Raw genomic sequence first — 55,831 nt, 5'->3', positions numbered from 1 at the left:
GCAGGTGAACGAGCAATTGCGCCTCAAGGGGCACGAAGCCAAGTACTCGCACGGCATGCGCATCACCGACTCGGTGGCGCTGGACTGCGCGCAGGAAGCGGCCGGTCAGTTGCGCTACGAGATCGAAGCCGCCTTCAGCCAGGGCCTGCCCAACACGCCCATGGCCGGCGCGACGGTGCGCGTGATCTCGGGCAATTTCATCACCGCGCGGCCCGTGGGCCTCATCGACGGCGTGGACTTCCAGCACTCGGGCCTGGTGCGCAAGGTCGATACCGAAGGCATTCAGCGCACGCTCGACATGGGCGCAATGGTGCTGCTCTCGCCCTTCGGTTTTTCCCCCACCGGCGAGGCTTTCAATCTGCAGATGGAAGACGTGGCCACCTCGGTCGCAGTGGCACTGCAGGCCGACAAGCTGATGTTCCTGACCGAAGTGCCCGGCATCCGCGTGGACCAGGACGATCCCGAAAGCGACATCGACACCGAGTTGCCGCTGGCCGACGCCAAGAAAATGCTCGCCGCGCTGCCGGCCGCCACCCAACCCACCGACCCCGCGTTTTATCTGCGGCACTGCATCCGCGCCTGCGAAGGTGGCGTGGACCGCAGCCACATCCTGCCGTTTTCGGTGGACGGTGCGCTGCTGCTGGAGATCTACACCCACGACGGCATCGGCACCATGGTGGTGGACGAAAAACTGGAGAGCGTGCGCGAAGCCACCATCGACGACGTGAGCGGCATCGTGGCGCTGATCGAACCGTTCGAGAAGGACGGCACTCTGGTCAAGCGCGACCGCAACGAGATCGAACGCGATGCCGGCAACTACACCATCATCGAGCACGACGGCGTGATGTTCGGCTGCGCCGCCCTCTACCCCTACCCCGAAGCCCGCACCGGCGAGATGGCCGCGCTCACCGTGTCACCCGACACGCAGAGCCAGGGCGATGGCGAGCGGCTGCTCAAGCGCATCGAAGCGCGCGCCAAGGCGCAAGGTCTGCAGAGCATCTTCGTGCTCACCACGCGCACGATGCACTGGTTCATCAAACGCGGCTTTGTTCAGGTCAGCGCCGACTGGCTGCCCGAGGCGCGCAAACGCAAGTACAACTGGGACCGCAAGAGCCAGGTGCTGGTGAAAAAGCTCAACTGAGGGCCAGGGACCCGCGTCGCGTCAGGCGGCGGGGCGCTTCACCCAGAGTGCGATGGCCAACAGGGCGATCGCCGAGAAGCACAGGAAGGACCAGTTCGCGATCGACAGGCCGAGGAAAGTCCAGTCGATCACCGAACAATCGCCGCTGCCGCGGAAGATCATCGGAATGGCGCGGCGCAGCGGGAAGGCTTCGATCATGCCGAAGAAGTCGCGCCCGCAACTCATGATCTCGGGTGGGTTCCATTGCAGCCAGCTCTGGCGCGCCGCGGTGAACGCGCCGAACACCGCCAGCAGCCCCATCAGCGCCACACCGCCATAGCGCGCGGTACGCGGCTTGAACAGCGCCGTGATACCGGCCACCACCGCCACCAATACCAGGGCGTAACGTTGCACGATGCACATCGGGCAAGGCTCCAGGCCCACGACGTGCTGCAAGTACATGCCAAAAGCCAGCATGGTGACACAGGCCAGCGCCACCACACCGAGGATGCGGCGCGGGTGGTTCGTCAAGGGCGAGGGTTGGCCTGGGGAGGGGATGGCGATCAAGGGAAGTCCTGAAGAGAAGAAAAAGCGGCCGCCGGGCGGGACAGAGCAATGAGCCCGCCAGTCTGCCGCAAGTTCCCCGCTTCAGCTCACGAACGCGCGCTCGATGACGAAATCGCCTGGCGTGGTCGTGTTGCCTTCCTTGAAGCCGCGCTTCTCGCACAAGGCCTTGAGGTCGCGCAGCATCTCGGGGCTGCCGCAGATCATCACGCGGTCTTCGGCCGGATTGAGTTGGGGAATGCCCAGGTCCTTGGCGATCACGCCATCGCCCAGCAACTGCGGAATGCGGCCCTGGTGCATGAACGGCTCGCGCGTGACCGTGGGGTAGTACAGCAGCTTCTGTTTCACCGCGTCACCCAGGAATTCGTCGTGCCGGAGCTGCTCGGAGATCAGTTCGCGATAGGCCAGTTCCTTGACGTGGCGCACGCCATGGACCAGCACCACCTGTTCGAAACGCTCGTAGGTTTCCGGGTCGCGAATGACGCTCAGGAACGGCGCGAGACCGGTGCCCGTGCCCAGCAGGTACAGGCGCTTGGCCGGCAAGAGGTAGTCGATCAACAGCGTGCCGGTGGGCTTGCGACCCACGACGAGGGTGTCACCCACCTGGATGTGCTGCAGGCGCGAAGTCAGCGGACCGTCTTGCACCTTGATGCTGAGGAATTCGAGGTGGTCGGCCCAGTTCGGGCTGACGATGCTGTAGGCGCGCAGCAGCGGCTTGTCGTTGACGCGCAGGCCGATCATGGTGAAGTGGCCATTGGAAAACCGCAGCGCGGTGTCGCGCGTGGTCGTGAAGCTGAACAGCCGGTCGGTCCAGTGATGAACGCTGAGCACGCGCTCTTCCAGAAATGCACTCATGAAAGATCCTGATGGGGGCAAACCCCGTATTGTAAAAAATCGGGTTGGCCCGGCGGCTGGCGGGGTGATCGGCAAGCCCCACGGGCGGAGCGGGCACCGAAACCTTGCTACAGTGACGGCCTGCCCGGGCGCCTAGGCCCCGCGCTTGCCACCGGCGAACTGCGCCGACGAACAAAGAGCCCCGATCATGCCCACGATCGACTGGCTCGGGAACGAATAATTTCTTCAGTTCGTTATAACCAAACCATCTAACCCCACCCAAGGAATTCACCATGGCACGCACCGTTCATTGCATCAAGCTCGGCAAGGAAGCCGAAGGCCTGGACTTCCCCCCCTACCCCGGCGAAATGGGCAAGCGCCTGTATGAGAACGTCAGCAAGGAAGCCTGGGCCGGCTGGCTCAAGCACCAGACCATGCTCCTCAACGAAAACCGCCTGAACCTGGCCGATGCCCGCGCCCGCCAGTACCTGGCGCGCCAGATGGAAAAGCATTTCTTTGGCGAAGGCGCGGACGCCGCCGCCGGCTTCGTGCCTCCGCCTGCCGACGGCCAATAAGCGCTTCGTGTCCCAGCCCCCAGCCCGCCAAGCGCTGGTGATCGGCGCCGGCCTGGCGGGCGCCGCCGTATGCGCGGCCCTCGCGCGGCGCCGCTGGCAACTCACGCTGGTGGATGCCGCCAGCGGCCCCGCCCAGGGCGCTTCGGCGATCCCCGTGGGCATGCTGAGCCCGCACGTCACGCGCGCACCCACGCCGATGTCTCGGCTGACCGCGCTCGGTGTGACGACCACGCTGGCCGAACTGCAACGCCTCGTGCCACAAGGGCACGGCTGGCAAGCCTGTGAGGTCGACAACCACGGGCACAACCCTGGTCGCTGGCGGGCCGCGCTGGTGCGCCCCGCTGCCCTGGTGCAAGCCTGGCTGGCGGAAGCGACAGGCCTGGGCGCGCTGGCGTGCCGATGGCATGCGCCCGTGCACCGGCTCGCGCACAACGCCAACACCTGGCAAGCGCTGGACGCGAACGGCGACTGCGTGGCAGAAGCACCGGTGGTGGTGGTGGCGAGTGCTTTCGGCAGCCACGCCCTGCTCACGGACGCTTCGGGGTTGATGGACGCCGACACCCTGCCCTTGCGCCCTGTCAAAGGGCAGATGAGCCTGGGCGAACTCCAGGGCGAGCCCACTGCCGCACGCCCGCAACGCGATGACGGCGTCTTCGTGCCGTGCTACGAAGACGATGGGCTGCCGCCGCAATGGCCGGCGCGCATCTGGGCCATGGGCTCCACCTACGAACGCGGCGAGAACAGCACCCACCTGAGCGAACAGGCGCATGAGCGCAACGCCGCCAGCCTGGAGACCTTCTGCGCGCCCGCCGCATCGGGCCTGCGCGACGCGTGGGCTGAGGGGCACTTGCTGGGCTGGGCCCAGGTGCGCTGCGCCTCGCTGGACCGATTGCCCCTGGTCGGTGCCGTGCCCGATGGCGACGCCTTGCGCATGCTCATGGCGCAAGCCGGACCACGGCGCGGACGCGTGCCCCTCGCGGACACACCGCGCCATACCGGTCTTTTCATGTTGAGCGCTCTGGGATCGCGTGGCATCTCGCTGGCGCCCTGGTGCGCGAGCCGCCTGGCCGCCGCCATGGATGGCGAGGGGGCGTCAGACGACGAGGCCGATCTGCTGCGGGCCATCGATCCCGCACGGTTTGCCTGGAAGCAGGCGCGCCGGCAACAACCCTAGATCAAGTCCATCCACTTCGAGACTTCGCTGGGCTGAAACGGTCGCTCCAGCAACGCGGCAATGCCGAGGCGATGCACATCACGCCGCACGCGCCGGCGGCGCCACCAGCCGGCCAACGGACCGGCCAGTTCGGTCGTGGCCAGGGTCAACGCCTGCGGATAGCGGGCGACGAAATGGCGCATCAACGCCCACACATCGATACGGTGATCGTCCAGGTTGAACACGCCGCACACATAGCGATAGCGCTTCATGAGCTCGAGCGCCAGTGCCGCGTCCGTCACCTCGTCCACATGCGCCACCCCGGCCAGCGCCAGACGCGTGCGCAGGTAAGTGCCTTCGTGCTCGTCGGTGCCGACCACCACCGCCCGGCGAACCGCGTCGTTCGGTTCGCTCACGCTGTCCAATTCGAAATCCAGCGGCGCTGGCGCCGTCACATCCAGATCAAGCAGGCCCGAGTCCACCTGGTGCGCGGCGAACACCGCGTCCAGGTCGTGCAGGACGGCCGCCCAGTCGATGGGCCGGTGCAGCACGCGCCAGGCGTGCTCGGGCGCATCCGTACCCACCCAGATCAGGCGCTGACCGGGCGGCATCTCCTTGGCATGGGACAGCACCGCCTCCAGGCTTTCGCCGTCCACCAGCGCGACTTGCGCAACGTTGGTGGGCAACGACGTCCCGGGCGCCAGCAACGGCACCCACGGCGCATAAGTCAGCTCGCGCTCCTGGGACAGGCGAAAGATGGTGTTGAGCGCATGCCGCTCGACATCGGAAAACCCCACCACGCTGACCAGAATGCGCTGCTTGTGCATGGCGCGGATGTTACGTCCGCCACATCGATGTGCCGAATGGATTGGAGCGACAAAGGTGGATTTCCCGTACGAACAGGCACATGCCGCCTTGCATATTCCAGTTCGGGCATATGTGCATGAGCAAAAAATCGTTTGGGATATATGAATGCGTCTCTACAGTTCCGCCCATGCCTGACATCGCCATCATCCTGGCCGGATTTGCTGTGGGACTCATCGTGGGTCTCACGGGTGTGGGTGGCGGTTCGCTCATGACGCCCATCCTGATCTTCTTTTTCGGCGTCAAACCCTACCTTGCCGTGGGCACCGACCTGCTGTTCGCCGCCTTCACCAAGATGGGCGGCACAGCCAGCCTTGCGCGGCAAAAGCTGGTGCCCTGGCGCGTGGTGGGCCAACTCAGCGCCGGCAGCCTTCCGGCTGCGGTGTTGACGCTGCTCCTGCTGCGCCACCTGGGTCCGGCCAGCCCGGTCGTCCAGTCGCTCATGACCAACACCCTGGGCGTGGCCCTGCTGCTCACCGCAGCTGCCATGCTCTACAAGGCCGTTCACGGCAAACAGGTGCCGCGCCACCTGCCCGAGGGCCAACTGGCCGTTGCCACGCGCGCACGCCACTGGAGCCTGCCGGTGCTGTTCGGCGCGGTCATCGGCACCCTGGTCACGCTCACCTCGGTCGGCGCTGGCGCCATCGGCGTGTCGGTGCTGCTGTTGCTGTTTCCCTTGCTGCCGCTGCCGCGCATCGTGGCCGCCGACATCGCCTACGCCGTGCCGCTCACCCTGGTCGCCGGCCTGGGCCACGCCAGCCTGGGCTCGGTGGACTGGCCGCTGCTGGCCAAGCTGCTGGCCGGCTCGCTGCCCGGCATCTGGCTGGGCACGCGCCTCATGCGCCACACGCCCGAACGCCTGGTGCGTTCCGCGCTCTCCGTCTTGCTGGCCTACGCCGGCACGAAGCTGATTGCCTTTTGATTTCTGACGACCCACGAAGACGATGTACCAATATTCCGACTTTGACCGCCAGTTCGTGCACCTGCGCGCCGCCCAGTACCGCGACCAGCTCACCCGCTGGCAGGCCGGCACCCTGGGCGACGACGAATTCAAGCCGCTGCGCCTGCAGAACGGCTGGTACGTGCAACGTTTCGCGCCCATGCTGCGCGTGGCCGTGCCCTACGGCGAACTCTCCAGCCCGCAGTTGCGCGTGCTGGCCCGACTCGCGCGCGATTTCGATCACAAGGAAGACAACGACGTTTCCAAAGCGAATGCGGGCCTGGCCGAAGTGCCCACCCTGCCCGATCGCTGCGGTCACTTCACCACACGCCACAACGTCCAATACAACTGGATTCCGCTCTCGCGCTCGGCCGACGCCATGGACCTGCTCGCCAGCGTGGGCCTGCACGGCATCCAGACCAGCGGCAACTGCATCCGCAACGTCACCACCGACGCGCTGGCCGGTATCGCGGTCGACGAAGTGGCCGACCCGCGCCCCTTCGCTGAAATCCTGCGCCAGTGGAGCACGCTGCACCCCGAGTTCGCCTTCCTTCCCCGCAAGTTCAAGGTAGCCATCACGGGTGCGCGCGAAGACCGCGCCGCAACCCCCTGGCACGACGTGGGCCTGCGCGTGCTGCGCAACGTCGATGGCGACCTGGGTTTTCAGGTGCGCGTGGGTGGTGGCATGGGCCGCACGCCCATCATCGGCACGGTGATCCGCGAGTTCCTGCCCTGGAACCAGCTCCTCAACTACCTCGAAGCCGTGGTGCGCGCCTACAACCGCTTCGGCCGCCGCGACAACATCTACAAGGCACGCATCAAGATTCTTGTGAAAGCCGAAGGCCAGGCGTTCACCGACCAGGTGGAAGCCGAGTACCGCGACATCATCGAAAAAGACGGCGCGCCCCACACCATCAGCCAGGCCGAACTCGACCGCGTGAGCGCCTTCTTCGTGGCGCCCCAACTCAATTGCGACCGCAAGAGTGCTGACGCCAAGATCGCGCACATCCTCAAGGCCGCGGCCGAAGACGATCTGGAATTCAGCCGCTGGCTGCAGCAGAACGTGAAGCCGCACAAGAACCCCGACCTGCGCGCGGTCACGCTGTCGTTCAAGCGTTTCGGCCAGGCTCCTGGCGACGCTTCGGCCGAGCAGCTCGAGCGCGCGGCCGATCTGGCCGAGCGCTTCTCCGCCGGTGAAGCCCGCGTGACGCACGAGCAGAACCTGCTGCTGCCCTGGGTGCGTTGCGACCAGTTGCCCGAGCTCTGGCGCGAGGCGCGCCGGCTCGGCTTGGCCAAGCCCAACATCGGCCTGCTCACCGACATGATCGTCTGCCCCGGTGGCGACTTCTGCGACCTCGCCAACGCGCGCTCGCTGCCGCTGGCCCAAGCCATCCTGGGTCGCTACAAGGACCTCGACGAGTTGTACGACCTGGGCGAGATCGACCTCCACATGAGCGGTTGCATCAACTCCTGCGGCCACCACCACAGCGGACACATCGGCATCCTGGGCGTCGACAAGGACGGCAAGGAGTGGTACCAGATCACGCTCGGCGGCTCGGACGGCTCGCGCTTGTCTGGCGAAGCCACGCCAGGCAAGGTGATCGGCCCCTCGTTCGCCGCCAGCGAAGTGCCCGACGTCGTCGAAGCCCTGCTGGACACCTACCGCGAGCAGCGCACGGACGGCGAAACCTTCGTCGCCACGTTGCGCCGCACCGGCGCCGACCCCTTCAAAACCGCCGCCAACGCGGTGCGCACGAGCACGGCCCGTGCCACCGCCTGAGGACAGACGCATGAGCCAGAACCTTCAACTCTTCCGCGCCGACACCTTCGTGGCCACCGAGTCCGAGGCGCAACGCCTCTCGATCGCGAACGACGCGGATCCCCGCGAAGCCCAGCTCGACGGCATCACCGCCATCGAGCTGAATTTCCCCAAGTTCAGCGACGGCCGGGCCTTCAGCCAGGCCTTCCTGCTGCGCCGCCGCCTGGGCTTCACCGGCGAGATTCGCGCCACCGGCGACGTGCTGATCGACCAGCTTGTGCAAATGCAGCGCAGCGGCTTCTCCCAGGCCGTGCTGCGCGCCGACCAGGACCTGGCTCACGGCCAGGCGCTGTTGGCCCACTACCCCGCGTTCTACCAAGGCGACGCGGTGCATACCGCACCGCATTTCGCTGAAGCAGCCTGAGCGTCTCAAAGCCACCGCCATGACCGCTATCGCCCTCTACAACCGCCCCTCGGCCGACTTTGCGGCCAAGGTCGAGCGCAGCATCGAACTGCTGCGCGAAACGGCCGCCAGCCACCCGAAGCTCACCCAGGCATCGAGCCTGGGCGCTGAAGACATGGTGGTCACGCACCTGATGCATCTGGCCCGCATCGATGCCAGCGTCTTTGTGCTGGAAACGGGCAAGCTGCACACCGAAACGCTGGCGCTGATCCCGAAGATCGAGCAGCGCTACGGCATCAGCGTGCAGGTGTTCCGCCCCAAGCAGGAATCGGTCATCCAGTTCGTGCGCAAGAACGGCGAAGAGGCGATGTACCAGAGCATCGACCTGCGCAAGGCCTGCTGCGACATCCGCAAGATGGAACCCCTGGCCCGTGCCCTGGCTGGCCAGGACGGCTGGATCACCGGCCTGCGCCGCGAGCAATCCAACGCGCGCGCCGACGTCGGAGAGGTCGTGCAGGAGCCACAACGCATCAAGATCAGCCCCATCGTCGAGTGGACCTGGGGTGATGTCTGGCACTTCATCGCCCAACACCATCTCGACTACAACGCGCTGCACGACCAGTTCTTTCCCAGCATCGGCTGCGCGCCCTGCACCCGCGCCATCAGCGTCGGCGAGGACTTCCGCGCCGGCCGCTGGTGGTGGGAGCAGGAAAGCGCCAAGGAATGCGGACTGCATGTGCAGCCCGCCACCGAACCTCTCGTGTCGTCTCTCGAACGGACCCCCTCATGAACGCCCGCACCGAAACCGCCGTGATCCAGACCGCTCTGCAACACGCCAACGATCACCACCTGAGCAATGCCCACCTGGATGCACTGGAAGAAGAAACCATCTTCATCCTGCGCGAAGTGGCTGCCGCGTTCGAACGCCCCGCGCTGCTGTTCTCCGGCGGCAAGGACTCGCTGGTGATGCTCAAGTGCGCCGAGAAGGCCTTTGGCGCCGGCCGCATCCCCTACCCGTTGCTGATGATCGACACCGGCCACAACTTCCCTGAAGTGACCGAATTCCGCGATCAGCGCGCCAAGGAACTCGGCGCCGAGCTGATCGTGCGCAACGTCGAGGATTCGATGGCCCGCGGTACCGTGCGCCTGGCACACCCCGGTGAGAGCCGCAACGTGCACCAGTCGGTCACGCTGCTCGAAGCCATTGAAGAGTTCCGCTTCGACGCCCTGATTGGCGGCGCGCGGCGCGACGAAGAAAAGGCGCGCGCGAAAGAGCGCATCTTCAGCCACCGCGACAGCTTCGGCCAATGGCAACCCAAGGCCCAGCGTCCCGAACTCTGGACGCTGTTCAACACCCGGCTGCACCAGGGCGAGCACTTCCGTGTGTTCCCCATCAGCAACTGGACCGAGCTCGACGTGTGGCAGTACATCGCGCGCGAAAACATCGCACTGCCCTCGATCTACTACACCCACCAACGCGAAGTGGTGGACCGCCGCGGCCTGCTCGTGCCGGTGACCGAGCTCACCCCGCCGCGCGACGGCGAGACCGTGCAAGTGCGCGACGTGCGCTTCCGCACCGTGGGCGACATCACCTGCACCTGCCCTGTGGAGAGTCTGGCCGCGACGGCCGATGACATCGTCATCGAAACCCTCGCCGCCGAAGTCAGCGAGCGCGGCGCCACGCGCATGGACGACAAGACGTCCGACGCTTCGATGGAGAAGCGCAAGAAAGATGGGTATTTCTAACCCCCTCGCCGCGCCACCTCCTGAAGTCGATATCTCTCACGGATTCCATTGCCATGAACACAGTTGAACTCGCCTCCACCGCCCAGGACACCCGCTCCGCCTTGCGCCTCATCACCTGCGGCAGCGTGGACGATGGCAAAAGCACGTTGATCGGCCGCCTGCTGGTCGACAGCAAGGCCGTGTTGCAAGACCACCTGGCCGGCGTGCAGCGCCACGGCCAGACCGATCTGGCTCTGCTGACCGACGGCCTGTCCGCCGAGCGCGAACAAGGCATCACCATCGATGTGGCCTACCGCTACTTCAGCACCGAAGCGCGCAAGTTCATCATTGGTGACGCCCCTGGCCATGAGCAGTACACGCGCAACATGGTGACGGCCGCGTCCAGCGCCGACGCAGCCGTGGTGCTGGTCGACGCGACCAAGCTGAACTGGGCCGATGCGGCCCTGCAACTGCTGCCCCAGACACGGCGCCACAGCCTCTTGCTCAAGCTGCTGCGCGTGCCCTCGGTGGTGTTTGCGGTCAACAAGCTCGATGCGGTCGACGACAGCGCCACCGCCTTCCGCCACATTGCGGACGCGCTGCGCGCGTTCGCGGCGCAGGCGGGCATTCCCGTCACGGCCGTCGTGCCCGTCTCGGCCCTCAAGGGCTGGAACGTGGTGGACGCCAGCGAGCAAGCCGGCTGGTGCGGCTACACGGGCCCCACGCTGCTGGAAATTCTGGAAGGCCTGCCCGTGACGCCTGCCGACAGCACGCTGCCTTTCGCCTTTGCGGTGCAGTGGGTGGAAAAGTTCAGCAGCTCGTCCGATACCTCGCAAGGTCGCCGCGTCTTCTGGGGTCGCGTGGCCACGGGTGACGTGCAACCCGGGCAGTCGGTGCGCATCATGCCCAACGGGCAGACTGCGGTCGTTGCACAAGTGCTCAACCACGTGCGCCATCCCCAATCCGTCACGGCGGGCCACAGTGCCGGCATCGTGCTCGACCGCGAGGTCGACGTCTCCCGTGGCGACTGGCTGCTAGCCGTCGAGGACGACAACGCCAAAGAGACGCTGGCGGGCAGCCGCGAGATCCGCGCCACGGTGGCCTGGCTCGACGATGAAACCCTGGTGCCCGGCCGCGTGTACTGGGCCCTTCACGGTCACCGCTGGGTCAAGGCCAAGATCAAACGCATCGTGCACCGCCTCGACATCCACACGCTGGCCGAGGAAGACGCCACCCAACTCGGGTCCAACGCCATCGGCCACATCGAGCTGACGCTGCAGGAGCCCTTGGCCACGTTGCCTTTCGAGCGCTCGCGCACCCTCGGTTCGCTCGTCCTGGTCGACACCGCGAGCCATCGCACGTCGGGCGCGCTGCTGGTGCTCTAAAAACCATATCTCCTTAACGCGTACCCCGCCAAGGGACTTGTGCCCTGCGCGGGCTCAGGGAAACCCTAAAATCCGGGGTTCTACCGATTCCCATCATCACCATGACCCACGTTGTCACCGAAGCCTGCATCCGCTGCAAATACACCGATTGTGTGGACGTCTGTCCCGTGGACTGTTTCCGTGAAGGCCCCAACTTCCTGACCATCGACCCGGATGAGTGCATCGACTGCGCCGTGTGCATCCCCGAGTGCCCCGTTAGCGCGATTTACGCGGAGGAAGATCTGCCGAAAGACCAGCAACACATGATCGGGCTCAACGCCGAGCTGGCACGCCTGTCGAGCTGGAAAAGCATCACCAAGCGCAAGGACGCGCTGCCCGATGCCGACGACTGGAAAGACCGCGGCGATAAGCTCTCGGAGCTGGTTCGCTGATACCGCCTGCCGCGACGCGGCCGGCGGCGTTAAGCTCCAAGGCATGACCCTCGCAAAACCATCCGACGGCCCCATCGAAACCGATGCCGTCATTGTGGGCGCCGGCCCGGTCGGCCTGTTTCAGGTTTTTGAACTGGGCCTTCTCGAGATCAAGGCGCACGTGATCGATTCGCTCGCCTACCCCGGTGGCCAGCCGGTCGAGCTGTATCCCGACAAGCCCATCTATGACATACCGGCGATCACGGTGTGCACGGGCAAGGAACTTGCGGATCGACTGCTCGAGCAGATCAAGCCGTTTGGCGCCACCTTCCATCTGGGCCAGGAAGTCACCACCGTGCAACCGCAAGACGATGGCCGCTTCCTTGTGGCCACGTCGAAGGGCACCCGGTTTCTGACCAAGACCATCTTCATTGCCGCCGGCGTCGGGGCGTTCCAGCCACGGCTGCTCAAAGTCGATGGGCTGGAAAAATTCAATGACACCCAGCTGTTCTACAGCGTGAAAGAACCAGGCCGCTTGGCGGGCCAACACCTGGTCATCATCGGTGGCGGAGACTCCGCGCTCGACTGGTCGCTGAACTTCGCAGGCGACGGCGCGCACCGCGCCAAAAGCGTCACATTGATCCACCGTCGCGACGGATTTCAGGCAGCGCCAGCCAGCGTGGCCAGAATGCGCGAGCTGTGCGAGCGCCATGAAATGCAGTTTGTGGTGGGCCAGGTCACAGGCTTCGAGGAAACCGCAGGCCGCCTGAGCGCCTTGAACGTCACCGGCCCCGATGACGAGACGCGCACCGTGCCCGTGGACATGTTGCTGGTGTTCTTCGGCCTCTCACCGAGGCTCGGCCCCATTGCAGAGTGGGGTCTGGACATCGAGCGCAGGCAACTGCGGGTCGACACCGAGAAGTTCTCCACCAGCGTCCCTGGCATCTTCGCGGTGGGTGACATCAACACCTATCCCGGGAAGAAGAAACTCATTCTGTCGGGCTTCCACGAATGCGCGCTGGCCGCCTTCGGCTCAACGCCCATCATCTTTCCCGACAAGAAGGTGATGCTGCAGTACACCACCACCAGCCCTAAATTGCACAAGGTGCTGGGTGTGGAGTCGCCGGTGTTCGATTGAGTCAGAATCAACGTCGAACACCACAAATGACAAAGGCCTTCCGAAGAAGGCCTTTGTCATTTGTTTGTCTGGCTCCCCGACCTGGACTCGAACCAGGGACCTGCGGATTAACAGTCCGTCGCTCTACCGACTGAGCTATCAGGGAACAGCCTCGAATTATAGCGTCGTTTTCTTCACTTTTTTGCCCAACCTCAAATGTCGTTGATCAAACCTCTCTTTTGGCTCAGCACGATCATCCTCGCGATCGCGTCTCTCGTGCCCGTCACCCTGCTGCCAGGGCAAGCCTTCGACATCTGGGACAAGGCGCAGCACGCCTGTGGCTTCGCATGGCTCGCACTTCTGGGGCTGTGGTCGTATCCCCAAAATCCTCTTCGCGTTGGCGCGTATCTGCTGGCATATGGCGCAGCCATCGAGCTCGCACAGGCAGCCACGGGCTGGCGCTACGGCGAGTGGGCGGATCTCGCCGCCGATGGCGTGGGCATTCTGCTCGGCATGTTCTTCGCCACGAGCATTCTGCGCAAAACCCCACGCACGGCATCTTGAAGACTTGAGGCAGCCGCGCACAATAGCAGCATGTCTCAAACCCCACCCAACAGAGCACTGCCCTGGCTTGAGCCAGGGCAGGCGTTTCCGCCGGTGGACACTGCCTGGAGCGCGACGGATCCAGCACCCGGCCTGTTGGCCGCGGGTGGCGTGCTCGACTTGCCGACCCTGGTGGCGGCGTACTCGCGTGGCATCTTTCCCTGGTACAGCGCCGGCCAACCCATCCTCTGGTGGAGCACGGACCCGCGCATGGTGCTAGAGCCATCGGCCTTCCGCTTGCACCGCTCGTTGCGCAAGACGATCCAGCGCCTGTTGCGCGAAGGCCGCCTCAAGGTGCGCTTTGACCACGATTTCGAGCGCGTGATACGCGCCTGTGCCAACACCGCGCGCGATGGCCAGGCCGGCACGTGGATCCTGCCTGCCATGGTGGAAGCCTATGTCCGCATGCATCGGGCCGGGCTGGCACACAGTGTGGAAACCTGGCTCGACGGCGAGCTGGCAGGCGGCCTCTACTGCGTCAACCTGGGCGGCATGGTGTTCGGTGAGTCGATGTTCAGCCGCCGCACGGATGCCTCCAAAATCGCGTTGAGCGCCCTGGTCGCTTTCTGCCGCGCCCAGGACATGCCACTGATCGACTGCCAACAGAACACCGCCCACCTGGCATCGCTGGGTGCGCAGCTGATGTCCCGCGAGGACTTCTGTGGCCATGTGCGCACAGGTCTGATGCGCCCTGCCCCAACATGGAATTTCCTCCCCGTATACTGGCAACACCTCCTCTCTGACGACGGTCCTCGCGCGTGACCCACCTCAAAGAACTCCCGTTGCAGGCGCTGCAGTTCTATGCCACAGCGCCCTATCCGTGCAGCTATCTGCCAGACCGACAGGCGCGCTCACAGGTGGCCACGCCAAGCCACCTGATCCACAACGACGCGTACTCCGATCTGGTCACGCATGGCTTTCGCCGCAGTGGCATGTTCACCTACCGCCCCTACTGTGACGGCTGCCAGGCCTGTGTGCCTTTGCGCGTGCCGGTGGCGACGTTCAAGCCCAGCCGCAGCCAGCGCCGTTCAAGGACGCAGCATGGCGCATTGCAGACGCGTGTGCTCAAGCTGTGCTTCATCCCCGAGCACTACCAGCTCTACCTCCGCTACCAGAACAGCCGCCACGCAGGCGGTGGCATGGACCACGACAGCATTGACCAGTACACGCAATTCCTGCTTCAAAGTCGTGTCAATTCGCGTCTGGTGGAGTTTCATGAGCCAGGTGCGCCAGGACAGTCCCCGAAGCTCAGGATGGTGTCGATCGTCGACGTGCTCAACGATGGTCTGTCAGCGGTCTATACGTTCTACGAACCCGACGAAAAAGCCAGCTATGGCACCTACAGCGTGCTGTGGCAGATCGAGCAAGCGCGCGCACTGAAACTGCCGCACGTGTACCTGGGTTACTGGATTCACCAGAGCAGCAAGATGAGCTACAAGGCCAGCTTCCGTCCACATGAATTGCTGCAGGATGGCAAGTGGGTCGCGGCGCCGCGGCAACCGTAAGCCAAGGCTATTGCGCCTGTCGCGAAAGGGTGCTGATTTCATCTCGTAAAATCGAGAGCAACCTCAAGCACCCATGACCAAACGTTCCGAGTCCCTCCCCAGCACCCCCACCGTCCAGGTCATCGAACGCATGTTCAATCTGCTGGAAGTGCTGGCGTCGCGCGAAGACCCCGTGTCGCTGAAGGAAATCAGCGAAAAAACCGGCCTTCATCCTTCCACGGCACACCGCATCCTCAACGACCTGACCATTGGCCGCTTTGTCGATCGACCAGAAGCGGGCAGCTACCGCCTGGGCATGCGGCTGCTGGAGTTGGGCAATCTGGTGAAAGCGCGCCTCAGCGTGCGCGATGCGGCCTTGCTGCCCATGCGGGAACTGCACAAACTCATCCAGCAACCCGTCAACCTGAGCGTGCGCCAGGGCGATGAAATCGTGTACGTGGAGCGTGCGTACAGCGAGCGCTCGGGCATGCAGGTGGTTCGCGCCATTGGCGGTCGAGCACCGTTGCATCTGACGTCGGTCGGCAAGCTGTTTTTGGCCGATGACGAGCCCCAGCGTGTGCGCGCGTACGCGACGCGCACCGGACTGGCGGGCAATACACGCAACAGCCTCACGCAGTTGGCCACGTTGGAGCGCGAGCTGACGCAATGCCGGCAAGCAGGGATTGCGCGAGACAACGAAGAGCTTGAACTCGGCGTGCGCTGCATGGCGGCAGGCATCTACGATGACCAGAGCAAGCTGGTCGCGGGATTGTCCATCTCGGCGCCCGCAGACCGCATCGATGAGAATTGGGTGCCCAAGCTGCGTTCTACCGCCGCTGAAATTTCGGTTGCGCTGGGTTGCCCCAAGACGCCGATTCCGGCACCGAGTCGATAAGCACCCCACCATGAAAAACGGCCCTTTCGGGCCGTTTTTCATGGTGCAAGGCCGGGAGGAATCTCAGCCTTGCGGGCGGGCAACAAGACGCGCATCGGTCTGCACCTCCACCCAACGCCTCACGCGCTCGGCGTCCTGCATGCGACCCAGCTTGCCCGTGGCGTCCAGGAACACCATGATCAACTGGCGACCAGCCACTTTGGCCTGCATCACCAAGCAGCGGCCCGCTTCGGAGATATAGCCGGTCTTCTGGAGACCGATGTCCCACGACGGGTTCTTGATCAAGCCATTCGAGTTGTTGTAGTGCAGCGTGCGGCGGCCCAGGTCTACCTCGTAGCTGGGCGACGTGGAGAGGTCGCGCAGGATAGGCATCTGATAGGCCACGGACACCAAGGTGGCCAGGTCTCGCGCGCTCGATTGGTTCGAGCTGGACAGGCCGGTGGGCTCCACATAGCGCGTGTCCCGCATGCCAAGCTCCACGGCTTTCCGGTTCATCAGGCGCACGAATTCAGAAAGGCCACCGGGATAGGTCCGCCCCAGCGCGTGGGCTGCGCGGTTTTCGCTAGACATCAACGCCAGATGCATCAACTCACCCCGGCTGAGCGTGGTGCCCACGGCCAGACGCGAACTGCTGCCTTTGAAAGTGTCCACATCGTCCTGCGTGATGGTGATCATCTCCTGCATGTTCAGATGCGCCTCTGCCACCACCAGGCCGGTCATGAGTTTGGTCAGCGAGGCAATGGGCAACACGGCAGCGTCGTTCTTGCTGAACAGCACTTCGTTGGTTTCCTGGTCGATCACCAAGGCCACTGTGGAATTGAGCTCGAGCGGATCGTCCATACCGCGCAGGCCCAGGCGCGAACCTTCGGACAAGCGCGGCGCCACGGCCTCACGCATCACCGCGCGGGTGGCAGACGGCTTGCGTTGCACCGCCACCTTGTGCAGCGACGTGGATTTGCCCGCCGCCATCTGCACTTTCACACGCCCTTTTTGTTTGCTGGCCACCGCCACGGTCTTGCGGCTCGACGCCTTGGCCATTGCGGGCTGGGCCTTGCGGGAAGCCGTCACGGTGCGCTTGGGCGCCGCCTTGGCCGTCACCGTCTTTTTTGCCGACTTGGTGGTTTTCGCTTTGGTCGCCGCTTGAGCGTGCACCGGCGCCATGGACAGCGCCACCCAACTGGCCGCAGCCACCAGCAACAAAATTTTGCGAAAGCGATTGACGCCTATGACCATGACTCCACTCCAGCAACAGGAACTGCGCAGGAGCGAAGTATAGACATCCGGAAAAAAACTAGCAATATCAAATGCTTGGGAAATTGTCTTCAATGATCGGTAGAACAGGTGCTACTTTTGGTGCCTTTTCTGCGGTTCAAGAAACAAATTTCATCAAGTCTTTGATTTGATTGGGTTTTATCCTTGCGCCGCGACGCGATCGGCTTTGCTGTGCAGTTTGTTCAACGCGCTCAGATAGGCCTTGGCCGATGCCACGACGATGTCCGGGTCCGCGCCCACGCCGTTGACCACGCGTCCACCGTGCTGCAAACGCACCGTCACCTCACCCTGGCTCTCGGTCGACCCACTCGTGATGGCGTTGACCGAATACAGCAGCATTTCCGCACCGCTCTTGACGTGCATTTCGATCGCTTTGAGCGACGCGTCCACCGGACCATTGCCATCGCTCTCGCCCTCGACTTCCTTGCCATCCACCGTGAACACCACATTCGCATGCGGTCGTTCACCGGTTTCGCTGCGCTGCTTGAGCGAGACCAGGCCGTACTGCTCTTTTTCAGCGGTCACACTCTCGTCGCTGCACAGGGCCAGGATGTCTTCGTCAAAAATCTCGCTCTTGCGGTCGGCGAGCTCCTTGAACGCCGCAAAGGCGGTGTTGATTTCGCTCTCGGACTCCATCTCGATGCCCAGATCCTGCAGGCGCTGCTTGAACGCGTTGCGCCCGCTGAGCTTGCCCAGCACGATCTTGTTGGCGCTCCAGCCCACATCTTCCGCGCGCATGATTTCGTAGGTGTCGCGCGCTTTGAGCACGCCGTCCTGGTGGATGCCGCTGGCGTGGGCAAACGCGTTGGCGCCCACCACCGCCTTGTTGGGCTGCACCACGAAACCGGTGGTCTGGCTCACCATGCGGCTGGCCGGCACGATCTGTGTGGCGTCCACGCCCACGTCCAGGTTGAAGTAGTCGCGCCGCGTGCGCACCGCCATCACGATCTCTTCCAGCGAACAGTTGCCCGCACGCTCGCCGAGGCCGTTGATGGTGCACTCCACCTGACGCGCGCCGCCGAGCTTCACCCCCGCCAGTGAGTTGGCCACGGCCATGCCCAGGTCGTTGTGGCAATGCACCGACCAGATCACCTTGTCGGAGTTGGGCACGCGCTCACGAAGGCTGCGAATGAATTCACCGTACAACTCGGGGATGGCGTAACCCACCGTGTCCGGGATGTTGAGCGTCGTCGCACCTTCCTTGATGACGGCCTCCAGCACGCGGCAGAGGAAATCCGGATCACTGCGGTAGCCGTCTTCCGGGCTGAACTCGATGTCGTCCACCAGGTTGCGCGCGAAACGCACCGACTGCACGGCCTGCTCCAGCACCTGCTCGGGCGTCATGCGCAGCTTCTTCTCCATGTGTAACGCGCTGGTGGCAATGAAGGTGTGGATGCGCGCGCGGTGCGCGCCCTTGAGGGCCTCTGCAGCGCGGGCGATGTCGCGGTCGTTGGCGCGTGCGAGCGAGCACACGGTCGACTCCTTGATGGTGTTGGCAATGGCCTGCACGCAGTCAAAGTCCCCATTGGAGCTGGCGGCGAATCCCGCCTCGATGACATCGACCTTGAGGCGTTCGAGCTGGCGTGCGATGCGCAGCTTCTCGTCCTTGGTCATCGACGCACCGGGCGATTGCTCGCCGTCGCGCAAGGTGGTGTCAAAAATGATCAGTTTGTCGCTCATGGGGAAACTCCGTTGGAGAAGGTTGTCGTGGGCAGGTCGGTATCAACCTGCCTGCAGGATTTCGCGATCGTGGGCGAGCGGCAATGCCGCCCGCTGCATGCCGGAGACGATGGCCTTGAAGGACGCGGACACGATGTTCGCATCGATGCCCACGCCAAACAGCGTGCGGCTGCCGTCGACGCGCAGTTCAACATACGCGACGGCGCGGGCTTCGGCGCCCGAGCCGATGGCGTGCTCATGGTAATCCAGCACCCGCAATTGTCTGCCCGTGGCGGCGGAAACGCCATGGACAAAAGCGTCGATGGGGCCGTTGCCCTGGCCGTCCACCGCCACCGCTTGCCCCGCGATCTGCAACTGGGCAGACACGCGCACGCTCTGGCCATCAACGTCTTTCATGGCCGACTGCAACGGCGCTTGCGCCAGCCCATACTCGCGCTCGAAGATGGCCCACAGGTCAGCGGCACCCAGCTCCTTGCCATTCGCGTCCATGACCGCTTGCACCACCTGGCTGAACTCGATCTGCAGGCGGCGCGGCAATTCAAGGCCGTATTCGCTTTCCAGCAAATAGGCCATGCCGCCTTTGCCCGACTGGCTGTTGACGCGGATGACGGCCTCGTAGCTGCGGCCCAGGTCCTTGGGGTCGATCGGGAGATAGGGAATGGCCCAGACGTCACCGTCCTTGCGCACCGCGAACGCCTTCTTGATCGCGTCCTGGTGCGAACCGGAGAACGAGGTGTAGACCAACTCGCCCACATACGGATGGCGCGGGTGCACCGGCAACTGGTTGCAATGCTCGACCTCGGCCCGGATGGCATCGATGTCGGAGAAGTCGAGGTTGGGTGTCACGCCTTGCACGTAGAGATTGAGCGCGACATTGACCACGTCCAGGTTGCCCGTGCGTTCGCCGTTGCCGAAGAGACAGCCTTCAACGCGATGCGCGCCGGCCATCAAGGCCAGCTCGGCCGCGGCGGTGCCGGTCCCGCGGTCGTTGTGCGGGTGCACCGACAGCACCACGTTGCGGCGATCGGCAAAGCGGCGGCTCATCCACTCGATCTGGTCGGCGAAGACGTTGGGCGTTGCATTCTCCACCGTGGTGGGCAGATTGAGGATCACCGGGCGCCCTGCGCCCCACGCCGCGATCGCCGTCTCGCAGGCTTGCAGCGACACCTCGAGTTCGGCCATGCTGAACGTCTCGGGCGAATACTGAAGCACCCACTCGGTGTCGGTCTGCGCGTCGGTGAGTCGCTTGACCAAGCCGACACTGCGTTCGATCAAGGCCATCACCTCGGGCACGCTCATGCCGAACACCACCTCGCGCCACACCGGCGCCACGGCGTTGTAGACATGCACGATCGCCTTGCGCGCGCCGCGCAGCGATTCGATGGTGCGCTCGATCAACTCTTCGCGCGCTGGCGTCATGACCTGGATGGTCACGTCGTCGGGAATGCGGCCTTCGTCGATGAGCCTGCGCAGAAAGTCGAACTCCACCTGCGACGCGGCCGGAAAGCCGACCTCAATTTCCTTGAAGCCGATCTTCACCAGCAAGTCGAACATGCGCAGCTTGCGCGCCACATCCATCGGTTCGATCAGCGCCTGGTTGCCATCGCGCAGATCGGTGCTCAGCCAGATGGGCGCCTGGGTGAGCGTGGCATCGGGCCATGTGCGGTCCTTGAGACCGATCGGTTTGAAGGCGGGGTACTTGCTGGCAGGTTGTTTCAACATGGTGCACTTTCGATGGTACTGAAACCCGCAGCCCCAAACAAAAACGGCCCGCTGCAGGTGCAAACGGGCCGTTTTGAAGGGAATGCGCGCGCGCTATCCAGACTGCCCGTGACGGACATCCAGTAGTAGGGCGAAAGCGCGAAAACTCATGTCGCAAACTCTATCACATCTTTCGAGATGGAACACTCAATCGTGCAGCCCGCGTTCGTCAGGCTCGTCGGTGGAGGTGCTGATCACGCTGGTCGGGCGGCCCTTGGCCTTGCGCCAGCAGTACACCGCGTAGCCCGAAAGGCCGTACACGATGAACAGCGCGAACAGCACGGTGGGCGGGTGGATGTTGATGACGGCAATGCCCAAGGCCACCAGCACGATGGCCGCGAACGGCACGCTCTTCTTCAGGCTCAAGTCCTTGAAGCTGTAGAACGGCACATTGGTGACCATGGTCAGCCCGGTGTAGAGCGTGATGGCGAACATGGCCCAGGTCACGTTCTGCGGCGGGATTTCCAGTTCGGTCATGAGCCAGATGAAACCCGCCACCAGCGCGGCAGCGGCCGGCGACGGCAGGCCCTGGAAATAGCGTTTGTCCACCACCGCGGTGTTGACATTGAAACGCGCCAGACGCAGGGCGGCACAGGCGCAATACACGAAGGCCGCAATCCAGCCCCAGCGGCCGAGGTCGCGCAGGGTCCATTCGTAGGCGATGAGCGCGGGTGCCGCGCCGAAAGACACCATGTCGGACAAGGAGTCCATCTGTTCGCCAAAGGCGCTCTGCGTGTTGGTGAGGCGTGCCACGCGGCCATCGAGGCTGTCGAGCACCATGGCCACGAAGATGCCCACGGTGGCCAGATCGAAGCGGCCATTCATGGCCATGACCACCGAATAGAAACCGCCAAACAGCGCGGCCAGCGTGATCATGTTGGGCACCATGTAGATGCCCTTGGGTCGCCTTGGGCGTTCCTCGTTCTGCGTCATGTGGGGGTCTGTTCCATCGTGCATGTAGGCCTCTCCTCTCCGTCGAATCTTTGGGCAAATTGGCCCTGCGACAGCTGTTCTGCGCAGAATATTGCAGTGTACGGCAGCAAGAGCACCGTGGAAAAAACGACAAGGGCCACCGAAGTGGCCCTTGTGGTCGGTCCGCGCGGCGCGCGGATCGGCTTGCCTTGCGCGATCAGTTGCGCGTCTGGTCCACCAGCTTGTTCTTGGCGATCCAGGGCATCATGGCGCGCAGCTGTGCACCCACCACTTCGATGCTGTGATCGGCGGTGTTGCGGCGGCGTGCGGTCATCGACGGGTAGTTCGTGCGGCCTTCGGCGATGAACATCTTGGCGTAGTCACCGTTCTGGATGCGCTTGAGCGCATTGCGCATGGCCACGCGCGACTGCTCGTTGATCACTTCAGGGCCCGTCACGTACTCGCCGTATTCGGCGTTGTTCGAGATCGAGTAGTTCATGTTGGCGATGCCGCCTTCGTAGATCAGATCAACGATGAGCTTGAGCTCGTGCAGGCACTCGAAGTACGCCATTTCGGGCGCGTAGCCGGCTTCCACCAGCGTCTCGTAACCCATCTTGATCAGCTCGACCGCACCACCGCACAGAACGGCTTGTTCGCCGAACAGGTCGGTCTCGGTCTCTTCCTTGAAGTTGGTTTCGATGATGCCGGCCTTGCCGCCACCGTTGGCCATGGCGTAGGACAGGGCCAGGTCACGCGCCTTGCCGGTTTTGTCCTGGTGCACCGCCACGAGGTGGGGCACGCCGCCACCTTGCGTGTAGGTGTTGCGCACGGTGTGGCCAGGGGCCTTGGGCGCGACCATCCACACGTCCAGATCGGCGCGCGGCACGACCTGGTTGTAGTGCACGTTGAAGCCGTGGGCGAAGGCCAGCGAAGCGCCTTGCTTGATGTTGGGCGCGACGTTGTTGGTGTAGACCTCGGCGATCTGCTCGTCGGGCAACAGGATCATGACCACGTCGGCGGCCTTGACCGCGTCGTTCACTTCCAGAACATTCAGGCCGGCCTTGCCGACCTTGTCCCACGATGCGCCACCCTTGCGCAGGCCGACCACGACCTTCACGCCGCTGTCGTTCAGGTTCTGTGCGTGGGCGTGGCCCTGGCTGCCGTAGCCGATGATGGCAACGGTCTTGCCCTTGATCAGGGACAGGTCACAGTCTTTGTCGTAGAAAACTTTCATCTCATTGCTCCAGTAGATTGATGGGTTGTGCCGTTCTTCTCGAGCCTGTCGAAGGGCTCTCGGTACCTCGGTTCGCCACAAGGGCGGATCGGGGCTTCGACAGGCTCAGCGCGAACGGGCAAAAGGCTGAGCCCCGAAAAACTCAAACGCGCAGGATTCTCTCACCTCGGCCGATGCCGCTGGCGCCGGTGCGAACGGTTTCGAGAATGGCCGAGCGGTCGATGGCTTCCAGGAAAGCGTCGTTCTTGCCCTGGTCGCCCGTGAGTTCGATGGTGTAACTCTTCTCCGTCACGTCGATGATGCGGCCGCGGAAGATGTCGGCCATGCGCTTCATTTCCTCGCGCTCCTTGCCCACCGCGCGCACCTTCACCATCATGAGCTCGCGCTCGGTGTAGGCGCCTTCGGTGAGGTCGACCACCTTGACGACCTCGATCAGGCGGTTCAGGTGCTTGGTGATCTGCTCGATGACGTCGTCCGACCCGGTGGTCTGGATCGTCATGCGCGACAGGCTCGGGTCTTCGGTGGGCGCCACCGTGAGCGATTCGATGTTGTAACCACGGGCGGAAAACAGGCCGACCACGCGCGACAGTGCGCCAGGTTCGTTTTCCAGCAAGACAGCGATGATGTGTTTCATAAGTGCGATTCCTCTTTTCGCCGCCCTCCCCTGCGCACGGTAATGCGCAGGCTCGACGGACAATAGATTCGTCTAAGGGGATGAAGCGACGAGGTGTCTGTCGCCGCTTCGCTTGGGTGTTTACAGGTCTTCGGAACCCAGCAGCATCTCGGTGATGCCCTTGCCAGCCTTGACCATGGGGAACACGTTCTCCGTCGGGTCGGTGCGGAAGTCCATGAACACAGTGCGGTCCTTGAGCTTTCGCGCCTCACGCAGTGCCGGCTCCACATCCTGCGGCTTTTCGATCAGCATGCCGACGTGGCCATAAGCCTCGGCAAGCTTCACGAAGTTGGGCAGCGCGTCCATGTAGCTGTGGCTGTAACGGCCTTCGTAATCGATCTCCTGCCACTGCCGAACCATGCCGAGGTAGCGGTTGTTCAACGAGCAGATCTTGATCGGCGTGTTGTATTGGAAGCAGGTGGACAGCTCCTGGATGTTCATCTGCACCGAGCCTTCGCCGGTGATGGTGAACACCTCGGCATCGGGCTTTGCCAGCTTGATACCCATGGCATAGGGAATGCCCACGCCCATGGTGCCCAGGCCGCCGGAGTTGATCCAGCGGCGGGGTTCGTCAAAGCGGTAGTACTGCGCGGCCCACATCTGGTGCTGACCGACGTCGGACGTGATGTACACATCCGCGTCCTTGGTCATGTTCCACAGCGTTTCCACCACGTATTGCGGCTTGATCACGTCGGTGTTGCCGCGGTCGTACTTCAGGCAGTCCTTCGAGCGCCAGGTCTCGATGGTCTTCCACCACTCACCCAGAGCGGTTGCATCGGGGCGCGTGGTGCTCTCGCGCACCATGTTGATCAGCTCGGTCAGCACATCCTTGACGTCACCGACGATGGGCACATCGACCTTGACGCGCTTGGAGATGCTCGACGGGTCGATGTCGATGTGGATGATCTTGCGTTCGTTCTGGGCGAAGTGCTTGGGGTTGCCGATCACGCGGTCGTCAAAGCGCGCGCCCACGGCCAGCAGCACGTCGCAGTTCTGCATGGCGTTGTTGGCTTCGATCGTGCCGTGCATGCCCAGCATGCCGAGGAACTTGCGGTCCGACGCCGGGTAGGCACCCAGGCCCATCAGCGTGTTCGTGACGGGGTAGCCCAGCAAGTCCACCAGCGTGCGCAGCTCGTTCGTGGCATTGCCCAGCAGCACGCCGCCGCCGGTGTAGATGTAAGGCCGCTTGGCCGCCAGCAGCAGCTGCAGCGCCTTGCGGATCTGGCCGCCATGGCCCTTGCGCGCCGGGTTGTAGGAGCGCATTTCCACCGACTCAGGATAACCGTTGTACGGCACCTTGTTGAAGGACACATCCTTCGGCACGTCCACCACGACCGGGCCAGGGCGGCCGCTGCGGGCGATGTGGAAGGCCTTCTTCATCACCGAGGCCATGTCGCGCGCGTCCTTGACCAGGAAGTTGTGCTTGACGATGGGGCGCGTGATGCCGACGGTGTCGCACTCCTGGAAGGCGTCCAGGCCAATGGCGGCCGTGGGCACCTGGCCGGAGATGATCACCATCGGGATGCTGTCCATGTAGGCGGTGGCGATGCCGGTGACGGCATTGGTCAGGCCAGGGCCGGAGGTGACCAGCGCCACGCCCACGTCGCCGGTGGCGCGCGCATAGCCGTCGGCCGCGTGCACCGCCGCCTGCTCGTGGCGCACCAGCACGTGCTGGATGGTGTCCTGCTTGTAGAAAGCGTCGTAGATGTGCAGCACAGCACCACCGGGGTAGCCCCAGATGTACTTCACCTGCTCGGCCTGGAGGGCCTTGATCAGGATTTCTGCGCCGCGGAGTTCTTGTGTGGCTGAGCCGGCGCTGGATTGCGCTGCGGCAGCCGAGGCCAGTTCGGCCTTGCTGATGTCCATGATGAACCTTTCGAGAATTTCTCTAACGAAAAACCTTGGGTGCCTCTAGACCAACTCTTGTGAAGCGGTGTCGAGACTTGAGACCAATGGCCATGGACGGGCACATACCCCGCCGGACCTTGATCCGTTTGCCTTTTTGAATTGCAGCCGGGATTATCGCACTGCAACACGGGGAAGTTGCGCCCGGCGTCCGTCAAAGCCTCTTTTCGGCCTTGTTTTTTGGCGATGCGACAATCGCCGCTCCGTTTTTCGATGCGCGCGCCCGCGCCGCGACCCCGCTCTCCATGACCGACCACACCCCGGACAACCACCCTGCGCTGATGGCGCCTTCCCTGCGCCGCCGCATGGCCTGCTGGCTCTACGAAGGCATGTTGATGTTTGGCGTCGTCTTCCTCGCGAGCTACCTGTTTTCCACCCTCACGCAGACCCGGCACGCGCTGGACAACCGGCACGCCCAGCAGGCGTTTCTGTTCGTGGTGTTCGGCATCTACTTCACCTGGTTCTGGGCCAAGGGCCAGACCCTGGCCATGAAGACCTGGCACATCCGCGTCGTCGACCGCAACGGCCAGCCGCTGTCCCAGCCGCGCGCGCTGCTGCGCTACCTGCTGTCCTGGCTGTGGCTGCTGCCGCCGCTGGCCGTCTCCGGCCTGTTCAACCTGCCGGGCGGCGAGTTGACGGTGCTGCTGATCGGCTGGATCGCGATCTGGGCCCTGCTCTCGCGCTTTCACCCGCAGCGCCAGTTCCTGCACGACGCGCTGGCCGGCACGCGGCTGGTGCACCACCTTGCGCCCGCCAAAAAATGAGTGCCCTCCCGCCCCAAGAACCGGTCGATGCGCAAAAGCGGCGCACCGGCCTGTCCCGCATGGCCCACGCCTTCGGCTACTCCCTGGCCGGCCTGCGCGCGGGCTGGGGCGAGACCGCCTTTCGCCAGGAAGCGTTGGCGGCGGTGGTCCTGATCCCGGCTGCCTTCTGGCTCGGCCAGACCTGGGTGGAAGTCGCCCTGCTTTGCGCGGCGGTAGTGCTGGTGATGGTGGTCGAACTGCTCAACACCGGCATTGAAACCGCCATCGACCGCATCAGCCCCGAGTGGCACGACCTGTCCAAGCGCGCCAAGGACATGGGCAGCGCCGCCGTGCTGCTGAGCCTGCTGCTGTGTGGTGGCATCTGGTTGGCTGCCCTGTGGGCGCGCTGGGCCTGAACAACAACAAACTTTTTTTCTGCCGATGACCGATCCCACCTTTTCCCTGTGTGTCTATTGCGGCTCCCGCCCGGGCGTCGATCCCGCCTTCGCCGAAACGGCGCGGGCCATCGGTGAGTGGATCGGTGGTCATGGCGGCCAGTTGGTATACGGCGGCGGCCGCAACGGCCTCATGGGCGTGGTGGCCGAAGCCACGCTGGCCGCGGGTGGGCGCGTGGTCGGCATCATCCCCAAGGCGCTGGTCGAGAAGGAATGGGCGCACAACGGCTGCACCGAATTGCACGTGGTGGACACCATGCACGAGCGCAAACGCATGATGGCGGAGCGGGCCGACGCCTTCCTGGCGCTGCCGGGCGGCATCGGCACGTTCGAGGAGTTTTTCGAGGTCTGGACCTGGCGCCAGCTCGGCTACCACGACAAGCCCGTGGGCCTGCTCAACGTGGCGGGTTACTACGATGGTTTGATGACGTTCCTGCGCGCGGGTGTCGAGCAGGCGTTCATGAACGAGTGGCAGATGGACCTCATCCGCGTGGGCGACGACATTGCGACCTTGCTGCCCGAGCTGGTGCAGTCCGCGGGCTTTTCACCCGCGCCGCGCATCGAAGCGATCTGACTCAGACCGCCGTTTCGTCTTCCTCGCCGGTGCGGATGCGCACCACGCGCTCCACTTCCGTCACGAAAATCTTGCCGTCACCGATCTTGCCGGTGCGCGCCGCGCGGATGATCGCGTCCACGCAGCGATCCACGTCGCCGGCGTTCACCACGACCTCGATCTTGACCTTGGGCAGGAAGTCCACCACGTACTCGGCGCCACGGTAGAGCTCGGTGTGGCCTTTCTGGCGACCGAAGCCTTTGACCTCCGTCACGGTCAGGCCGGTCACGCCCTGCTCGGCCAGCGCCTCGCGCACTTCTTCGAGCTTGAACGGTTTGATGACGGCGGTGATCTGTTTCATGGGGGTAGCTCCAGGGCGGTTCGGTAATCGCGTTTGATTATGCCCAAGGCATTGCGCGCTCGCGCCTCATGCGCGGTATTTGCTCGTGATCGGGTAGCGCCAGTCTTTGCCGAAGCTGCGGTGCGTCACGCGAATGCCCACGGGCGCCTGGCGGCGCTTGTATTCGTTGATGCGGATCAGGCGCACCACCTTGTCGACGTCGGCGCGCGCGAAGCCGGCCGCCACGATGCTGTCCGGGCTCTGGTCGTTTTCCATGTAGCGCTCGATGATGGCGTCGAGCACGGCGTATTCGGGCAGGCTGTCCTGGTCTTTCTGGTCGGGCCGCAGCTCGGCGCTGGGCGGGCGCGTGATGATGCGATCGGGGATCGGGTCGGCGCCCGTGCCGTACGGGTCGTGCGCGTTGCGCCAGCGCGCGAGCTTGAACACCATGGTCTTGGCCACGTCCTTGATGACGGCAAAACCGCCCGCCATGTCGCCGTACAGCGTGCAGTAGCCCGTGGCCATTTCGCTCTTGTTGCCGGTGGTCAGCACGATGCTGCCGAACTTGTTGGACAAGGCCATGAGCAAGGTGCCGCGGATGCGCGCCTGCAGGTTTTCTTCGGTCGTATCTTCGGGCAGGCCGGCGAACTCGCTCGCCAGGCTGGCCTTGAAGGCCTCGAATTGCGGCGCGATGGCGATCTCGTCGTAGCGCACGCCCATGCGCGCGGCCATGTCGCGCGCGTCGATCCAGGAAATGTCGGCCGTGTAGGGCGACGGCATCATCACCGTGCGCACCTTGTCCTTGCCCAGGGCATCGACCGCGATCGCCAGCACCAGGGCCGAATCGATACCGCCCGAGAGCCCGAGGATCGCGCCGGGAAAGCCATTCTTGCCCAGGTAATCGCGCACACCCAGCACGAGTGCGTGCCACAGATCGGCCTCCGGGCTGTGGGCGCGGTCGGTCTCGGCAGTGATCTGCCAGCCCGCGTCCTGGCGCTTGAACGCAACGTCAAACAAGGCTTCTTCAAAACTCACCGCACGGCCCGCGAGCGCGCCATCGGCGCCCAGCACGAAGCTGCGGCCTTCGAACACGATCTCGTCCTGCCCACCCACGAGATGGGCGTACAGCAGCGGCAGGCCGGTGGAGCGCACGCGCTCGCGCATGGTGGCTTCACGCTCGCCGCCCTTGCCCGCGTGAAACGGCGATGCGTTGATGACCGCCAGCAGCTCGGCGCCAGCGGCCTTCGCGTCGGCCGCGGGCGCGTCGAACCAGGCGTCTTCGCAGATCAGCAAGCCCACGCGCACGCCGTCCACGTCGATCACGCACGTGCCCTGGCCGGGCACGAAGTAGCGGCGTTCGTCAAACACCTGGTAGTTGGGCAGTTCGCGCTTGGCGTAGGTGTGGGTCACGCGGCCTTCGCAGAGCACGCTCGCCGCGTTGTGCAGGTAGGCCACGGCCACGCTGCGCTCGCGCCGTTCGATCGTCTCGCCCGCGCGCGCCGGATGTCCCACCACGATGTGCAGGCCTTTGAGGTGGGCCGTGCCGCTCGCGATCACTTTGAGGGCATCATCACAGGCGTCGATGAAGGCGGGCCGCAGGAACAGGTCTTCGGCCGCATAGCCGCAGAGCGCGAGTTCGGGCGTGAGCAGCAGGCGGGCGCCGCGCGCATGGGCCTGCGTGGCAGCGTCGACGATTCTGCGGGCGTTGCCCACCATGTCGCCCACCACGAAATTGAGTTGAGCCACGCAAATGGAGAGAGTCATGAGGTCTGGGAATCTGGCTGGAGATGCCGCGAAGAAGCGGTGGCCGGGAGCCGTGATTGGCTGAAAACGATTATGTCACCCGGGTCTTCGGATCGCCGCGGGAGATCGGCGCGCGCGCCTGGAACGCGTTGCTCGCGCTCGAGCCCGACCCCAGCCCGTTCATGCGCCACGAGTACCTGAGCGCGTTGCACGAGAGCGGCAGCGCGTGCGCGACCACCGGCTGGCAAGCGCAGTTCGTGACGCTGTGGCGTGGCGAGGAGCTGCAAGCGGCTTGCCCGATGTACCTGAAGAGCCATTCGTACGGCGAGTACGTGTTCGACTGGGCCTGGGCCAACGCCTACGAGCAGCACGGGCTGGGCTACTACCCCAAGGCTTTGGTGGCCGTGCCGTTCACGCCGGTGCCCGGGGCGCGCTTGCTGGCGCGCGATGCCCAGGCCCGCACGGCGCTGGTGAAGGCACTCATCGACCATGCGCAGGAAGAAAACCTGTCATCGCTGCACCTGCTGTTCGCGCAAGCGCACGACATCGCAGCGTGCGAAGCCGCCGGGCTGATGCTGCGCCACACCGTGCAGTTCCATTGGCAGAACGAAGACGCCACCAGCGCCGCACCCTTCCGGGATTTCGACCACTTCCTCGCCAGCCTGCAGCAGGAAAAACGCAAGAAGATCCGGCAGGAGCGGCGCAAGGTGCACGAGGCTGGCGTGCGCTTTCGCTGGTCGCGCGGCAGCGACATTTCAGACGCTGACTGGGACTTTTTCTACCGCTGCTACGAACGCACCTACCTCGAACACGGCAACGCACCCTACCTGAGCCGCGACTTCTTCCACCGCATGGCACAGACCATGCCGGAGCACTGGCTGCTCTTCGTCGCCGAGCGCGAAGGCGGCCCAATCGCCTGCAGCCTGATCGGCATCGACAGCACCACCCTCACCGCCTACGGGCGCTACTGGGGTGCGCTGGAGCGGGTGGACTGCCTGCACTTCGAGGCGTGTTACTACCAGCCGCTGATCTGGTGCCTCCTGAACGGCTTCGCGCGCTTCGAAGGCGGTGCCCAGGGCGAGCACAAGATGGCGCGCGCCCTGCTCCCGGTCAAGACCACCAGCGCCCACTGGCTGGCGCACCCGGCGTTCGCCGACGCGGTGGACCGCTTCCTGAAACGCGAAGGCCAGGGGATCGGGGAGTACCTCGATCACCTGGCCTTGCGAAATCCGTTCAGGGCCATGCCCTGAATGAATGGCGAATGGGGCCGATCAGGCCTTGTTCGCTTTTTCGTAGTTGGCGATGCCGTCCAGAATTTCCTGGTGGGCGGCGTCCTTGCCTTCCCAGCCGATCACCTTCACCCACTTGCCGGGTTCCAGGTCCTTGTAGTGCTCGAAGAAGTGCTGGATGGTGTTCAGGCGCATCGGGTTCAGGTCTTCGGGCTTTTGCCACTGGGTGTAGATCGACAGGATCTTGTCGGTCGGCACGGCCAGCACCTTGCCATCTTCACCGGCTTCGTCCTGCATCTTCAGGATGCCGATCGCGCGGCAAGGCACGACCACGCCGGGGATCAGCGGCACGGGCGTGATCACCAGCACGTCCACCGGGTCGCCGTCGCCCGAGATCGTCTTGGGCACATAACCGTAGTTGGTCGGGTAGTGCATGGCGGTGCTCATGAAGCGGTCCACGAAGATCGCACCGGTTTCCTTGTCCACCTCGTACTTGATCGGGTCGGCGTTCATCGGGATTTCGATGATCACGTTGAACGATTCGGGCACGTTTTTTCCGGGAGTGACGTTGTCGAGAGCCATGGTGTTGTGGGAGGTAGTTGAAACGAAAGGATTCGTCCGGAGACCGGCGGGTAAACAAAGGCGCGTCCGGACAAGTCCGACGCGCCTAGGATTTACCCTGATTTTACTGATTCGAAGCTGACTTCCCGCGCCACGGTCACACGCATTTGCGCAATTGCCATTAAATTCATAGCGTTGGCCAATCGCCCTGTCTCGACGCTGTGCAACGCAGCGCCCACCGGCAGCGAGGAAGCAACGCAGCGGGGGCATCCCCGGAGGCGTTGCCCCCTCCAAGTCGAAAACGAGCAGGAGTAAATCTGATGGTTGGACAATCTGCGCTGATCTTTGCGTTGGTGTGTGGACTCGTGGCCGTGATCTACGGCTTCTGGTCCCGCAGCTGGATTCTTTCTCAGGACGCGGGCAACGCCCGCATGCAGGAAATCGCCGGGGCCATTCAAACCGGCGCCGCGGCTTACCTGGCACGGCAGTACAAGACCATTGGCATCGTCGGCGTGGTGCTGGCCGTGCTGATCGGGGTCTTCCTTGACCCCACCACCGCGATCGGCTTCGTGCTCGGCGCGGTGCTCTCGGGGGCTTGCGGCTTCATCGGCATGAACATCTCGGTGCGCGCCAACGTGCGCACCGCGCAAGCCGCCACCAAGGGCATTGGCCCGGCGCTGGACGTGGCGTTCCGCGGCGGCGCCATCACCGGCATGCTGGTGGTCGGCCTGGGTCTGCTGGGTGTGGCCGGGTTCTTCTGGTTCCTGCTGAGCAAAGGTGGCGGCGCACCGGCGGGCGACCTCGCCAAGCTGCTCAACCCGCTGATCGGCTTTGCCTTCGGCTCCTCGCTCATCTCGATCTTCGCGCGACTGGGCGGCGGCATCTTCACCAAAGGCGCTGACGTCGGCGCCGACCTGGTGGGCAAGGTGGAAGCCGGCATTCCGGAAGACGATCCGCGCAACCCGGCCGTGATCGCCGACAACGTCGGCGACAACGTGGGCGACTGCGCCGGCATGGCGGCCGACCTGTTCGAGACCTACGCGGTCACGCTCATCGCCACCATGGTGCTGGGCGCGCTCATGGTCACCGCCGCGCCGATGCAGGCCGTGCTCTACCCGCTGGTGCTCGGTGGCGTGTCCATCCTGGCATCCATCATCGGCTGCTTCTTCGTCAAGGCCAGCCCGGGCATGAAGAACGTGATGCCCGCGCTCTACAAGGGCCTGGCCATCGCCGGCGTGCTCTCGCTGATCGCGTTCTGGTTCGTCACCAGCTGGATCATTCCGGACAACGCCATCACGGCCACCGGCAGCCAGTTGCGCCTGTTCGGCGCCTGTGCCGTGGGCCTGGTGCTGACCGCCGCGCTGGTCTGGATCACCGAGTTCTACACCGGCACGCAGTACAGCCCGGTCAAGCACATCGCGCAAGCGTCCACCACCGGCCACGGCACCAACATCATTGCTGGCCTGGGCGTGTCCATGCGCTCCACCGCCTGGCCCGTGCTGTTCGTGTGCGTGGCCATCATCGCGTCCTACACGCTGGGCGGCCTCTACGGCATTGCCACCGCCGCGACCGCCATGTTGAGCATGGCCGGCATCGTGGTCGCGCTCGACGCGTACGGCCCGATCACCGACAACGCCGGCGGCATTGCCGAAATGGCCGAGCTGCCCAGCAGCGTGCGCGACATCACCGACCCGCTGGACGCCGTGGGCAACACCACCAAAGCCGTCACCAAGGGCTACGCCATCGGCTCTGCCGGCCTGGCCGCGCTGGTGCTGTTCGCCGACTACACCCACAAGCTGGAGACCTTCGGCCACAAGGTGACGTTCGACCTGAGCGACCCGATGGTGATCATCGGCCTGTTCATCGGCGGCATGATTCCTTACCTCTTCGGTGCCATGGCGATGGAGGCCGTGGGCCGCGCCGCCGGCTCGGTGGTGGTGGAAGTGCGCCGCCAGTTCAAGGAGATCCCCGGCATCATGGAAGGCACGGCCAAGCCCGAGTACGGCAAGGCGGTCGACATGCTGACCACCGCGGCCATCAAGGAAATGGTGATCCCCTCGCTGCTGCCGGTGGTGGTGCCGATCCTGGTGGGCGTGTTCCTTGGGCCGAAAGCGTTGGGCGGCTTGCTCATGGGCACCATCGTCACCGGTCTGTTCGTGGCCATTTCCATGTGCACCGGCGGCGGTGCGTGGGACAACGCCAAGAAGTACATCGAAGACGGAAACCACGGCGGCAAGGGCAGCGAGGCGCACAAGGCCGCCGTGACCGGCGACACCGTGGGCGACCCCTACAAGGACACGGCCGGTCCTGCGGTGAACCCCCTGATCAAGATCATCAACATCGTGGCGCTGCTGATCGTGCCGCTGCTGCCGCTGGCGACCTGATCGGGCCACCCGCAACGGCTCAGGAGGCCCGCTTCGGCGGGCTTTTTTTCGCCATCGTGTCGAACCGACCGGCCCCGCCGCCGCAATGTCCACGCGGCGAACCGGGTGCCCCCAGGCGTATCCCGTCAACAGGGGGTCGCTCGCCCATAATCGAGCCATGTCCGAACGCGTGATTCCCTTGATCGACCAGCGCCTGGTCTCGGTGCCTGCGCGCGTCCCTTCCGTGGCCACGGCGGCAACAGGCTTGCTCAGCGACACACGCGGCCGCCCGCTGCGCGACCTGCGCATCAGCGTCACCGACCGCTGCAACTTCCGCTGCAGCTATTGCATGCCGAAGAGCATCTTCGACAAGGACTACCCCTACCTGCCCCACAGCGCCCTGCTCAGCTTCGAGGAAATCACGCGCGTGGCACGCCAGTTCGTCGCGCACGGCGTGCAGAAAATCCGCCTCACGGGCGGTGAACCGCTGCTGCGCAAGAACCTCGAAATCCTGATCGAACAGCTCGCGGCCTTGCGCACCGTCGAAGGCCAGCCGCTGGACATCACGCTCACCACCAACGGCTCGCTGCTGACACGCAAGGCCAACGCGCTCAAGGCTTCGGGCCTGCAGCGCGTCACCGTCAGCCTCGACGGACTGGACGACACCATCTTCCGCGCCATGAACGACGTGGACTTTCCCGTGGCCGACGTGCTCGACGGCATCGCCGCCGCGCAGGCCGCGGGCCTGGGCCCGATCAAGATCAACATGGTGGTCAAGCGCGGCACCAACGACGACCAGATCCTGCCGATGGCGCGCCACTTCAAGGGCTCCGGCATCGTGCTGCGTTTCATCGAGTACATGGACGTGGGCGCCACCAACGGCTGGCGCATGGACGAGGTGTTGCCCAGCGCCGAGGTGGTGCAGCGCATCCACCGCGAACTGCCGCTGGTGCAGCTCGGCGCCTCGGCGCCGGGCGAAACCGCCGAGCGCTGGGGCTATGCCGACGGCACGGGTGAAATCGGCGTCATCAGCAGCGTGACGCAGGCCTTCTGCGGCGACTGCAACCGCGCGCGCCTGTCCACCGAAGGCCAGCTCTACCTCTGCCTGTTCGCCAGCCAGGGGCACGACCTGCGCCAGCTGATCCGCGGCGACGCCACCGACGAACAGCTGTCCAGCGCCATTGCCAGCATCTGGCAAGGCCGCGGCGACCGCTACTCCGAACTGCGCGCCAGCCTGCCGCCCGACGCGGGCCAGGGCAAGCGCCGCGTGGAAATGAGCTACATCGGCGGATGAACGACGCCACCCCGGACCTCAGCGTCGCCAGCGCCCACGCCTTGCTGGCCCGCTGGGTGAATCCGGTCACCGACACCGAAGAGATCGACCTGCGCAGCGCACTGGGCCGCGTGCTCGCGCAGGACGTGGTCTCCCCCATCGACGTGCCGCCGCACGACAACTCGGCCATGGACGGCTTCGCGTTCCATGGCGCGCAGCTCCAGGCCGCACAGCCGCTGCGCCTGCGCGTGATCGGCACCGCCCTGGCCGGCAAGGCCTGGGCCGGAACGGTGGGTGCGGGCGAATGCGTGAAGATCATGACCGGCGCCGTCCTGCCCACCGGGCTGGACACGGTGGCACCGCTCGAACTCGTCAAGGCCGATGGCGAACAGCACATCGTGGTGCCGCCCAACGCGCTCAACGCCGGCGAGAACCGCCGCCTGCGTGGCGAAGACCTCCAGCTCGGCCAGCCCGCCCTGCGCCAAGGCCACACCCTGGGCCCGGCCGCGCTTGGCCTGATCGCCAGCCTGGGCTTGCCGACGGCGAAGGTGTTCCGCCGTGTCAAGGTCGCCTTTTTCTCCACGGGCGACGAAATCCTGAGCCTGGGCGATGCACCACGCGAAGGCGCGGTATACGACAGCAACCGCTACACCCTCTTCGGCTTGCTCACGCGCCTGGGTGTGGAGGTACTCGACATGGGCGTCGTGCGCGACGCGCCCGCGCAGCTCGACGCCGCGTTCCGCCAGGCCGCCCAGCAGGCCGACGCGATCGTCACCAGTGGTGGCGTGAGCATGGGCGACGCCGACCACACCAGGGCCCTGCTGCAGCAGCTCGGCGACGTGGCGTTCTGGCGCATCGCCATGCGCCCGGGCCGGCCGATGGCCGTGGGCCGCATCGCCCGCGCAACCGGTGGCCCCCCTGCCGTGCTGTTCGGCCTGCCGGGCAACCCGGTGGCCGCCATGGTGACCTTCCTGGCCTTCGTGCGCCCTGCCCTGCAACGCCTGATGGGCGCGGTGGTGGAGGAGCCCGTGTTGCTGCGCGCCACCAGCGCCGAGGGGTTGCGCAAGAAACCCGGCCGCACGGAATACCAGCGCGGCATCGTCACGCTTGAAGCGGACGGCACGCTGCGCGTGCGCACCACCGGACCTCAAGGCTCGGGCGTGCTGCGCTCCATGGTCGAGGCCAACGGCCTGATCGTGCTGCACCACGACCAGGGCCGCGTGAACGCGGGCGACGCCGTTGACGTGATGATGTTCGACGGCGTGCTCTGAGGCGCCCCGCCCTCGCGTCAAGCCGTCCGGTTTGGCACCTCGATCCCAAGCCCCTCTCTCAGCCACACCTCGGGCGGCATCGCGCCAAGATAGGCGAGCGCTTCCAGCAGATCGCGGGCAGATCCCTGTTGTGCCAACAGGCAGCGACCGATCGCCTGGGTGATGGCGCTGGCGGGCACGGCAATGGCCTGCATGTCGATGACCTTGTCAAGAAACCGCCGCGCAGGGGCATCCTCGCTGGAAGAGGTCTCGTCAGGCGGCGCCGTGAGATCGTCGCGGAGATGGGTCAGCTGGTTGACCAGCATGGCCGCGAATTCGTCGTGGTCCTCGATGGTCAGAAGGCCCGCCAACCGATCCACCTCGATTTCCCATGGATCGCGCGAACCCACATAGGCGGCTTTACTGGTGCTGGCCAACGCCACCACCGACGCAGCATCCAGATAGGGCCCCATGATCCCGCCCCATTCGATGAACGGCCTGGTGCCGGCATGGAACATCGCCGGGCCGACCTTCACCGAGCGGCCATCGCCCAGGCTCCAGCCAAAGCCTTTGCCCGTCCCTTGCGCGGACAACTCGGGACGGCGCAGCCGGTTGCGGGTCATGATCTCGCTCACCCCTTGCTTGGCACGGGGACCGAGGCGCCGCTCTCCATTGTCGGAAAACCGTTCCGACGTTTCCTCGACATACATCAGCGACGTGTTGCGACGCAGCAGGCTCAACGCGGCGCTCACCTCGCGGGCGTCCATCGCCGAGAGTGTGCCAATGAATTCCTCCACCGTGGGATTGCGCGCCAGGGCACGGGTCAGGGACAGTATGTTGAAGGGTGAGCGGGCGATTTCCACGCTCTTCAGACCCTTGCAGCCGCCCACGATGCTCTCCACCCAGTGGCGGTCTTCCGGTTCGAGCCGGTCCATGTTCACCACAAGCTGCGTTGCAGCCACCGCCGCGCTGCCGAACAGCACAGCCACGGTGCGACTGGCGTGCACCGTCAGCCTGTCCCAGGCGCGGCATGGCAAGGTCGCTTGTGCCAACGCATCGCTGCCTTGCGTCAAATGCAAACCCTTCACCTGTGAAACCTTGAGCACATCCGCCATCGCCCGCAGGAACGATTCGTCGCCAACGTCCAAGCGATCCAGACCGACGCTTCTGATGGGTGTGCCCTTGACGTTGTTGAGCAGTCGGGTCAATCCGTCGGTCGGGATAAAGAGTGTGCGGGGTGACAGCGCCATCTGCAGCGCCAGGCCCGCGCGCGACTGAATGAGTGCCGACAGGTCGTCCCAGATGGTGTCGTAGGTCGGCGACTGTATGTCGACGTGCAACGTCAGCTGCTCGGGTTTGACCGTGTTGGCAAACGCGATCACCTGGGCAGCGGCCGTTGGCGAAAGATCGGTGGATATCACCAGGGCGCATGTGCATTGCGGGTCGTCAGGCCAGCCGTGCAGGTCTGCCAGCGCAGCCGCAATGGGCGCTGTCTGCACGACCACCGGCCAATGCGCAGGGACCCGCGCGATGATGTGTTTGAGCAGCGCCGCCTGCCCGTGGCTGAGGAGCTCGTGGGCCATGTACATGACCCCCGCCGCGGCCCGTGCGGGGTTGATCGTTCCGGTGTCGAGCAAGTCCATGATCATCCGGATCGCATCGCGGTGCGCCACAAAGCCGTGCCCTATCGCCGCCAGGCGCACCTGCATGCGGTCCCGCAGGGTCTGGCGGCTTGCGGCGCCGGGCGGCGTGACGAGCGTGTCCGGGTTCGCGCGCGCCGGCCGGGCGGCAGCCACGGCGGTTGGTGGCTGTGAGGCGGCCGCACCCGACGCCCCCGGCACGGCCGGGTTCCCCACGGGCGCGCGCACGTTGGGGTCGGGGGACGGCAGCGGCGTGATCGCATCGACTTGCGTGGAGGGCATGCCTTCACGCATCCAGGTCTGGTGAAAACCGCTGCCGAGGGCTCGCCACTCGGCGTCCGTGCGCACGCGCCAGGCACACCCTGCTGCAATGAGCGCCTGGCACATCGGTGCCAGCTCCTGCGCGCGGGCGGTGCCCACCCAATCGGTGATCGCGGCCTTGACAAGGTCGGCCGGCACGTCGGCTGCGGCGAGGACCTGCACCTTCGCGCGGGCGCCATCGTTCTGCGGCTCCTCCAGCACCCCGTGCACATTCACGGGCAGACACAGCATGTTGTCGGGCGTAGAGAGGTGGGCTATCAGTTCCAGGGGCTGACGATTCTCCGCCAGCAAGCCACTCAGCGTGTGCACGGCGCGCGACCACCACAGGGCCTTGATCTGCCGTTGCGCGGCGGCGCGCTCTTCGGCCGGCATCAAACGGTTCACCGCGCTCATGCCATTGAGCCGCGCCGTGGCATCCACATCGATGGGAATGGTGAGGTCTGACGCGATGGCCATGGGGCGATGGGTCATGGTCAGGACGTTGTGGTTGCGCGCCAGGAAAACCAGCGCCCGATCAACGTCCTGAACCTTGGCATTCACCGACACCACGAAGCACCCCTCGATCCGTTCAAACACATGCTCGGACCGCATCGCATGCTGCCCCAGCGCGAAAGCCAGGGCCATGAGGTCCTGCGTGCCGTGAGCGACGATTGTGTGCACACCGTTCTGCGCCAGCAGGGACAAGCGCTCGAAATCGTTGGCGAAGGCCACACTCTGCGAGCCGTCCTGCGGATGAAGCTCCAACCGCCCCACCGTGTTCTGACCGCTTCGAAGCCAGGCCTGGAGCACATCGTCCTGCAGCCGCACATGGACGATGTCCCAGCCTCGGCGGCACGCCAACAGCCGTTGCGCAACGTCCGGCTCGACGCTCTTGTCCGACACGTCCAGCATCGTGGCGCCCGACTCCCGGACGCATTCGACCAGCGCGGCCTCCACCTGCGCGTGCCCCGCGTACAGGTACCCGAACTGGATGCCGATGGCCCGTGCCACGACACCCGGCAATGCCTGCAGCACGTCGAGGGCTGCCACGTTCGCCACCACGCGGCCGCCATTGTCGGCGGGCGGCTCCAGGGCGGACTCCACCACGATGTTCAGCCCCGCGATCGGACGCAACCGCAGCAGCGCGGAAAACGCCTCTGCGGTCACAGGCCCCTCCGTGTGGTTGGCGACCAGGTTCACGCTGAGCTCGGAGGGCCGCCTCATGAACCCGTGCAGCGCCATGACCGCGTGAAGAGGCAAGGCGCTCGCCAGCTTGATCGACACCGGGACGTCCCGTGGCCAGGTCGTGCCCATGCGCGCCAGCACGTTCGCCGCGTGTTCGTTGGAGCCCACATCGAACACGCAGTGCATTCGGGTCAGCAACACCAGCCGGCGCAACAAGGCGGCCTGGCCGCTTTTCAGCAGCATGTCGCTCGCCAGCGCCAGGGTCCTGGCATCGGCATCGTCCACCTTGTCCTCGCGGTCCAGCAACAGAATGGTTTCCACAGCCGCGTGCTCCTGCGCGCTGTGCGGTCCATCCTGTGTCTGCAACCGCTTCGACCACTGCAGGAACAGCTCCATGGGCGCCTGGCCTTCCTGGCCCGGAATCGGCTCCATGAGGCTCACCAGTTGCCCGCCGCTGGTGCGGGTTCGGATCAGATCGGGTGGGAGGTCGGCCCGGTTGCGGGTCGCAAGAAGCGATGTTGGAGTAGAAAGGTCGCCAGCGGCAAGTCGTTTCATGCAGGTCCCAGGGAGGTGGTTTCGGTGTCCCTGTGTGACCGCTCTCTCCCGACGGTTCCACCTACCCCGGTTGAGCGCTGCGCTTCAACCCGGCACGCCCCGGTTGGCCAACGCATCGGCGCGTTCGTTGCCCGGGTCGCCCGCGTGCCCCTTGACCCAATGCCATTCGATCTTGTGCACGCCGCCATGCACCAACGCATCCAGGCGCTTCCACAGGTCGGCGTTCTTCACGGGCTGTTTGGACGCTGTGATCCAGCCCTTGCGTTTCCAGCCATGGATCCATTCGGTGATGCCCTGGCGCACGTACTGGCTGTCGAGGTAGAGCGACACCTGGCAGGGGCGCTTGAGCGCGGCCAGTGCCTCGATCACGGCGGTGAGCTCCATGCGGTTGTTGGTGGTCTCGCGCTCACCACCCCACAGCTCTTTTTCAAAGCCCTCCGACTTGAGGTACACGCCCCAGCCGCCCGGGCCGGGGTTGCCCTTGCAGGCGCCGTCGGTATAGATCACCACATGGTTCAAGAAAAATGCTCCTCGATGAAAAGAAAAAACAAAAAATTCAATGCCGGTTCGCGACCGACACCGGGGCTGCCGACGGCGCACGCCGCGGCTTCCAGGCCGGCCCGAGCAAGCGCATGCCGCGCACGCGCTTGACCGCCACCACGAAGTACACCGCGCCAAAAATCGGCCACCAGCGCGCGCCCGCGCGGTCCAGCCAGCCATAGCGGTTCAGCCATTTTTCAGAATGCATCGCGGGCCGGTAACAACCAAAACGGTCCGACTCGATCTCGAAGCTGAGCAGGCGCAGCCAGTCGCGCAAACGCCAGGGCCCGATGAAATCGCCCGCCTCGGGCAGGTACAGCTGGGAGGCACCCAACAAGCGGCCACGCGCCTGCCGGAAACCCCAGAGGCTGGCCGGGTTGAAGCCCGAGATCACCACCCGCCCTTCGGGCACCAGCACGCGCTCGACCTCGCGCAGCACATGGTGCGGGTCGGCGCTGAATTCGAGCGTGTGCGGCAGCACCACCAGGTCCAGGCTGCCTTCGGGAAACGGCAGCGCGGCCGCGTCGGTGACCAAGGCCATGCGCGGCGGGCGGCGGTGGGAAGGCATCTCCCCGCCCATGGCCGGCACCTCGGGCAGCGCGAGCCAGCGCTGCGGCATGCGGTTGGCCTGCAGGCCGTCGAGTTCGGGCAAACCGAGCTGCAATGCGTTGAAACCGAACAGATCGGCCACCGCGAGGTCAAACTGTGTCCGCTCCCACGCCAGCAGGTACTCGCCCGGCGCGGTCGCGAACCACTCGGTCAACCCTATAATTTTTGCGGTCATGTGGTGCGGGAATTGGGTCGGTTCCCACCCGAAGTCTGCGACACTGCAGACCCACCGGGAAGGCCAGCCCCGCACTCTACACGCCCTCACCCGACATCCGCGCCATGCACCTCATTCCCATCCCGGCCTTCAGCGACAACTACATCTGGGCGCTTCACGACGGCCAGCGGGCCCTGGTGGTCGACCCCGGCGAGTCCGAGGGCGTGGCGCGCTGGCTGCAGCAGCAAGGCCTGCGGCTGGACACCATCCTCATCACCCACCACCACGCCGACCACACCGGCGGCGTGGCCGCGCTGCGCGAAGCCACCGGCGCGCGCGTGATCGGGCCGGTCGTCGAGCCCATGCCCGAACCGCTGCAGCGCGTGGGCGAAGGCGAGGCGGTGGAGGTGCTCGGCCTGCGCTTCGAGGTGATCGAAGTGCCCGGACACACCGCCGGCCACATTGCGTACTACACGCCCGAGATGGACGGCGCGCCGCTGCTGTTCTGTGGCGACACGCTGTTTTCCGGTGGCTGCGGCCGCCTGTTCGAAGGCACGCCGGCCCAGATGCTGCACTCGCTCACCCGCCTGGCCGCCCTGCCCGCCGCCACGCGCGTGTGCTGCACCCACGAATACACGCTCTCCAACCTGAAGTTCGCACAAGCGGTCGAGCCCGGCAACGCCGAGCTGCTGGCCTACATCGAACGGTGCAAGGCACAACGCGCGCAGAACTTTCCGACGCTGCCCAGCTCCATTGAGCTGGAAAAGCACATCAATCCCTTTTTGCGCACGCACGAACCCGCCGTCGTGCGGTCCGCCGTGGCCCACGAACCGGGCATCAGCACCGACGACGCCGTGGCCGTGTTCGCCACGCTGCGCGAATGGAAAAACAATTTCAAATGACCCTTGATTTCCCGATAGCTCCAGCCCAGGCCCCGGCCACACGCCGTTGGTTCCTGCCCGCCGCGATCGCCGCGGCCTTGTTCATCTCCGGTTGCGCCACCTCCCTTCCCGAGTCGCCGTCCCGCACCGGCGACGCGACCACGAGCGCGCCGACCACCACGCCCGCACCGAGCCTGCCCTCGTACCGCCTGCCTGGCCACGTGCCGCTGAGCGACATCACCGCCGCCAGCACCGGCACCAATCCCTACGGCGTGGCCACACTGGACGCGCCTTCCGATCTGTGGGACCGCATCCGCCGTGGCTTTGCCATGCCCGATCTGCAGAACGAGCTGGTGATCGACCGCGAGCAGTGGTACGCGACCCGCCCGGACTACATGCAGCGCATGACCGAGCGCTCCAGCCGCTACCTGTTCCACATCGTCGAAGAGATCGAAGTGCGCAACATGCCGATGGAGCTGGCGCTGCTGCCCTTCATCGAAAGCGCGTTCAACCCGCAGGCGGTGTCCAGCGCGCGCGCGGCCGGCATGTGGCAGTTCATGCCGGCCACCGGGCAGTCGTTCGACCTCAAGCAGAACGCCTTCCGCGACGACCGGCGCGACGTGCTCGCCTCCACCCGCGCGGCACTGGACTACATGCAGCAGCTGTACAACCGGTTCGGCGACTGGCACCTGGCCCTGGCGGCCTACAACTGGGGCCAGGGCAACGTCAACCGCGCCATCACGAACAACCAGCGCCAGGGCAAGCCCACCGGCTACACCGACCTCAACATGCCGGCCGAGACCCGGCTGTACGTGCCCAAGCTGCAGGCGGTGAAGAACATCCTGGCGCGGCCCGAGGCCTACAACACCACCCTGCCCCTGATCGGCAACCACCCCTTCTTCGACACCGTCACACTGCAGCGCGACATGGACGTGGCCTTGATCGCGCGCCTGGCCGAGGTGAGCGAAAAGGACTTCCGCGCGCTCAACCCCTCGATGCGCCAGCCGGTGGTGATGGCCGCGGGCACACCCACGGTGCTCCTGCCCTGGGACAACGCCATCATCTTCCAGCGCAACCTGCAGAACCACACTGGGCCGCTGGCCAGCTGGACGGCGTGGGTCGTGCCCTCCACCATGACGGTGGCGCAGGCCGCGGCCAGGGCCGGCATGAGCGAATCGATGCTGCGCGAGATCAACAACATCCCGCCGCGCATGCAGGTGCGCGCCGGCTCCAGCCTGCTGGTGCCGCGCAGCGAGGCGCGCAACACCGACGTGCCGGTGCACGTGGCCGACAACGGCCAGATCAGCTTTCAGCCCGAGGTGGTGCTGCGGCGCACCGTGGTGAAGGCACGCAAGGGCGAGAACGTGACCAAGCTGGCGCGTCGCTATGGCGTGAGCCCGGTCAGCGTGGCCGACTGGAACAAGCTCGGCGTGGACTCCGCGCTGAAGGCGGGACAGAGCATCGCGCTCATGCTCCCCCAGCGCGCGAAGGTGACGGCCAAGGCAGGCAGCGGCAGCAACAAGAAACAGGCCGCCGCCAAACCGACGCGCAAGCAGGCGGGCGCCAAGCCCACGAAGACCGCGAAACAGCCCACCAAGACGCGCGTGGCCAGCAGCACCAAGAAGCCGGCCAAGAAAAAGCCGTGACGGGAAGGTGCGAAGGGCTGCGGCCCTTCAGGCCCTGAACCGCGCCTTGGCCCTGCGCGCAAAGTCGTTGGTGAAGGTCCGCGCCAGGTCCACCTTCTGCACCGACTCGGCTTCCTCGAAATGCGCCAGCATGCGCGCGGCGGTGGCGGGCCCGGTTTCGGGCATCAGCCCATCCACCGTCCAGGCCTCGCGCAGGCGCATGAACGCCGCCAGGTACAAGGAACGGTCCCCCTGGAAGTAACGCTCGGGCACGGTCTTGACGATGTCCGAGGGCCCGGCGGTCTGCAACCACTTGAGCGCGTGCACCAGGGCATCGGTCAAGGCCTGGCTGGCCTTGGGGTGCTGGATGAGAAATTCGGGTGGCGCACACAGGCAGCCCGATGGCATGGGCCCGCCAAACACCTCGGAGGTGCCGCGCGTGCTGCGCGTGTCGGCCACCACCCGCAACGAGCCCAGTTGCTCCAGCTGGGTCATGGTGGGGTCGTTGTAGCTGATGACATCCAGCTCACCCCGGCGAAACGCCTGCACCGCCGCGGCGGCATTGGCCAGGGGGACGTATTGCACGTCCGCCGCGCGCAAGCCTACCTTGCCCAGCACCAGACTCACCACCTGGTGCGAGGCGGCACCGGTGGCCATGATGCCCACGCGCGCGCCCCGCAAGTCGTTGGGCGTGCGGTAGTGCGACATGGTGTCCTTCGACACACCCACCACCACCTGGGGTGCACGGCCCTGCAACACGAAAGACTGCAGCGCCAGGCCGCGCGCCTGCATGGCGATGGTGCTGGCGTACGTCCCCGAGAGAATGTGCGCCGCGCCCGCGCGCACCGCTTGCAGCGAATGCGCTTCATCGGCGAACTCGCGCACCTCCACGTCCAGACCTTCCTGCACGAAATAGCCCAGGCGCTCGGCAATCGTCAGCGGCAGGTAGGAGAACGACGTGCGCTGGTCCACCGCAATGGCCAGCTTCGTGGCCCCGGGGCGAGGCGGCGGCGGCGCGGCCTGCGCGGCGGTGGGGGCCGACTGGGCACGCAGCGGTGGCAGGGCTGCTGCGATCATGCCCAGCGCACAGGCTCGGCCCCAGTTGCGACGACTCCACATGACCTCTTTTCCTCTCCGCTGTACTTGCTTGTTTGAGTGACAGCTTGAGCCTAGAGGGCACGCAAAAAACCCGCATCGGGACGAATCCCGAGCGGGTTTGTACCGAGCAATTGCAAGCCGATGTAACGGCTTGCAACGGCCGCGCTTTCAGACGAAGAGGATCGCGATGTTCACCAGCAGGGCCAGGGCCCACACCGCGCTGCGTGCGGTGGCGAGGTTGGCCACATACATCATCACGTAGAGCAGGCGCAGCACGACAAAGAGAAACGCCAGCAGATCCACACGCATCTGTACCGCGCCGAGCTGGTGCGCGATGATCACCGCGCCGATGAAGAACGGCAGCGCCTCGAAGGTGTTGGCCTGTGCCGCGTTGGCGCGCGCGCGCCAGTCGGTCTGGCGCATGAGCCAGGCGCGTGGGTCCTGGTTGTCAAAGCCGCCGTGGCGCCGCGGCTTGCCCACCTGCCCCGCCTTGGCGAGCCACGCGCAGCCCATGGGCAGCAAGGCGGTCACGAGCACGCACCAGTAGGCCACCGTCAATCCAGCAAATTTCATGCAGTCCTCTTCGTGTCGGAAACAGGGTGCGCTGCCGTTCAGCGCCGGTCCACCAGGGCGTGGGCGATGGTGCCCAGGTCCACGTACTCCAGCTCGCTGCCCACCGGCACGCCACGCGCCAGGCGCGTCACCTGCACGTCGCTGCGGCCCTTGAGCGCCTGTGCGATCACGTGCGCGGTGGTTTCGCCCTCGGCGGTGAAGTTGGTTGCGAGGATCACTTCACGCACCGGCGTGTCGTCGGGTGCGGCGGGCGCGTTGATGCGATCGAACAGTTTTTGCAAACCGATGTCGCGCGGGCCCACGTCGTCGAGCGGACTGAGCTTGCCCATGAGCACGAAGAACAAGCCCTTGTACGCACCGGTGCGCTCCATGGCCGCCTGATCGGCCGGTGTTTCCACCACGCACAGCTGCGAGCGGTCCCGCCGCGGGTCGCGGCAGGTGGGGCAGATGTCGTCTTCGGTGAAGGTGTGGCACAGGTTGCAATGCCGCACCGACGCGGTGGCGTGGTCGAGCGCGCGCGCGAGTTGCGACGCGCCTTCGCGGTCGTGTTGCAACAAATGAAACGCCATGCGCTGCGCCGACTTCACGCCCACGCCGGGCAAGCGGCGCAGGGCCTGGATGAGCAACTCCAGCGAGTGGTTTTCGGCCATCGGCGTGTGGGCTCGCTCGGTCTGTGCTGCGGTGTGCTTAGAAGGGGAACTTCATGCCGCCTGGCAGACCCGGCATGCCAGGCATACCGGCGGTGATCTTGCCCATCTTCTCGGCCGAGGTTTCTTCGGCCTTGCGCACCGCGGCGTTGAACGCAGCGGCGACCAGGTCTTCGAGCATGTCCTTGTCTTCACCCAGCAGGCTGGGGTCGATGGTGACGCGCTTGACGTCGTGCTTGCAGGTCATGAGCACCTTCACGAGACCAGCGCCGGACTCGCCGGTGACCTCGATGAAAGCCAGTTCGTCCTGGGCCTTCTTCAGGTTGTCCTGCATGGCCTGGGCCTGCTTCATGAGGCCGGCGAGTTGTCCTTTGTTGAACATGATCTTCCTTGAGTTGAGGTTTTCGAAAAAAAAGAAAAGGGTCAGGCGGTGATGGCCTTGAGCGTGCCGGGCACGATTTTGCCGCCAAAGTCGCGCATCATCGTTTGCACGAACGGGTCGCTCATGATCTGCGCCTCGGCTTCGCGCTGGCGGCGCGCGGCGGCCGCCGCCACGCGCAGCGCGGGCGAGTCGGTGACAGGGCCGATCTCGACGGTCAGGCGCACCTGGTGCCCGAGCGTCTGCAAGGCCGTGGCGAAACGCTCGCGGGTGTTGCCCTGGTTGAGCGACATGCGCTCCACGCGCAACAGCCATTGGTCGGTGTCGCGCGCGATCAATTGCGATTGCAGGCCGAGCTCGCGCACCAGTGCCGTGATGGTTTCGGCACGCGCGAGCTGCATGACGGTGTCGAACCAGAAATCGCCCTCGACGCTGCCACCGGGCGCGGCCGGCAACACCGTTTGCGCGCCATGCTCGGCGCGTGGTTGGGGTTGGTCCAGTGCGCTGGGTTCGCCGGCATCGCGCACGGGGATCGCCATGACGCGGTTGGGTGGTGGCGTGCGCGTTTGCGTTTGTGCGGTCTCTTCTTCCCAGGGCGGACCATCGTCTTCGGGCCAGGGCGCTTCGTCGTCGTCCATCGGCTCGGGCTGCGAGGTGGGCCGGGCCACCGGAGCGGGTGCGGGAGGTGTTGCGGGCGCAGCCGTTGCCGTGGGTGGGGTGGGTCTGCGCACGGGCAGCGTCACCAGCGTGGGATCGGTCGTGGGTGCGAGTGCGGATACCGGCGCGGCCACGGGCACGGATGCGGGAGCAACCGCCGGTGTCGGCGGTGCGGCAACCGGCGCACGTGCCACCGGAACCACCGCCGGCACCGCTGCGGGCGACGGTTCAGCCGATTTCAGTGTTTTTTTTTCCGCTGATGCGCTGTGGGCGGCGCCGGCGGGTTTGAAGGCCATGAGCCGCAACAGCACCATGGTGAGCGCGGCGTACTCGTCGGGCGCGAGGCCCAGTTCCGCGCGGCCATGCAGGCACAGGCTGTACAGCAGTTGCGTCTCGTCAGCCGGCAGGCTTTGCGCGAGTTGCGCGATCTGCGCCTCGTCCGGATCGTCTTGCCCCTCGGGCTGCGCGCGATCGGGCACGGCCTGCAACACCGCCATGCGCTGCAGCACGCCGGTCATTTCCTCCAGCGTGGAAGCGGCGTTCAAGCCGTTGAGGCGCAATGCGTCGATGGTGTCGACCACGGCAGCGCCGTCCGCGCGGGCCAGCGCGTCAATCAGGCGCAGCACATAAGAGCGGTCCACCGCGCCCAGCATCTGTCGCACGCCGGCTTCCTGCAACTGGCCGCCGCCAAACGCGATGGCCTGGTCGGTGAGCGAGAGCGCGTCGCGCATCGAACCACGCGCGGCGCGCGACAGCAGGCGCAACGCCTGCACATCGGCCGGCACCTGCTCGGCCTGCAACACCTGCTGCAGATGTTCCAGCACCGTCTCGGGCGCCATCGGGCGCAGGTTGAACTGCAGACAGCGCGAGAGCACGGTCACCGGCACCTTCTGCGGATCGGTCGTGGCCAGCACGAACTTGAGGTATTCGGGCGGCTCTTCCAGCGTCTTCAACATGGCGTTGAACGCCGTGTTGGTCAGCATGTGCACCTCGTCGATCATGAAGACCTTGAAGCGCCCCTGCACGGGTTTGTAGACCGCTTGTTCGAGCAGCGCCTGCACCTCGTCCACACCGCGGTTGGAAGCGGCGTCGAGCTCGGTGTAGTCCACGAAGCGGCCGCTGTCGATGTCGGTGCAGGCCTGGCACACGCCACAGGGTTCGGCGGTGATGCCGCCCTGCCCGTCCGCGCCCAGGCAGTTGAGCGACTTGGCCAGGATGCGCGAAACGGTGGTCTTGCCGACACCGCGCGTGCCGGTGAACAGGTAGGCGTGGTGCAGGCGTTGGGTCGTCAATGCGTTCGACAGCGCCTGCACCACGTGCCCCTGCCCCACCATCTCGGTGAAAGTGCGCGGGCGGTATTTGCGGGCCAGAACGACATAAGACATGTCAACGATTCTAAGCGGCGGGGTATCGCGCTTCCGGCCGGCAACGGCTTGTCTCATCGCCTACAATCGACCCCGACGGGCCTTCCCGCATGGTGAAGCGGCCAACCGGGTCAGGTGGGGAACCAAGCAGCCCTAACTGTGAATCCAGTGCCGGGGTCAAGGCTCGTCACCTTTTTCGCTCCCTCAGCGCAGCCCATTCAAGGCTCCACAGCGCCACAAACAAAAAAGCACTGCCAGGGCAGTGCTTTTTTGCTGAAGGGCGGCGCAAGCACCCCGGATCAAGCCTGCGCTTCAGTCTCCTGCTTCCCGGAAGCACGGGCCTGCATGAATTTGCCCACGCCCACCACCAGCACGGCGCCCGCAGCAGCAGCGAGATAGTGCAGCCAAGGATGGGCCATGGTATAGCCGTGCACCAGGTTGTCGTTGACGATGGTCTCGCCACCGACCCAGCCGATCAGGGCGGCGCCCAGGGTCACGATGACCGGGTAGCGCCCCATGAGCTTGATCATCAGCGTGGAACCGAAGACCACCAGCGGGATGCTGATGGCCAGGCCCAGGATCAGAAGGACCATGTTGCCCTGCGCGGTCGCGGCCACTGCAATCACGTTGTCCAGGCTCATCACCAGGTCGGCAATCAGAATGGTGCGGATGGCGGCCATCATCGTGCCCGTGCCCTTGTGGTGGCCATCGTCCTCTTCGTCGCCGCTCAGCAGTTGGTAGCCAATCCACAGCAGCAGCACGCCACCGATCACTTGCAGGAACGACAGCTCCAGCAGCTTGGCGGCCACCACCGTCAGCAAGATGCGCAGCACCACGGCAGCGCCGGAGCCGAACATGATGGCTTTCTTTTGCTGCTCAGGGGGCAACGAGCGGGCCGCCAGGGCAATGACGACGGCGTTGTCGCCAGACAGGATGATGTTGATCCAGATGATCTTCAGCAGGCCGATCCAGAAGTCCGAGGTACTGAGAAATTCCATGCTTGCTCCATTGTTTTGAATACGAAAACGCCGCAGTGACGCGGCGCTTTTCTTTCATGAATGGAAGCACTTTAGGGCGAATATGCCCCTCCTCCTGTCCGTAATACTGCGTAAATTTCCGGGCGGCACGGCGACCCGGCCTGCCGACCTCCGCAAAACCTCGGACTGGCACGCGGGTATTTTTTCGGCCATCGGTGGAGTAAAGTTTGCGCCACTCCGTTTTCCGAACATCCATGTCTGCGCGCGACCCCTCCCTCATCACCAGTTGGCATGCCCACGTGTATTTCAATGCGGACACCCGCGACGCGGCCTGGGCACTGCGCGAGGTGATTGCCAACGAGTTGGGCACGCGGGTTGAAATCGGGCGCTTCCACGAAAAGCCGGTGGGACCGCACCCGGCGTGGACCTACCAGGTGGCCTTCGGCGCGCGCGAGTTTGCGTACGTGGTGAGCTGGCTGTCGCTCAACCACGGTGCGCTGGACGTGCTGGTCCACCCCAACACGGGCGATGCGCTGAGCGACCACCGCGATGGCGCTCTGTGGATCGGCAAGTCCTACACGCTGGACTTGCAGGCGTTGGTGGACTAAGACGAGCCCATGAACCATTGGTTTCTGCTTGGCCTCGCGATCGTTGCCGAGGTCATCGGCACCTCGGCCCTGAAGACCAGCGAGGGCTTCAGCAAGCTCTGGCCCTCGGTGGTCGTCGTGGTGTCGTACGGCGCGGCCTTCTACCTGCTCGCGCTGACCTTGCGCACCATCCCCGTGGGCATTGCCTATGCCGTCTGGTCGGGCGTGGGTGTGGTGCTGATCGCACTGATTGGCTGGATCGTCTTCGACCAGAAGCTCGATGCGGCCGGCGTGCTGGGCATGGCGCTGATCGTGGCCGGGGTGCTGGTGCTCAACCTGCTCTCCAAGACCTCGGCGCACTGAATCTCAAGAGGTGGAGGCAGCGGCGAGCCAGCGGCGCACGCCCTCGCCCGCCACCACGCCACTGGCGAGACACGCGGTGAGCAGATAGCCGCCCGTGGGCGCCTCCCAATCCAGCATTTCTCCAGCGCAGAACAAACCCGGTTGGGCCTGGGCCATCAGGTGATCGTCCAGAGCCTCCCAGCGCACACCGCCAGCGGTGCTGATGGCTTCGTCGATCGGTCGCGCCGCTGACAGCGTGATCGGCAGTGCCTTGAGCGCGGCGGCCAGGCGCGCGGGTTCGTGCATCGCGGCCTTGTCGAGCAACTCGTTGACGATCGCCATCTTGATGCCCTCCAGCCCCAGGCGGCTCTTGAGGTGGCTGGAGAGGCTGCGCGAGCCGCGCGGATGGGCGACCTGGGTCAACACGTGGTCGGGCGTGCGGTCGGGCAGCAGATCGAGTTCGAAGGTGGCTTGTCCGTGGCGTGTGATCTCGTCGCGCAGCAGGCTGGACGCAGCGTAGACCAGGCTGCCTTCGACGCCAGTGGCCGTGGCGACGAATTCGCCCTTGCGGTGAAAGACGTTGCCCTGGCTGTCGGTGGCGCGGATGGCGACCGATTTGAAAGGCTGGCCCGCGAAGCGTTCGGTGAAGAAGGTGCTCCAGCCGCCGGCCACGTCGAAGCCGCAGTTGCTCGGCAACAAAGGCGCCACGTCAATGCCTGCTGCCTGCAAACGCGGTGCCCAGGTGCCGTCGGAACCCAGGCGTGCCCAACTGGCGCCGCCCAGGGCAAGCACCGTTGCGCGGGCTTGCACACGCAGTGGCCCCTGTGGCGTCTCGAACGTCAAATGGCCTTCGCCATTCCAGCCAGTCCAGCGGTGCCGCATGTGAAAACCCACCGGTGCACGGCCTTCGCCTTCCGGACGGCGCAAGCGGCTCAGCCACGCGCGCAGCAGCGGTGCGGCTTTCATGTCGGTGGGGAACACGCGCTGCGAACTGCCGACGAAGGTGCTGATGCCCAGACCCTCGGCCCAGTCGCGCACGGCCTGCGGACCGAAGGTGTCGAGCAGGGGTTGCAGGCGCGCGGCTTGAGCGCCGTAACGGCCGATGAAGGCGGGCAGCGGTTCGGCGTGGGTGAGGTTCAAACCGCCCTTGCCGGCCAGCAGGAACTTGCGCCCCACCGACGGCATGGCGTCGAACAGGTGCACGGCCAGGCCGGCGCGGCCCATCACTTCCGCGGCCATCAGGCCGGCAGGGCCGCCGCCGATCACGGCGACATCAACTTGCAGGGGTTCCAAAAGTTCTCCGTTGTGGTTCAGGGTGCGAGCGCCGCATCGGTCAATTCGATGAGACGCCCTTGTGCGTTGATGAAGGCCAGCCGCACGGGTTCGCCGGGCCGCGCTGCGGCGACGGCCCGCTGGTAGCCTCGCATCTGTTCGATCAGCGCGGGCTGGCGTTCGGGGTGTGCGGCGCTCTTGTGGTCGAGCACCCACCACTCGCCGGTGTCGCGGCGGCGCACCAGGCGGTCGAGCCGCAGCAATTCGCCCTGGTGGAACAGCTCGACTTCGCTGCCCCAGTGGTTGAGCGTGTCGGCATCCCAGGCCCAGGCCGCTTCGCCACCGATGATGCGCCGGGCCATGGCCAGTGTGTCGCGCGCCTGCGCGGGGTTGAGGGCGAATTCGCGCGCGACGGCTTGCGCGTGCTCGGGGCCCCAGTCGAAGCCCTGGGTTGGGGTGGGCCACCATTGCAACAGGCGGTGCAGCGCCAGGCCGATGCGGTTGGCGGTGTCGTCCACCGGCTCCGGCACGGTGGGCTCGTTCGACAGGGCCACTGCGTGCACCGTGGGCAGGCTCGGCAAGTCAAATGGGGCCGCGCCCTCTTCGGCCAAGACCTGCGTGGCGGCCTGCGGCGGCGTTTCCATCGGCGAGGCCAGGGGCTGCAGGCGCTGGTACCAGGTGGGCGCGTTGGTGCGCAGGTGCGGTTCGAAGCTGGAGATCAACAAGCGCGATTCGGCGCGGGTCATGGCCACGTACAGCCCGTTGAGCTCTTCCAGCGCGCGCGCCTCCTGCTCCTGTTGCAAGGCTTCCACCGCGCAAGCGGGTGGCGATTTTTCGCTCGCCAGAAAAACGAAACGGCGCGGCAACGGGGCCTCGCCCGGCCAGTCCACCAGCACGCCCATGCTCTCGGGGCGCGATGGGCCGGTGTCGGTATCGAGCATCAACACCGTGTGCGCCTCCAGGCCCTTGGCGCCGTGCACCGTGAGCAGGCGCACGGCGTCGGGTGTCTGCACCGCCGTGGCCTTGATGCCACCGGCCTTGAGCGCACGCACGAAACGGTAGGGGGTGAGAAAGCGTCCACCGTCCTGCGCGAGGGACTGGGTGAGCAGGTCGCGCAGTTGGGCCAGCACGGCGGTGCGCTGGCTCATGGGCACGTTCTGCGCGAAACGCGCGAGCACGTCGCCATGGTCGTACAGCGCCGAGAGCGCGTCATGCGGTGGCAGCATGCGCAGCCAGTCTCGGTAGAGCGCGAGGCGCTGCGCGGTCTCCAAAAAGCGCGTGGCTTGCTCGGGCGTTTGCGCATGCTCGGTCTGCTCTTGTGCGGGCAGGCTGGAGACGCGCTGCAACACGTCCCACCACGAAGGCCTGGCCCGAACGCCCTCTGGCGTGGCGGGGGGCGTCCAGCGCAAGCGCAGTCGGGCGAGTTGCGCCAGATCGTCGTCGCTCCAGCCGCACAGGGGGGATTTGAGTGCGCGCGCCAGGCTCAGGTCGTGCCGGGTGGACACCAGGGCGTCCAGCAGCGCGACCACATCCAGCACTGCGGGCGATTCGCCGAGGTCGAGCTTTTCGGGTTGTTCGCTGACGATGCCGCGTTCGCGCAAGGCTTCGTGCATCCAGCCCAGGCGTTCGCGCCGGCGTGCCAGCACCATGATCTCGCCGGCGTGCAGGCGCCCGTCCTCGATCTGGAGGGCCACCCAGTCGGCCGCCTGCGCGGCTTCGAGCGCGGCAAGGCTGTCTTCGGGTGACACGCGCGGCGTGGTCAGGCTGTCGCGCCACGCCATCGTGTCGCCTGTGCCGGCATTGCGTTCGCGCAGGCTGCGCGGCAGTTGCGGCAGGCAGAGCACGTCGCCGGGCGCGGTGCTTTCTGTCGTGTGCGCGCGGTAGTCGCTGCTGTACTGGCCGGCCTGCACGGCAGCGCCCATGGCGGCGTTGAGCACGTCGACCACCGCCGGTGCGCAGCGGCGCGTGTGGTCGCAGCTGAGCAGCGCACCGGACAAACCTTGCACCACGAAGGCCTGCGCGGCCTTGAACACCTGCGGCTCGGCGCGGCGGAAGCGGTAGATCGACTGCTTGGGGTCGCCCACGAGGAACACGCAGGGTGCTTCGCCCGGGCCCGCGCCCGCGTAGGCCGACAGCCAGCCATACAGCGCTTGCCACTGCAGCGGGTTGGTGTCCTGGAACTCGTCGATCAGCACGTGGCGCAACCGCGCATCCAGCCGCTGCTGCAGCCAGCCGGAGAGTTCGGCGTCGCCCAACAGTCGGCGCGCCGCGCCCTCCACGTCGTTCATGTCGACCCATCCGCGCTCGCGTTTGAGGGCGGCATAACTCGCCAGCAGCACACGCGCCAGTCGCGCCATGCGTTGGTGGTGGCACCAGGCTTCGTGTTGGCGCAGGGCCTCCAGGGTGCGCAGCGCCAGTTGCTGCGCGGCGCGCACGGCTTCGATGCCGGCGAGCTTGTCGCTGAACTTGCGCGGCTCGTCTTTCTGCGTGAGCAGGGCCGTGAGCACACTGGCACCGCTGCCGCCCGTCAACGCTTGCTCCAGTTCGACACCCTTGGCGGCGAAGGTCACGGCGCTGGCGCGGCCCAGGGCCTGGGCGGCTTCGCGCAGCAGCGTGGTGGCGCGCGCATCCTGCACCAGCCATTGCACGGGCTCGTCAAAACCCGCGAACTCGGGGTAGCGCTCGGCCATGGGGTCGACCGACGCGTCCACCACGCCGGCCGCATCGGCCAGCGCGAACTCCACGCGCTTGTCCAGGGCCCTCTTCAGGGCCACGAGGGTCTGGTGGCGGCCATGCCGGGCCACGCTGTCCATGAAATCCTGCCGCTCGCTCGGGTGGGCGGCCAAGGCGGCATAGAAGCGCGGCCAGACCTGCGCCACGGCGCGTGCGTCGTCTTCCAGCAGTTCGTATTGCACGGGCAACTGCATGTCCTGCAACACCGACAGCGGCGAGCCCCGCAGCAGCGCGGCGAACCAGCTGTGGAAGGTGCGCACCTGCACCGAGCGCCCGAGCGCGTTCACGCGCGCGTGCAGGCCACGCGCGTCGGGCACGCGGCGTTGCGCGTCGGCTTCGCTCAGGCCACGCGCGCGCAATTCGCCCACCAGTTGTTCGTCGCTCAGGCTGGACCAGCGGCGCAACTCGGTGTTGAGCCGGTCGCGCATTTCGCCCGCCGCCTTCTTGGTGAAGGTGATGGCCAGGATGTCTTGCGGCGCGCAACCGTCGAGCAGCGCGCGCAGGATGCGCGAGACCAGCATCCAGGTCTTGCCGGCGCCAGCGCAGGCTTCCACCGCGATGCTGCGCGCGGGGTCGCACGCCAGGGTGTAGAAGGCCCCGCGTTCGGTGGGCGCGCCGTTGATGCGGTAGGCGGGTGCGGTCATGCGGCGGTCCAGAAGTCTTTGCGGCACAGGCCGCGCGCCGCGCAGAAGTCGCACACGCGGCCTTCGCCGAGCGCGGGCATGGGCGCGCCGGCGGCCACGCGCGCCATGTCGTGCGCCAGGCCTTCGCGCAGGTGCTCGCGCGCCAGCAGCACGTCGGGCTGTTCGACCAGCCAGGTGGGCGTGTCCTTGCCGCTGTCGCTGCGTTTGTCGGTGATGCTGAGGTAGGCCGCGCGCAGGTTGTCGTCGGGCAACAAGGCGGCGTAGAACGCGAGCTGCGTGTCTTCCAGCGGTTCTTTCACGCGGTCGTTGGTCTTGATCCGGCTCTCGGTCTTGTAGTCGATCACGAAGGGGATCGGACCTTCGGGGCTCTGCTGCAGGTCGATGCGGTCGAGCTTGCCGTAGAGCTTCCATTCGCCCGCTCGGTTGGTGCGCTCGGCCTCGGCTTCGGCAAAGCGCGGCCCGGGTCCGTGTTCCGTCGCCTCGAAGCCGGCGAGCCAGTCCAGATAACCCTCGCGCAGCGCTGGCCACACCGCCTGGTAGGGCAGAAAGCCGGCACCGCCCTCGCCTGCGTTGAGGCCCATGGTGGTGGCGGTTTCGTCGGCGAGCCGGTCGAGTTCGGCGCGGTCGGCGTCACGCCCCGGGCGCGCGTCGCGACGCTGTTCGTGAAAGGCGCGCAACACCGCGTGCAACCAGTTGCCCATGTCGCGCTGGTCGGGCTCGGCTTCGAGTTCCGCGGCCTCGGCAAGGCGCAACTGGCGCAGCGCGAAGAAGCGGTAGGGGCAGTCGCGCAGGTCCTGGTAGGCGCTGGCCGAGAGCGACTCGGGCAGCACATCGCGCGCGGAGGGCATGGGCTTGGGTTGGGCCATCGCCTCGAGCGCACGAGGCGCGCGCGGGTCCAGCGCGGCGTGTGCGGGCAACGCCTGCAACCAGGCGCTCGGCAGCGTGGCTTCGCCCCGGTCCTGCGTGCGCCACAGCAGGTCGAGCTGCGGCAAGGCCAGCGTGGCCTGCCAGGCTTTCGCCGCAGCCTGGGCCAAGATCTCTCGGGAGGGAAGACCCAGCAGTTCGCGCTGCGCGGCCGTCCAGTCGCCCGGCGGCTCGGGGCTGGGGCTCAGGTGCGTCTCGTCGCATCCCGGCACCACGGTGGCGGGGAAAGCGCGGCCGAGCAGTTGTTCCATGGGCAGGATCACCACGGCCGCGTCGCCTGCGCTGCGCGGCTTGAAGCTGGCGCCCTCGAGCACGTCGCGCACCCAGGCCGTGAACGCGCTCAAGGACATGCGCGCACCGCTGCGCG

Annotated in this window: 51 protein-coding genes, 1 tRNA gene and 1 other RNA gene (2 of these 53 running past the window's edge); 27 read left to right on the top strand and 26 right to left on the bottom strand. The window is 65.7% G+C overall.

Annotation, left to right across the window (positions count from 1 at the left end):
- A protein-coding gene (gene argA / locus FFS09_RS06455; RefSeq protein WP_137918038.1) for an amino-acid N-acetyltransferase crosses the window boundary here: on the top strand, positions 1-1,141 show its 3' portion. 200 nt of this gene lie to the left of the window's left edge; 1,141 of the gene's 1,341 nt are visible here — the last part of the coding sequence; its start codon lies beyond the left edge, outside the window; its stop codon occupies positions 1,139-1,141.
- 21 nt (positions 1,142-1,162) lie between these two features.
- Here argA and FFS09_RS06450 read toward each other — a convergent pair whose 3' ends face one another.
- A complete protein-coding gene (locus FFS09_RS06450; RefSeq protein WP_252374264.1) occupies positions 1,163-1,678 on the bottom strand; it encodes a disulfide bond formation protein B in 516 nt (171 codons plus the stop codon).
- A 90-nt stretch (positions 1,679-1,768) separates the two neighbouring features.
- On the bottom strand, positions 1,769-2,539 hold the full coding sequence (locus FFS09_RS06445) for a ferredoxin--NADP reductase (RefSeq protein ID WP_137918037.1): 771 nt from the start codon (positions 2,537-2,539) through the stop codon (positions 1,769-1,771).
- A gap of 272 nt (positions 2,540-2,811) precedes the next feature.
- Between FFS09_RS06445 and FFS09_RS06440 the strand changes: the two genes are divergently transcribed.
- Entirely contained in the window at positions 2,812-3,093 is a 282-nt protein-coding gene (locus FFS09_RS06440; RefSeq protein WP_137918036.1) for an oxidative damage protection protein, read from the top strand.
- Positions 3,094-3,100: 7 nt separating this feature from the next.
- A complete protein-coding gene (locus FFS09_RS06435; protein WP_212745059.1) occupies positions 3,101-4,267 on the top strand; it encodes an FAD-dependent oxidoreductase in 1,167 nt (388 codons plus the stop codon).
- Here the strand turns inward: FFS09_RS06435 and FFS09_RS06430 are convergent.
- Complete coding sequence (locus tag FFS09_RS06430) at positions 4,264-5,073, bottom strand: hypothetical protein (RefSeq protein WP_137918034.1); 810 nt, start codon at positions 5,071-5,073, stop codon at positions 4,264-4,266. The two genes, FFS09_RS06435 and FFS09_RS06430, sit on opposite strands and share 4 nt — an antisense overlap.
- A 167-nt stretch (positions 5,074-5,240) precedes the next feature.
- Here FFS09_RS06430 and FFS09_RS06425 point away from each other — a divergent pair, with 167 nt between their 5' ends.
- The 8 genes from FFS09_RS06425 (at position 5,241) to FFS09_RS06390 (ending at position 12,870) form a co-directional block, all read left to right on the top strand.
- Positions 5,241-6,032 (top strand): sulfite exporter TauE/SafE family protein, encoded by a 792-nt coding sequence (locus FFS09_RS06425; RefSeq protein ID WP_137918033.1) that lies wholly within the window; start codon positions 5,241-5,243, stop codon positions 6,030-6,032.
- Positions 6,033-6,054: 22 nt separating this feature from the next.
- Entirely contained in the window at positions 6,055-7,830 is a 1,776-nt protein-coding gene (locus FFS09_RS06420; RefSeq protein WP_137918032.1) for a nitrite/sulfite reductase, read from the top strand.
- Between the two features lie 10 nt (positions 7,831-7,840).
- On the top strand, positions 7,841-8,233 hold the full coding sequence (locus FFS09_RS06415) for a DUF934 domain-containing protein (protein WP_137918031.1): 393 nt from the start codon (positions 7,841-7,843) through the stop codon (positions 8,231-8,233).
- Positions 8,234-8,252: 19 nt separating this feature from the next.
- The gene (locus FFS09_RS06410; RefSeq protein WP_137918030.1) at positions 8,253-9,002 is read left to right on the top strand and encodes a phosphoadenylyl-sulfate reductase; all 750 of its coding nucleotides are present in this window, start codon (positions 8,253-8,255) and stop codon (positions 9,000-9,002) included.
- On the top strand, positions 8,999-9,958 hold the full coding sequence (gene cysD, locus FFS09_RS06405; RefSeq protein ID WP_137918029.1) for a sulfate adenylyltransferase subunit CysD: 960 nt from the start codon (positions 8,999-9,001) through the stop codon (positions 9,956-9,958). Before FFS09_RS06410 ends, cysD begins: the two co-directional genes overlap by 4 nt.
- A gap of 53 nt (positions 9,959-10,011) precedes the next feature.
- A complete protein-coding gene (locus tag FFS09_RS06400; protein WP_137918028.1) occupies positions 10,012-11,322 on the top strand; it encodes a sulfate adenylyltransferase subunit 1 in 1,311 nt (436 codons plus the stop codon).
- A 101-nt stretch (positions 11,323-11,423) separates the two neighbouring features.
- The gene (fdxA, locus tag FFS09_RS06395) at positions 11,424-11,753 is read left to right on the top strand and encodes a ferredoxin FdxA (protein WP_137918027.1); all 330 of its coding nucleotides are present in this window, start codon (positions 11,424-11,426) and stop codon (positions 11,751-11,753) included.
- A 43-nt stretch (positions 11,754-11,796) separates the two neighbouring features.
- Positions 11,797-12,870, top strand: a complete 1,074-nt coding sequence (locus FFS09_RS06390) for an NAD(P)/FAD-dependent oxidoreductase (protein WP_137918026.1) — start codon at positions 11,797-11,799, stop codon at positions 12,868-12,870.
- A gap of 69 nt (positions 12,871-12,939) precedes the next feature.
- Here FFS09_RS06390 and FFS09_RS06385 read toward each other — a convergent pair.
- Positions 12,940-13,015 (bottom strand) — tRNA-Asn (locus tag FFS09_RS06385).
- A gap of 50 nt (positions 13,016-13,065) precedes the next feature.
- On the opposite strand from FFS09_RS06385, the gene FFS09_RS06380 reads away from it, so the two are divergent.
- The 4 genes from FFS09_RS06380 to FFS09_RS06365 all read left to right on the top strand — a co-directional run bounded on the left by FFS09_RS06380 (position 13,066) and on the right by FFS09_RS06365 (position 15,831).
- Positions 13,066-13,413: a VanZ family protein gene (locus FFS09_RS06380; RefSeq protein WP_137918025.1), complete on the top strand. Its 348-nt coding sequence runs from the start codon at positions 13,066-13,068 to the stop codon at positions 13,411-13,413.
- 30 nt (positions 13,414-13,443) lie between these two features.
- Entirely contained in the window at positions 13,444-14,214 is a 771-nt protein-coding gene (gene aat, locus FFS09_RS06375) for a leucyl/phenylalanyl-tRNA--protein transferase (protein WP_137918024.1), read from the top strand.
- Complete coding sequence (locus FFS09_RS06370; protein WP_137918023.1) at positions 14,211-14,957, top strand: arginyltransferase; 747 nt, start codon at positions 14,211-14,213, stop codon at positions 14,955-14,957. Before aat ends, FFS09_RS06370 begins: the two co-directional genes overlap by 4 nt.
- Positions 14,958-15,030: 73 nt before the next feature.
- Positions 15,031-15,831: an IclR family transcriptional regulator gene (locus FFS09_RS06365; RefSeq protein WP_137918022.1), complete on the top strand. Its 801-nt coding sequence runs from the start codon at positions 15,031-15,033 to the stop codon at positions 15,829-15,831.
- Between the two features lie 63 nt (positions 15,832-15,894).
- On the opposite strand, the gene FFS09_RS06360 is transcribed toward FFS09_RS06365, so the two are convergent.
- The 7 genes from FFS09_RS06360 to FFS09_RS06330 form a co-directional block, all read right to left on the bottom strand.
- The gene (locus tag FFS09_RS06360) at positions 15,895-17,064 is read right to left on the bottom strand and encodes a serine hydrolase (protein ID WP_252374258.1); all 1,170 of its coding nucleotides are present in this window, start codon (positions 17,062-17,064) and stop codon (positions 15,895-15,897) included.
- A 177-nt stretch (positions 17,065-17,241) separates the two neighbouring features.
- Complete coding sequence (locus FFS09_RS06355; RefSeq protein ID WP_137918021.1) at positions 17,242-18,783, bottom strand: 2-isopropylmalate synthase; 1,542 nt, start codon at positions 18,781-18,783, stop codon at positions 17,242-17,244.
- Between the two features lie 42 nt (positions 18,784-18,825).
- Complete coding sequence (gene leuA, locus FFS09_RS06350; protein ID WP_137918020.1) at positions 18,826-20,505, bottom strand: 2-isopropylmalate synthase; 1,680 nt, start codon at positions 20,503-20,505, stop codon at positions 18,826-18,828.
- A 186-nt stretch (positions 20,506-20,691) separates the two neighbouring features.
- Positions 20,692-21,501 (bottom strand): CDP-diacylglycerol--serine O-phosphatidyltransferase, encoded by an 810-nt coding sequence (pssA, locus tag FFS09_RS06345; RefSeq protein WP_137918019.1) that lies wholly within the window; start codon positions 21,499-21,501, stop codon positions 20,692-20,694.
- A 172-nt stretch (positions 21,502-21,673) separates the two neighbouring features.
- Positions 21,674-22,690, bottom strand: a complete 1,017-nt coding sequence (gene ilvC / locus FFS09_RS06340) for a ketol-acid reductoisomerase (protein WP_137918018.1) — start codon at positions 22,688-22,690, stop codon at positions 21,674-21,676.
- 142 nt (positions 22,691-22,832) lie between these two features.
- Positions 22,833-23,324: an acetolactate synthase small subunit gene (gene ilvN, locus FFS09_RS06335; protein ID WP_137918017.1), complete on the bottom strand. Its 492-nt coding sequence runs from the start codon at positions 23,322-23,324 to the stop codon at positions 22,833-22,835.
- 120 nt (positions 23,325-23,444) lie between these two features.
- Positions 23,445-25,229: an acetolactate synthase 3 catalytic subunit gene (locus FFS09_RS06330; protein WP_137918016.1), complete on the bottom strand. Its 1,785-nt coding sequence runs from the start codon at positions 25,227-25,229 to the stop codon at positions 23,445-23,447.
- Between the two features lie 284 nt (positions 25,230-25,513).
- On the opposite strand from FFS09_RS06330, the gene FFS09_RS06325 reads away from it, so the two are divergent.
- The 3 genes from FFS09_RS06325 to FFS09_RS06315 are packed head-to-tail and all read left to right on the top strand — an operon-like array spanning position 25,514 to position 27,040.
- Positions 25,514-26,032: an RDD family protein gene (locus tag FFS09_RS06325; RefSeq protein ID WP_137918015.1), complete on the top strand. Its 519-nt coding sequence runs from the start codon at positions 25,514-25,516 to the stop codon at positions 26,030-26,032.
- On the top strand, positions 26,029-26,427 hold the full coding sequence (locus tag FFS09_RS06320; RefSeq protein WP_137918014.1) for a diacylglycerol kinase: 399 nt from the start codon (positions 26,029-26,031) through the stop codon (positions 26,425-26,427). The genes FFS09_RS06325 and FFS09_RS06320 overlap by 4 nt, the downstream gene beginning before the upstream one ends.
- A gap of 25 nt (positions 26,428-26,452) precedes the next feature.
- Positions 26,453-27,040, top strand: coding sequence for an LOG family protein (locus FFS09_RS06315; RefSeq protein WP_137918013.1), 588 nt, complete (start codon positions 26,453-26,455; stop codon positions 27,038-27,040).
- A 1-nt stretch (position 27,041) separates the two neighbouring features.
- On the opposite strand, the gene FFS09_RS06310 is transcribed toward FFS09_RS06315, so the two are convergent.
- Complete coding sequence (locus FFS09_RS06310; RefSeq protein ID WP_137918012.1) at positions 27,042-27,380, bottom strand: P-II family nitrogen regulator; 339 nt, start codon at positions 27,378-27,380, stop codon at positions 27,042-27,044.
- Between the two features lie 66 nt (positions 27,381-27,446).
- Entirely contained in the window at positions 27,447-29,123 is a 1,677-nt protein-coding gene (locus tag FFS09_RS06305) for an NAD+ synthase (RefSeq protein WP_137918011.1), read from the bottom strand.
- Positions 29,124-29,179: 56 nt separating this feature from the next.
- Between FFS09_RS06305 and FFS09_RS06300 the strand changes: the two genes are divergently transcribed.
- Positions 29,180-30,352 (top strand): GNAT family N-acetyltransferase, encoded by a 1,173-nt coding sequence (locus FFS09_RS06300; RefSeq protein WP_137918010.1) that lies wholly within the window; start codon positions 29,180-29,182, stop codon positions 30,350-30,352.
- A 21-nt stretch (positions 30,353-30,373) separates the two neighbouring features.
- On the opposite strand, the gene ppa is transcribed toward FFS09_RS06300, so the two are convergent.
- The gene (gene ppa, locus FFS09_RS06295) at positions 30,374-30,913 is read right to left on the bottom strand and encodes an inorganic diphosphatase (RefSeq protein ID WP_137918009.1); all 540 of its coding nucleotides are present in this window, start codon (positions 30,911-30,913) and stop codon (positions 30,374-30,376) included.
- Positions 30,914-31,212: 299 nt separating this feature from the next.
- Here ppa and FFS09_RS06290 point away from each other — a divergent pair, with 299 nt between their 5' ends.
- The 3 genes from FFS09_RS06290 to moeA all read left to right on the top strand — a co-directional run bounded on the left by FFS09_RS06290 (position 31,213) and on the right by moeA (position 35,799).
- Entirely contained in the window at positions 31,213-33,276 is a 2,064-nt protein-coding gene (locus FFS09_RS06290; RefSeq protein ID WP_137918008.1) for a sodium-translocating pyrophosphatase, read from the top strand.
- A gap of 157 nt (positions 33,277-33,433) precedes the next feature.
- Positions 33,434-34,549 (top strand): GTP 3',8-cyclase MoaA, encoded by a 1,116-nt coding sequence (moaA, locus tag FFS09_RS06285; protein ID WP_137918007.1) that lies wholly within the window; start codon positions 33,434-33,436, stop codon positions 34,547-34,549.
- The gene (gene moeA, locus FFS09_RS06280; protein WP_137918006.1) at positions 34,546-35,799 is read left to right on the top strand and encodes a molybdopterin molybdotransferase MoeA; all 1,254 of its coding nucleotides are present in this window, start codon (positions 34,546-34,548) and stop codon (positions 35,797-35,799) included. Before moaA ends, moeA begins: the two co-directional genes overlap by 4 nt.
- A gap of 17 nt (positions 35,800-35,816) precedes the next feature.
- On the opposite strand, the gene FFS09_RS06275 is transcribed toward moeA, so the two are convergent.
- The 3 genes from FFS09_RS06275 to FFS09_RS06265 all read right to left on the bottom strand — a co-directional run bounded on the left by FFS09_RS06275 (position 35,817) and on the right by FFS09_RS06265 (position 40,782).
- The gene (locus FFS09_RS06275; RefSeq protein ID WP_137918005.1) at positions 35,817-39,458 is read right to left on the bottom strand and encodes a hypothetical protein; all 3,642 of its coding nucleotides are present in this window, start codon (positions 39,456-39,458) and stop codon (positions 35,817-35,819) included.
- Positions 39,459-39,542: 84 nt separating this feature from the next.
- On the bottom strand, positions 39,543-39,977 hold the full coding sequence (gene rnhA / locus FFS09_RS06270; RefSeq protein WP_137918004.1) for a ribonuclease HI: 435 nt from the start codon (positions 39,975-39,977) through the stop codon (positions 39,543-39,545).
- A 37-nt stretch (positions 39,978-40,014) separates the two neighbouring features.
- Positions 40,015-40,782, bottom strand: a complete 768-nt coding sequence (locus FFS09_RS06265; protein ID WP_137918003.1) for a class I SAM-dependent methyltransferase — start codon at positions 40,780-40,782, stop codon at positions 40,015-40,017.
- A gap of 104 nt (positions 40,783-40,886) precedes the next feature.
- Between FFS09_RS06265 and gloB the strand changes: the two genes are divergently transcribed.
- Positions 40,887-41,663, top strand: coding sequence for a hydroxyacylglutathione hydrolase (gloB, locus tag FFS09_RS06260; RefSeq protein WP_137918002.1), 777 nt, complete (start codon positions 40,887-40,889; stop codon positions 41,661-41,663).
- On the top strand, positions 41,660-43,288 hold the full coding sequence (locus FFS09_RS06255; RefSeq protein ID WP_137918001.1) for a transglycosylase SLT domain-containing protein: 1,629 nt from the start codon (positions 41,660-41,662) through the stop codon (positions 43,286-43,288). The genes gloB and FFS09_RS06255 overlap by 4 nt, the downstream gene beginning before the upstream one ends.
- A gap of 27 nt (positions 43,289-43,315) precedes the next feature.
- On the opposite strand, the gene FFS09_RS06250 is transcribed toward FFS09_RS06255, so the two are convergent.
- The 5 genes from FFS09_RS06250 to dnaX form a co-directional block, all read right to left on the bottom strand.
- On the bottom strand, positions 43,316-44,386 hold the full coding sequence (locus FFS09_RS06250; RefSeq protein WP_137918000.1) for an ABC transporter substrate-binding protein: 1,071 nt from the start codon (positions 44,384-44,386) through the stop codon (positions 43,316-43,318).
- A 147-nt stretch (positions 44,387-44,533) separates the two neighbouring features.
- Positions 44,534-44,938, bottom strand: coding sequence for an MAPEG family protein (locus FFS09_RS06245; protein ID WP_137917999.1), 405 nt, complete (start codon positions 44,936-44,938; stop codon positions 44,534-44,536).
- Between the two features lie 38 nt (positions 44,939-44,976).
- Positions 44,977-45,588 (bottom strand): recombination mediator RecR, encoded by a 612-nt coding sequence (gene recR, locus FFS09_RS06240; RefSeq protein WP_137917998.1) that lies wholly within the window; start codon positions 45,586-45,588, stop codon positions 44,977-44,979.
- A gap of 37 nt (positions 45,589-45,625) precedes the next feature.
- Positions 45,626-45,967 carry a YbaB/EbfC family nucleoid-associated protein gene (locus FFS09_RS06235; RefSeq protein WP_137917997.1) on the bottom strand — a complete coding sequence of 114 codons (342 nt, stop codon included), beginning with the start codon at positions 45,965-45,967 and terminating at the stop codon, positions 45,626-45,628.
- Positions 45,968-46,008: 41 nt separating this feature from the next.
- Complete coding sequence (gene dnaX / locus FFS09_RS06230; protein ID WP_137917996.1) at positions 46,009-48,006, bottom strand: DNA polymerase III subunit gamma/tau; 1,998 nt, start codon at positions 48,004-48,006, stop codon at positions 46,009-46,011.
- 74 nt (positions 48,007-48,080) lie between these two features.
- Here dnaX and ffs point away from each other — a divergent pair.
- Positions 48,081-48,177, top strand: an RNA gene (gene ffs, locus FFS09_RS06225) — signal recognition particle sRNA small type.
- Between the two features lie 107 nt (positions 48,178-48,284).
- Here the strand turns inward: ffs and FFS09_RS06220 are convergent.
- Positions 48,285-48,983: a TerC family protein gene (locus FFS09_RS06220; RefSeq protein ID WP_137917995.1), complete on the bottom strand. Its 699-nt coding sequence runs from the start codon at positions 48,981-48,983 to the stop codon at positions 48,285-48,287.
- Positions 48,984-49,216: 233 nt separating this feature from the next.
- Between FFS09_RS06220 and FFS09_RS06215 the strand changes: the two genes are divergently transcribed.
- Positions 49,217-49,570 carry a DOPA 4,5-dioxygenase family protein gene (locus FFS09_RS06215; protein WP_137917994.1) on the top strand — a complete coding sequence of 118 codons (354 nt, stop codon included), beginning with the start codon at positions 49,217-49,219 and terminating at the stop codon, positions 49,568-49,570.
- Positions 49,571-49,579: 9 nt separating this feature from the next.
- Positions 49,580-49,912: an SMR family transporter gene (locus tag FFS09_RS06210; protein WP_137917993.1), complete on the top strand. Its 333-nt coding sequence runs from the start codon at positions 49,580-49,582 to the stop codon at positions 49,910-49,912.
- Positions 49,913-49,915: 3 nt separating this feature from the next.
- Here the strand turns inward: FFS09_RS06210 and FFS09_RS06205 are convergent, their stop codons facing one another.
- The 3 genes in view from FFS09_RS06205 to FFS09_RS06195 are tightly spaced (at most 17 nt apart) and all read right to left on the bottom strand, a layout consistent with a single transcriptional unit that may run on beyond the window.
- Positions 49,916-51,184, bottom strand: a complete 1,269-nt coding sequence (locus FFS09_RS06205; RefSeq protein WP_289509290.1) for a TIGR03862 family flavoprotein — start codon at positions 51,182-51,184, stop codon at positions 49,916-49,918.
- A gap of 17 nt (positions 51,185-51,201) precedes the next feature.
- Positions 51,202-54,540 carry a UvrD-helicase domain-containing protein gene (locus FFS09_RS06200; RefSeq protein WP_137917992.1) on the bottom strand — a complete coding sequence of 1,113 codons (3,339 nt, stop codon included), beginning with the start codon at positions 54,538-54,540 and terminating at the stop codon, positions 51,202-51,204.
- On the bottom strand, positions 54,537-55,831 hold the end of the coding sequence (locus tag FFS09_RS06195; protein ID WP_137917991.1) for a PD-(D/E)XK nuclease family protein. The gene runs 1,333 nt beyond the window's last position; the window shows 1,295 of its 2,628 coding nt (coding positions 1,334-2,628); its start codon lies off the right edge, out of view; the stop codon is at positions 54,537-54,539. Before FFS09_RS06195 ends, FFS09_RS06200 begins: the two co-directional genes overlap by 4 nt.

This window comes from Hydrogenophaga sp. 2FB, from assembly GCF_005503365.1.
Lineage (GTDB): Bacteria > Pseudomonadota > Gammaproteobacteria > Burkholderiales > Burkholderiaceae_C > Hydrogenophaga.
This window is presented reverse-complemented; position numbering and strand designations above follow the sequence as displayed.

What these genes read in the sequence shown, in the direction of transcription:
- FFS09_RS06445 (WP_137918037.1), bottom strand. Translation starts at nt 2,539, where the DNA reads ATGAGTGCATTTCTGGAAGAGCGCGTGCTCAGCGTTCATCACTGGACC.
- FFS09_RS06440 (WP_137918036.1), top strand. Translation starts at nt 2,812, where the DNA reads ATGGCACGCACCGTTCATTGCATCAAGCTCGGCAAGGAAGCCGAAGGC.
- FFS09_RS06430 (WP_137918034.1), bottom strand. Translation starts at nt 5,073, where the DNA reads ATGCACAAGCAGCGCATTCTGGTCAGCGTGGTGGGGTTTTCCGATGTC.
- FFS09_RS06425 (WP_137918033.1), top strand. Translation starts at nt 5,241, where the DNA reads ATGCCTGACATCGCCATCATCCTGGCCGGATTTGCTGTGGGACTCATC.
- FFS09_RS06420 (WP_137918032.1), top strand. Translation starts at nt 6,055, where the DNA reads ATGTACCAATATTCCGACTTTGACCGCCAGTTCGTGCACCTGCGCGCC.
- FFS09_RS06415 (WP_137918031.1), top strand. Translation starts at nt 7,841, where the DNA reads ATGAGCCAGAACCTTCAACTCTTCCGCGCCGACACCTTCGTGGCCACC.
- FFS09_RS06410 (WP_137918030.1), top strand. Translation starts at nt 8,253, where the DNA reads ATGACCGCTATCGCCCTCTACAACCGCCCCTCGGCCGACTTTGCGGCC.
- cysD (WP_137918029.1), top strand. Translation starts at nt 8,999, where the DNA reads ATGAACGCCCGCACCGAAACCGCCGTGATCCAGACCGCTCTGCAACAC.
- FFS09_RS06400 (WP_137918028.1), top strand. Translation starts at nt 10,012, where the DNA reads ATGAACACAGTTGAACTCGCCTCCACCGCCCAGGACACCCGCTCCGCC.
- fdxA (WP_137918027.1), top strand. Translation starts at nt 11,424, where the DNA reads ATGACCCACGTTGTCACCGAAGCCTGCATCCGCTGCAAATACACCGAT.
- FFS09_RS06390 (WP_137918026.1), top strand. Translation starts at nt 11,797, where the DNA reads ATGACCCTCGCAAAACCATCCGACGGCCCCATCGAAACCGATGCCGTC.
- FFS09_RS06380 (WP_137918025.1), top strand. Translation starts at nt 13,066, where the DNA reads ATGTCGTTGATCAAACCTCTCTTTTGGCTCAGCACGATCATCCTCGCG.
- aat (WP_137918024.1), top strand. Translation starts at nt 13,444, where the DNA reads ATGTCTCAAACCCCACCCAACAGAGCACTGCCCTGGCTTGAGCCAGGG.
- FFS09_RS06365 (WP_137918022.1), top strand. Translation starts at nt 15,031, where the DNA reads ATGACCAAACGTTCCGAGTCCCTCCCCAGCACCCCCACCGTCCAGGTC.
- FFS09_RS06360 (WP_252374258.1), bottom strand. Translation starts at nt 17,064, where the DNA reads ATGGTCATAGGCGTCAATCGCTTTCGCAAAATTTTGTTGCTGGTGGCT.
- FFS09_RS06355 (WP_137918021.1), bottom strand. Translation starts at nt 18,783, where the DNA reads ATGAGCGACAAACTGATCATTTTTGACACCACCTTGCGCGACGGCGAG.
- leuA (WP_137918020.1), bottom strand. Translation starts at nt 20,505, where the DNA reads ATGTTGAAACAACCTGCCAGCAAGTACCCCGCCTTCAAACCGATCGGT.
- pssA (WP_137918019.1), bottom strand. Translation starts at nt 21,501, where the DNA reads ATGCACGATGGAACAGACCCCCACATGACGCAGAACGAGGAACGCCCA.
- ilvC (WP_137918018.1), bottom strand. Translation starts at nt 22,690, where the DNA reads ATGAAAGTTTTCTACGACAAAGACTGTGACCTGTCCCTGATCAAGGGC.
- ilvN (WP_137918017.1), bottom strand. Translation starts at nt 23,324, where the DNA reads ATGAAACACATCATCGCTGTCTTGCTGGAAAACGAACCTGGCGCACTG.
- FFS09_RS06330 (WP_137918016.1), bottom strand. Translation starts at nt 25,229, where the DNA reads ATGGACATCAGCAAGGCCGAACTGGCCTCGGCTGCCGCAGCGCAATCC.
- FFS09_RS06325 (WP_137918015.1), top strand. Translation starts at nt 25,514, where the DNA reads ATGACCGACCACACCCCGGACAACCACCCTGCGCTGATGGCGCCTTCC.
- FFS09_RS06320 (WP_137918014.1), top strand. Translation starts at nt 26,029, where the DNA reads ATGAGTGCCCTCCCGCCCCAAGAACCGGTCGATGCGCAAAAGCGGCGC.
- FFS09_RS06315 (WP_137918013.1), top strand. Translation starts at nt 26,453, where the DNA reads ATGACCGATCCCACCTTTTCCCTGTGTGTCTATTGCGGCTCCCGCCCG.
- FFS09_RS06310 (WP_137918012.1), bottom strand. Translation starts at nt 27,380, where the DNA reads ATGAAACAGATCACCGCCGTCATCAAACCGTTCAAGCTCGAAGAAGTG.
- FFS09_RS06305 (WP_137918011.1), bottom strand. Translation starts at nt 29,123, where the DNA reads ATGACTCTCTCCATTTGCGTGGCTCAACTCAATTTCGTGGTGGGCGAC.
- ppa (WP_137918009.1), bottom strand. Translation starts at nt 30,913, where the DNA reads ATGGCTCTCGACAACGTCACTCCCGGAAAAAACGTGCCCGAATCGTTC.
- FFS09_RS06290 (WP_137918008.1), top strand. Translation starts at nt 31,213, where the DNA reads ATGGTTGGACAATCTGCGCTGATCTTTGCGTTGGTGTGTGGACTCGTG.
- moaA (WP_137918007.1), top strand. Translation starts at nt 33,434, where the DNA reads ATGTCCGAACGCGTGATTCCCTTGATCGACCAGCGCCTGGTCTCGGTG.
- moeA (WP_137918006.1), top strand. Translation starts at nt 34,546, where the DNA reads ATGAACGACGCCACCCCGGACCTCAGCGTCGCCAGCGCCCACGCCTTG.
- FFS09_RS06275 (WP_137918005.1), bottom strand. Translation starts at nt 39,458, where the DNA reads ATGAAACGACTTGCCGCTGGCGACCTTTCTACTCCAACATCGCTTCTT.
- FFS09_RS06265 (WP_137918003.1), bottom strand. Translation starts at nt 40,782, where the DNA reads ATGACCGCAAAAATTATAGGGTTGACCGAGTGGTTCGCGACCGCGCCG.
- gloB (WP_137918002.1), top strand. Translation starts at nt 40,887, where the DNA reads ATGCACCTCATTCCCATCCCGGCCTTCAGCGACAACTACATCTGGGCG.
- FFS09_RS06255 (WP_137918001.1), top strand. Translation starts at nt 41,660, where the DNA reads ATGACCCTTGATTTCCCGATAGCTCCAGCCCAGGCCCCGGCCACACGC.
- FFS09_RS06250 (WP_137918000.1), bottom strand. Translation starts at nt 44,386, where the DNA reads ATGTGGAGTCGTCGCAACTGGGGCCGAGCCTGTGCGCTGGGCATGATC.
- FFS09_RS06245 (WP_137917999.1), bottom strand. Translation starts at nt 44,938, where the DNA reads ATGAAATTTGCTGGATTGACGGTGGCCTACTGGTGCGTGCTCGTGACC.
- recR (WP_137917998.1), bottom strand. Translation starts at nt 45,588, where the DNA reads ATGGCCGAAAACCACTCGCTGGAGTTGCTCATCCAGGCCCTGCGCCGC.
- FFS09_RS06235 (WP_137917997.1), bottom strand. Translation starts at nt 45,967, where the DNA reads ATGTTCAACAAAGGACAACTCGCCGGCCTCATGAAGCAGGCCCAGGCC.
- dnaX (WP_137917996.1), bottom strand. Translation starts at nt 48,006, where the DNA reads ATGTCTTATGTCGTTCTGGCCCGCAAATACCGCCCGCGCACTTTCACC.
- FFS09_RS06220 (WP_137917995.1), bottom strand. Translation starts at nt 48,983, where the DNA reads ATGGAATTTCTCAGTACCTCGGACTTCTGGATCGGCCTGCTGAAGATC.
- FFS09_RS06215 (WP_137917994.1), top strand. Translation starts at nt 49,217, where the DNA reads ATGTCTGCGCGCGACCCCTCCCTCATCACCAGTTGGCATGCCCACGTG.
- FFS09_RS06210 (WP_137917993.1), top strand. Translation starts at nt 49,580, where the DNA reads ATGAACCATTGGTTTCTGCTTGGCCTCGCGATCGTTGCCGAGGTCATC.
- FFS09_RS06200 (WP_137917992.1), bottom strand. Translation starts at nt 54,540, where the DNA reads ATGACCGCACCCGCCTACCGCATCAACGGCGCGCCCACCGAACGCGGG.